48 protein-coding genes and 1 tRNA gene (1 of these 49 running past the window's edge) are annotated in these 57,671 nt (G+C 45.7%); 28 read left to right on the top strand and 21 right to left on the bottom strand.

Annotated elements, in window-relative coordinates; genetic code table 11:
- A protein-coding gene (locus tag EZE20_RS22015) for a 3-hydroxyacyl-CoA dehydrogenase NAD-binding domain-containing protein (RefSeq protein WP_132121824.1) crosses the window boundary here: on the top strand, nt 1–182 show its end. 1,981 nt of this gene lie to the left of the window's left edge; the window shows 182 of its 2,163 coding nt (coding positions 1,982–2,163); the start codon falls outside the window, past its left edge; its stop codon occupies nt 180–182.
- Between the two features lie 186 nt (nt 183–368).
- Nucleotides 369–695, top strand: a complete 327-nt coding sequence (locus tag EZE20_RS22010) for a LytR/AlgR family response regulator transcription factor (protein ID WP_132121822.1) — start codon at nt 369–371, stop codon at nt 693–695.
- Here the strand turns inward: EZE20_RS22010 and EZE20_RS22005 are convergent.
- Nucleotides 692–1,951 (bottom strand): protoporphyrinogen/coproporphyrinogen oxidase, encoded by a 1,260-nt coding sequence (locus EZE20_RS22005; protein ID WP_165933544.1) that lies wholly within the window; start codon nt 1,949–1,951, stop codon nt 692–694. The genes EZE20_RS22010 and EZE20_RS22005 overlap by 4 nt on opposite strands.
- Before the next feature lie 221 nt (nt 1,952–2,172).
- Between EZE20_RS22005 and EZE20_RS22000 the strand changes: the two genes are divergently transcribed.
- The 7 genes from EZE20_RS22000 to EZE20_RS21970 all read left to right on the top strand — a co-directional run bounded on the left by EZE20_RS22000 (nt 2,173) and on the right by EZE20_RS21970 (nt 9,378).
- Nucleotides 2,173–2,946: an alpha/beta fold hydrolase gene (locus EZE20_RS22000; protein WP_132121820.1), complete on the top strand. Its 774-nt coding sequence runs from the start codon at nt 2,173–2,175 to the stop codon at nt 2,944–2,946.
- A 131-nt stretch (nt 2,947–3,077) separates the two neighbouring features.
- Nucleotides 3,078–3,749 (top strand): CBS domain-containing protein, encoded by a 672-nt coding sequence (locus EZE20_RS21995; RefSeq protein ID WP_132121818.1) that lies wholly within the window; start codon nt 3,078–3,080, stop codon nt 3,747–3,749.
- 166 nt (nt 3,750–3,915) lie between these two features.
- Nucleotides 3,916–4,767, top strand: coding sequence for a sugar phosphate isomerase/epimerase family protein (locus EZE20_RS21990; RefSeq protein WP_132121816.1), 852 nt, complete (start codon nt 3,916–3,918; stop codon nt 4,765–4,767).
- A 37-nt stretch (nt 4,768–4,804) separates the two neighbouring features.
- Entirely contained in the window at nt 4,805–6,148 is a 1,344-nt protein-coding gene (locus tag EZE20_RS21985) for a Gfo/Idh/MocA family protein (RefSeq protein WP_132121877.1), read from the top strand.
- Between the two features lie 205 nt (nt 6,149–6,353).
- Nucleotides 6,354–7,229, top strand: coding sequence for an NAD kinase (locus EZE20_RS21980; RefSeq protein ID WP_132121814.1), 876 nt, complete (start codon nt 6,354–6,356; stop codon nt 7,227–7,229).
- Nucleotides 7,230–7,263: 34 nt separating this feature from the next.
- On the top strand, nt 7,264–8,280 hold the full coding sequence (locus EZE20_RS21975; protein WP_132121812.1) for a dipeptide epimerase: 1,017 nt from the start codon (nt 7,264–7,266) through the stop codon (nt 8,278–8,280).
- A gap of 18 nt (nt 8,281–8,298) precedes the next feature.
- Nucleotides 8,299–9,378, top strand: a complete 1,080-nt coding sequence (locus EZE20_RS21970; protein ID WP_132121810.1) for an aminotransferase class I/II-fold pyridoxal phosphate-dependent enzyme — start codon at nt 8,299–8,301, stop codon at nt 9,376–9,378.
- Between the two features lie 15 nt (nt 9,379–9,393).
- On the opposite strand, the gene tatC is transcribed toward EZE20_RS21970, so the two are convergent.
- Both tatC and EZE20_RS21960 read right to left on the bottom strand, forming a co-directional pair.
- Nucleotides 9,394–10,251 (bottom strand): twin-arginine translocase subunit TatC, encoded by an 858-nt coding sequence (tatC, locus tag EZE20_RS21965; protein ID WP_132121808.1) that lies wholly within the window; start codon nt 10,249–10,251, stop codon nt 9,394–9,396.
- 127 nt (nt 10,252–10,378) lie between these two features.
- The gene (locus tag EZE20_RS21960) at nt 10,379–11,668 is read right to left on the bottom strand and encodes a serine hydroxymethyltransferase (RefSeq protein WP_132121806.1); all 1,290 of its coding nucleotides are present in this window, start codon (nt 11,666–11,668) and stop codon (nt 10,379–10,381) included.
- Between the two features lie 341 nt (nt 11,669–12,009).
- On the opposite strand from EZE20_RS21960, the gene nagB reads away from it, so the two are divergent.
- Together nagB and EZE20_RS21950 are read left to right on the top strand one after the other, a co-directional pair.
- Nucleotides 12,010–13,959, top strand: coding sequence for a glucosamine-6-phosphate deaminase (gene nagB / locus EZE20_RS21955; RefSeq protein WP_132121875.1), 1,950 nt, complete (start codon nt 12,010–12,012; stop codon nt 13,957–13,959).
- 168 nt (nt 13,960–14,127) lie between these two features.
- The gene (locus EZE20_RS21950; RefSeq protein WP_132121804.1) at nt 14,128–14,862 is read left to right on the top strand and encodes a rhamnogalacturonan acetylesterase; all 735 of its coding nucleotides are present in this window, start codon (nt 14,128–14,130) and stop codon (nt 14,860–14,862) included.
- A gap of 95 nt (nt 14,863–14,957) precedes the next feature.
- Here EZE20_RS21950 and clpX read toward each other — a convergent pair whose 3' ends face one another.
- Both clpX and EZE20_RS21940 read right to left on the bottom strand, forming a co-directional pair.
- Nucleotides 14,958–16,199 (bottom strand): ATP-dependent Clp protease ATP-binding subunit ClpX, encoded by a 1,242-nt coding sequence (gene clpX, locus EZE20_RS21945; protein ID WP_132121802.1) that lies wholly within the window; start codon nt 16,197–16,199, stop codon nt 14,958–14,960.
- A gap of 247 nt (nt 16,200–16,446) precedes the next feature.
- Nucleotides 16,447–17,121, bottom strand: a complete 675-nt coding sequence (locus tag EZE20_RS21940) for a ClpP family protease (RefSeq protein ID WP_132121800.1) — start codon at nt 17,119–17,121, stop codon at nt 16,447–16,449.
- A gap of 328 nt (nt 17,122–17,449) precedes the next feature.
- Here EZE20_RS21940 and EZE20_RS21935 point away from each other — a divergent pair, with 328 nt between their 5' ends.
- From EZE20_RS21935 to EZE20_RS21925, 3 genes are all read left to right on the top strand, one after another.
- On the top strand, nt 17,450–18,400 hold the full coding sequence (locus tag EZE20_RS21935; RefSeq protein WP_132121798.1) for an RraA family protein: 951 nt from the start codon (nt 17,450–17,452) through the stop codon (nt 18,398–18,400).
- Nucleotides 18,401–18,464: 64 nt separating this feature from the next.
- Complete coding sequence (locus tag EZE20_RS21930; protein ID WP_132121796.1) at nt 18,465–19,757, top strand: mandelate racemase/muconate lactonizing enzyme family protein; 1,293 nt, start codon at nt 18,465–18,467, stop codon at nt 19,755–19,757.
- A 64-nt stretch (nt 19,758–19,821) separates the two neighbouring features.
- Nucleotides 19,822–20,187 carry a helix-turn-helix domain-containing protein gene (locus EZE20_RS21925; protein WP_132121794.1) on the top strand — a complete coding sequence of 122 codons (366 nt, stop codon included), beginning with the start codon at nt 19,822–19,824 and terminating at the stop codon, nt 20,185–20,187.
- Nucleotides 20,188–20,305: 118 nt separating this feature from the next.
- Here EZE20_RS21925 and tig read toward each other — a convergent pair whose 3' ends face one another.
- Both tig and EZE20_RS21915 read right to left on the bottom strand, forming a co-directional pair.
- A complete protein-coding gene (gene tig, locus EZE20_RS21920) occupies nt 20,306–21,664 on the bottom strand; it encodes a trigger factor (RefSeq protein WP_132121792.1) in 1,359 nt (452 codons plus the stop codon).
- A 135-nt stretch (nt 21,665–21,799) separates the two neighbouring features.
- Nucleotides 21,800–21,881: transfer RNA gene (locus EZE20_RS21915), tRNA-Leu, on the bottom strand.
- 170 nt (nt 21,882–22,051) lie between these two features.
- Between EZE20_RS21915 and EZE20_RS21910 the strand changes: the two genes are divergently transcribed.
- The 6 genes from EZE20_RS21910 to EZE20_RS21885 all read left to right on the top strand — a co-directional run bounded on the left by EZE20_RS21910 (nt 22,052) and on the right by EZE20_RS21885 (nt 29,921).
- A complete protein-coding gene (locus EZE20_RS21910; protein ID WP_132121790.1) occupies nt 22,052–24,313 on the top strand; it encodes a RelA/SpoT family protein in 2,262 nt (753 codons plus the stop codon).
- A 101-nt stretch (nt 24,314–24,414) separates the two neighbouring features.
- On the top strand, nt 24,415–24,921 hold the full coding sequence (locus tag EZE20_RS21905; protein WP_132121788.1) for a Fur family transcriptional regulator: 507 nt from the start codon (nt 24,415–24,417) through the stop codon (nt 24,919–24,921).
- A 76-nt stretch (nt 24,922–24,997) separates the two neighbouring features.
- Nucleotides 24,998–26,293 carry an adenylosuccinate synthase gene (locus EZE20_RS21900; RefSeq protein WP_132121786.1) on the top strand — a complete coding sequence of 432 codons (1,296 nt, stop codon included), beginning with the start codon at nt 24,998–25,000 and terminating at the stop codon, nt 26,291–26,293.
- A gap of 43 nt (nt 26,294–26,336) precedes the next feature.
- On the top strand, nt 26,337–26,951 hold the full coding sequence (locus EZE20_RS21895; protein WP_132121784.1) for a hypothetical protein: 615 nt from the start codon (nt 26,337–26,339) through the stop codon (nt 26,949–26,951).
- Between the two features lie 100 nt (nt 26,952–27,051).
- Entirely contained in the window at nt 27,052–28,467 is a 1,416-nt protein-coding gene (locus EZE20_RS21890; protein ID WP_132121782.1) for a hypothetical protein, read from the top strand.
- 65 nt (nt 28,468–28,532) lie between these two features.
- On the top strand, nt 28,533–29,921 hold the full coding sequence (locus EZE20_RS21885; protein WP_132121780.1) for a hypothetical protein: 1,389 nt from the start codon (nt 28,533–28,535) through the stop codon (nt 29,919–29,921).
- Between the two features lie 69 nt (nt 29,922–29,990).
- On the opposite strand, the gene EZE20_RS21880 is transcribed toward EZE20_RS21885, so the two are convergent.
- Nucleotides 29,991–30,677 carry an arylesterase gene (locus tag EZE20_RS21880; protein WP_132121778.1) on the bottom strand — a complete coding sequence of 229 codons (687 nt, stop codon included), beginning with the start codon at nt 30,675–30,677 and terminating at the stop codon, nt 29,991–29,993.
- A 129-nt stretch (nt 30,678–30,806) separates the two neighbouring features.
- Here EZE20_RS21880 and EZE20_RS21875 point away from each other — a divergent pair, with 129 nt between their 5' ends.
- Both EZE20_RS21875 and EZE20_RS21870 read left to right on the top strand, forming a co-directional pair.
- Nucleotides 30,807–31,487 carry an ABC transporter ATP-binding protein gene (locus tag EZE20_RS21875; protein WP_132121776.1) on the top strand — a complete coding sequence of 227 codons (681 nt, stop codon included), beginning with the start codon at nt 30,807–30,809 and terminating at the stop codon, nt 31,485–31,487.
- Nucleotides 31,474–34,020 carry an ABC transporter permease gene (locus tag EZE20_RS21870; protein WP_228713950.1) on the top strand — a complete coding sequence of 849 codons (2,547 nt, stop codon included), beginning with the start codon at nt 31,474–31,476 and terminating at the stop codon, nt 34,018–34,020. The genes EZE20_RS21875 and EZE20_RS21870 overlap by 14 nt, the downstream gene beginning before the upstream one ends.
- Nucleotides 34,021–34,045: 25 nt before the next feature.
- Here the strand turns inward: EZE20_RS21870 and EZE20_RS21865 are convergent, their stop codons facing one another.
- From EZE20_RS21865 to EZE20_RS21850, 4 genes are all read right to left on the bottom strand, one after another.
- On the bottom strand, nt 34,046–34,297 hold the full coding sequence (locus tag EZE20_RS21865) for a hypothetical protein (RefSeq protein WP_132121774.1): 252 nt from the start codon (nt 34,295–34,297) through the stop codon (nt 34,046–34,048).
- 200 nt (nt 34,298–34,497) lie between these two features.
- Nucleotides 34,498–37,275, bottom strand: a complete 2,778-nt coding sequence (locus EZE20_RS24300; protein ID WP_132121772.1) for a T9SS type A sorting domain-containing protein — start codon at nt 37,273–37,275, stop codon at nt 34,498–34,500.
- Between the two features lie 253 nt (nt 37,276–37,528).
- Complete coding sequence (locus tag EZE20_RS21855; RefSeq protein WP_132121770.1) at nt 37,529–38,704, bottom strand: glycosyltransferase family 2 protein; 1,176 nt, start codon at nt 38,702–38,704, stop codon at nt 37,529–37,531.
- Between the two features lie 6 nt (nt 38,705–38,710).
- Nucleotides 38,711–39,625 (bottom strand): glycosyltransferase family 2 protein, encoded by a 915-nt coding sequence (locus EZE20_RS21850; protein ID WP_132121768.1) that lies wholly within the window; start codon nt 39,623–39,625, stop codon nt 38,711–38,713.
- A gap of 284 nt (nt 39,626–39,909) precedes the next feature.
- On the opposite strand from EZE20_RS21850, the gene EZE20_RS21845 reads away from it, so the two are divergent.
- A complete protein-coding gene (locus EZE20_RS21845) occupies nt 39,910–41,043 on the top strand; it encodes an acyltransferase family protein (protein WP_132121766.1) in 1,134 nt (377 codons plus the stop codon).
- 8 nt (nt 41,044–41,051) lie between these two features.
- Here EZE20_RS21845 and EZE20_RS21840 read toward each other — a convergent pair whose 3' ends face one another.
- On the bottom strand, nt 41,052–42,392 hold the full coding sequence (locus tag EZE20_RS21840; RefSeq protein WP_132121764.1) for a lipopolysaccharide biosynthesis protein: 1,341 nt from the start codon (nt 42,390–42,392) through the stop codon (nt 41,052–41,054).
- A 175-nt stretch (nt 42,393–42,567) separates the two neighbouring features.
- Here EZE20_RS21840 and EZE20_RS21835 point away from each other — a divergent pair, with 175 nt between their 5' ends.
- The 3 genes from EZE20_RS21835 to EZE20_RS21825 are packed head-to-tail and all read left to right on the top strand — an operon-like array spanning nt 42,568 to nt 45,047.
- Nucleotides 42,568–43,437 carry a glycosyltransferase family 2 protein gene (locus tag EZE20_RS21835; protein ID WP_132121762.1) on the top strand — a complete coding sequence of 290 codons (870 nt, stop codon included), beginning with the start codon at nt 42,568–42,570 and terminating at the stop codon, nt 43,435–43,437.
- A 36-nt stretch (nt 43,438–43,473) separates the two neighbouring features.
- Nucleotides 43,474–44,259 carry a glycosyltransferase gene (locus EZE20_RS21830; protein ID WP_132121760.1) on the top strand — a complete coding sequence of 262 codons (786 nt, stop codon included), beginning with the start codon at nt 43,474–43,476 and terminating at the stop codon, nt 44,257–44,259.
- Nucleotides 44,260–44,270: 11 nt separating this feature from the next.
- Nucleotides 44,271–45,047, top strand: a complete 777-nt coding sequence (locus EZE20_RS21825) for a glycosyltransferase family 2 protein (RefSeq protein ID WP_132121758.1) — start codon at nt 44,271–44,273, stop codon at nt 45,045–45,047.
- A 3-nt stretch (nt 45,048–45,050) separates the two neighbouring features.
- Here EZE20_RS21825 and EZE20_RS21820 read toward each other — a convergent pair whose 3' ends face one another.
- The 6 genes from EZE20_RS21820 to EZE20_RS21800 form a co-directional block, all read right to left on the bottom strand.
- The gene (locus tag EZE20_RS21820) at nt 45,051–46,265 is read right to left on the bottom strand and encodes a glycosyltransferase (RefSeq protein ID WP_132121756.1); all 1,215 of its coding nucleotides are present in this window, start codon (nt 46,263–46,265) and stop codon (nt 45,051–45,053) included.
- A gap of 25 nt (nt 46,266–46,290) precedes the next feature.
- Entirely contained in the window at nt 46,291–47,802 is a 1,512-nt protein-coding gene (locus EZE20_RS21815; RefSeq protein ID WP_228713949.1) for an O-antigen ligase family protein, read from the bottom strand.
- Complete coding sequence (locus EZE20_RS24165; RefSeq protein ID WP_165933543.1) at nt 47,802–47,951, bottom strand: hypothetical protein; 150 nt, start codon at nt 47,949–47,951, stop codon at nt 47,802–47,804. The genes EZE20_RS21815 and EZE20_RS24165 overlap by 1 nt, the downstream gene beginning before the upstream one ends.
- Nucleotides 47,952–47,998: 47 nt before the next feature.
- Nucleotides 47,999–49,171, bottom strand: a complete 1,173-nt coding sequence (locus EZE20_RS21810) for a glycosyltransferase (RefSeq protein ID WP_132121754.1) — start codon at nt 49,169–49,171, stop codon at nt 47,999–48,001.
- A 91-nt stretch (nt 49,172–49,262) separates the two neighbouring features.
- Entirely contained in the window at nt 49,263–51,431 is a 2,169-nt protein-coding gene (locus EZE20_RS21805) for an exopolysaccharide transport family protein (protein WP_132121752.1), read from the bottom strand.
- Nucleotides 51,428–52,111, bottom strand: coding sequence for a TolC family protein (locus EZE20_RS21800; protein WP_132121750.1), 684 nt, complete (start codon nt 52,109–52,111; stop codon nt 51,428–51,430). The genes EZE20_RS21805 and EZE20_RS21800 overlap by 4 nt, the downstream gene beginning before the upstream one ends.
- A gap of 194 nt (nt 52,112–52,305) precedes the next feature.
- Between EZE20_RS21800 and EZE20_RS21795 the strand changes: the two genes are divergently transcribed.
- Complete coding sequence (locus EZE20_RS21795) at nt 52,306–52,935, top strand: acyltransferase (protein WP_132121748.1); 630 nt, start codon at nt 52,306–52,308, stop codon at nt 52,933–52,935.
- Nucleotides 52,936–52,963: 28 nt separating this feature from the next.
- Here the strand turns inward: EZE20_RS21795 and EZE20_RS21790 are convergent, their stop codons facing one another.
- Nucleotides 52,964–54,181, bottom strand: a complete 1,218-nt coding sequence (locus EZE20_RS21790; RefSeq protein WP_228713947.1) for a sugar transferase — start codon at nt 54,179–54,181, stop codon at nt 52,964–52,966.
- Between the two features lie 2 nt (nt 54,182–54,183).
- Nucleotides 54,184–54,564, bottom strand: a complete 381-nt coding sequence (locus EZE20_RS21785) for a response regulator transcription factor (protein ID WP_132121746.1) — start codon at nt 54,562–54,564, stop codon at nt 54,184–54,186.
- Nucleotides 54,565–55,581: 1,017 nt separating this feature from the next.
- On the opposite strand from EZE20_RS21785, the gene EZE20_RS21780 reads away from it, so the two are divergent.
- Nucleotides 55,582–56,916, top strand: a complete 1,335-nt coding sequence (locus EZE20_RS21780; RefSeq protein WP_132121744.1) for a sugar porter family MFS transporter — start codon at nt 55,582–55,584, stop codon at nt 56,914–56,916.
- The last annotated feature ends 755 nt before the right edge of the window (nt 56,917–57,671 follow it).

The raw sequence follows: 57,671 nt of genomic DNA, 5'->3' as shown, positions 1-57,671 counted from the left end.
TTTTGGCCTGGGGATTTCCGGCCTATACCGGCGGGGCGTTGTCGTTTATTGAGTTCATAGGAAGTGACACCTTTGTAGCCGAATGCGACCGCCTTGCAGATACTTATGGGGAACGGTTTCGGCCCGGTGTATGGCTACACACTCAGGCAGAAAATGGCCAAGGCCTCGATTTGGCAACGTAGGCAATTTTCCCTATAAGCAGGAGGCATATACGTGTATTTACCTATTTTTATTTGGTCATACGCGTATTTTTACGCATTTCCATTAAAAAAAATACCATAAATACAGTATTGAGAATAAAGGAAGAAAACGGCTACTTTGTAGAGAAAATTCATCACATCGACATTTCTCCGCTATTGTCCCATCGAATGAATACGACCTTACCCCTCCCTCATCTTAGTTTCAAGCACCACTTACCCTTTTCCATTCAGGACATCATTCGCCTGGATGGAAAGGGTAATTATACGGTATTTTCACTACTAGATGGTACTCAGTTTCTTTCCTCCCGAAGTTTGGGCGTGTACGAGACCATATTTCCGGAAAATTTTCTTCGCGTGCACAAAGGCTGCATAATTAATCTCGGCTATCTTGATACGCTGAATGATTTGAATCGGGTCGCAATCCTGACGGACGGCAGTCACGTGGCGGTTTCGCGGCGGCGTTGGGCCGAAATCCGATCGTTAGTTTCAGACTAATTTTGTTTTAAAGTAAGGAGCAATTCTGCTACTTCTCTCCCGGTTTGCATGGCGGCGTTAAGCGAAGGATAAGCCGTGTAGTCACCACAGCGGTAAAGTCCGGGCCGCACCTGCGGACTCTCGTCAGACTGCCCGGGTTCGTATCGTACCAATGCTTTGGGAATATGATAGGTTCGCAAATGTTTCCATGTAGCTACCTGCTCGCCAAACCAGCTTGTCAATTCCAGACGAATATCGTTCGTCAGTTTTTCTTCCCTTACCAAATCCAATCCCTGCGTACTAACCGAAATCAGGCTTTTGCCCGCAGGCGCATAGTCAGGCGCAATATCCGTCGGAACACACAGGTGATGCACTACTGAAAGCGGATTAGGATTCAGAATCAGCATTTTTTGAGGAAGCGGTGACTCATCTGCTGCAAAATAAGTACAGGTCGTAGAGTTATACGTTCGGGTCTCAGACCGGCCGAGCCATGCGTCGGCAGTGTCGGCATCAGTAGCTACGACAATTTGTTCTGCCTGAATGCGCTCACCCGAAGACAGCTCAACTACCTGCCCATGCAGACCGGCCACGGGGCTGTTTAGGCGAATGCTCGCTGCGGGCAAACCCGCAGCAAGCTGCTCGGGAATTGCCTGCATGCCTTTCGCCGGAATAACAGCTTCTCCCTCATAAAATTGCCGAAAAATGAACCGAAAAAAATTACTGGAAGTTTCCAGATCATTTTCCAGAAAAACTCCTCCAAAAAAAGGTCTGAAAAAGGTAGCGATCATTTCGTCGCTCCACCCGTATTCATGCAGGTAATCGTGGGTGGTTTGGTCCGTATCCCGAAAAAAATCTGCCGTTTGAACCGTACTTACCTCCTTCATGAGCCGAACCAGCCGAAGCTTGTCGGTCAAAGAACCTACGGAAGAAAAGAGGGTTTGAAATACCGTAAGAGGCTCTTTGAGCGGGTCAGTCATTTGAGTAAAACCATTGTTTCGGCGAATCATTGCTCCCGACCGAAACGCACAGGGATTGAGCGCAGGATAATTCATCAACCGACGAACTTCGGGATAGGCTGACAGCAAAATCTGAAAACCCCGGTCGAGCCGATAGCCTTCGTGTATATCTGTCCGAACACGCCCGCCTACAGCATCAGAAGCTTCCAGGATCAGGAATTCAACCCCGCGCTGATGCAGATAACGGGCGCAGGTAAGGCCCGAAATACCCGCTCCAATAATAACTACCGGATAGGACGTTTCCATGTTTATAGTGCTCATTATTTACTAATTATATAAAATTTACAAGAATAATCTTTCAATTAATTTAATGACTCTCCGTCCTGATTGCTGAAAAAAGGCTTAGCTTTGCAAACAGAAGTAAGCTCATTTCTCGAAAAATAGATATATTTTTATACAACTAAGGAGGAAACTTGTTTGCTTTTTCTAATACATTGCATGTATACCCTGCTAACATTAACAACTAAACCAGTTTTGAACGGATGAAATACCAGGTACATCAGGAGGGAGGATTTCGATTCATTGATGAAGGAAAAGGTGAAAACCTGCTCTTATTGCACGGATTATTTGGCGCTCTCAGCAATTGGGACGGTGTAATCGACGGGTTCTCTGACCGCTTCCGGGTACTTATTCCGGTACTTCCTATCTACGAACTCCCCCCCCGAAAAGCAGGCCTCGAAGCTCTACTTGCTTTTCTGGAAGAGTTCCTTGCATTTAAAGATCTTAAAAACCTGACTCTGCTTGGCAATTCACTTGGTGGCCACATTGGCCTGCTATATACCCTGAAAAACCCCGAAAATGTACAACGGCTGGTCTTGACCGGTAGCTCAGGACTATTTGAAAACTCCATGGGCGGGTCATTTCCCAAACGGGGCAGCTACGACTACATTGCTGAGCGCGTTGCATATACTTTTTATGACCCCAAGGTAGCCACCAAAGAACTAATCGACGAAGTATTTGAAACCACTTCAAGCATTGCCAAATGCATGAGTATTGTGGGGATTGCCAAGTCGGCACAACGGCACAACCTTGCCCGCGAACTCGATCGTATCAAAGTACCTACGCTGCTTGTATGGGGGCTCAACGACACTATTACACCTCCGTATGTCGGGCATGAGTTCCACCGGCTCATTGAAGGATCGGAGTTACATTTTATTGATAAATGCTGCCACGCACCTATGATGGAGCATCCGCAGAAATTCAATGCCATTCTGGAACAATTTTTAGCGAAACATCCGTTACTAGAGTGGGCGTAACGCCACTGCTTAAAGAATAGATCGGGCCGGCAACGGCCTTTTTTTATAACTTTTCTCTAAAATCTTTCCCCGGGTTATTTGATAGTCATTCCTTTTTTATTTAGTTTTCGCAAAAGACTAACACAAATCCTATGCTTGCCGCAACGTTAATAAATCCAATGATACCAACGCTGAAACTTACCGATTCGGTAAGTACGGCTTTGGATTGGATGCATGAGTACCACACGCAGCAGCTTGTAGTAGCGGACGAGGATCTTTACAAAGGAATTGTTTCGGAAAATATCCTGATGGACTCGATGGATGATTCCGCCTTGCTGACCACAATCATCCGGCAGCACGAAGACGTTTTCGCCACCGAAGATCAGCATGTGTACGAGCTCCTGCGGCTCATCAATCAATACGGGCTGTATGTAGTTCCGGTAATCAGCGAAGATGGCCTTTTGATGGGCACAGTGCTGGTTCAGGAGCTATTGGAACGATTTGCTGATGTTCTCGGGATTCAGGAAAAAGGAGCTGTGCTGGTGCTTAAAATCTCAGAGCGCGACTATTCCCTTTCCGAAGTCAGTCGCCTGATCGAATCCAACGGCACCAAGGTCATCAGCAGCTATTACAGCTCATCCGCTACCTATGACAACCCCGATGAAGCCCGGCTTACGCTTAAACTGAACCGGACCAACATCAACCCTATCGTGGCTACCCTCGAACGCTTCGGCTATTCTATTGAAGAAGCGCATGCCAATGACCCCATCGAAAGTATCGATCAGGAACGCCTCGACATGCTCCTGCGCTACCTTGCTACCTAGCCTTTGGTACTTCTGAAAAAGTCTCCCTTTTCCCGTTCTCTTTTCTTGAAAATGTAAAAGATTTTTCGCCTAATTTTCAATTTTGGAATAATTGATGGGGTAATCTGTGCGTTTTTCGTCTTATCATTAATAGAAAACGTATCAGTCAGATCACCGTACTAATCCCATGAATACACGTCGTACTTTTTTGAAAGGAGCATCCGGCACGATGGCTCTTTCTTTACTTGGATCAGGGTTTACCTCCGCCAATGATTCACACATGTCACCCACAGCTTCGCAGGAATCGTTTAAGCAAGGCATTGCGGGTTATAGTTTTGTCCATTTCAAGCTTGATGAAGCTCTTGATATGATGCGCAAAACAGACCTACATTACCTTTGTATCAAAGACTTCCACTTGCCACTGGCAAGTACACCCGAACAGATTGCCGCTTTTCATGCCAAACTGAAAGAGTCTGACGTAACCGGCTACGCCGTTGGACCCATATATATGAAAAATCGGGAAGCTATTGATCAGGCCTTTGACTACGCCAAACGCGTGGGCGTGGATTTGATTGTAGGCATTCCGAATCCCGAGGATTTGCCTTACGTCGATCAAAAAGTAAAAGAATATAATATCCGGTACGCCATTCATAACCACGGCCCCGGTGATAAGCTGTATCCAAACGCCGACACCCTCCATGGACATATCAAAGATTTGGATGCCCGGGTAGGCATGTGCTTTGACATTGGCCACAACATGCGCTACGGCAACGATCCGCTGGCAGATTTTCAGAAATATTCCAGGCGGATATTTGACATGCACCTCAAAAATGTCACATCTGCTACTCATGACGGCAAAACCTGTGAATTGGGTCGGGGAGTTATTAATATTCCGGCATTGGTCAAAGTATTGCGTAAAGTAAAGTACAGCGGCGTGTGCGCCCTCGAATACGAGAAAGACATGAAGGAACCCCTGCATGGCATTGCGGAGTCGATGGGCTATTTCAGGGGCGTGCTGGAAGCCTCACGAAAAAGTTAAAGTAAGCTTTTCAAATTTCAATTTATAGTTCATGGAAATGCACGATTCAAGAAGAGAATTTATCAGAAAACTTGCCCTTGGCACGGCGGGTGTAACCTTCGGTGGAGTGGCGCACGGCATGTCTGCCAAAAGCTACCGGAAAATCATGGGTGCCAACGACCGCCTTCAGGTAGGAATCGCCGGACTTGGCCGCCGCCTGGGTGCGTATTATGAGCCTATCGGGCTAAAAAGCAGCAATGTGGAGCTGGTGTATCTGTGCGATGTAATGAAGAGTCAGCGGGAAGCAGCCGTAAAAAAGTTCTCCAAATACATTGACTACACACCCAAGCTCGAAAACGATATTCGGAAGGTAATTGAAGATCCCAAAATAGATGTGCTCATCAATGCTACGCCCGACCACTGGCACGCCCCCGGCACCTGGATGGCCGTAAAAGCAGGTAAGCACGTGTACGTGGAGAAGCCTTGTAGTCACAATCCGAGAGAAGGAGAGCTTTTGGTGGAGTTTCAAAAAAAATACAACAAGGTCATTCAGATGGGCAATCAGCAGCGCTCAGCGCCTGAGTCTATCGAAATTATCAAAGAAATACACAACGGCATTATTGGCAAAGCCTACAAAGCTGTTGCTTTTTACGCAAGCGCCCGTGGCGAAGTGCCCTTACAAAAAAAAGCGCCCGTTCCCACGGGGCTGGACTGGGAGCTCTTTCAGGGACCGGCGCCCCGGCGCGAGTACACAAGTGAAACCTGGGACTACAACTGGCATTGGTACGGCTGGCTGTATGGCACCGCGGAGTCGGGCAATAACGCCACGCACGAACTGGACGTAGCCCGCTGGGCTTTGCAGGTAGATTTCCCTGAGCGTGTAGAAGTAGAAGCCGAAAAGCGGTATTTTCCAAACGATGGCTGGGAAATGTACGATACGATGGACGCAACGTTCCGATTTAACGACAAAAAAATTATCAAGTGGGAAGGCCAAAGCCGTGATGGCTACAAAACCTATGGCAGCGACCGGGGTACGATTATCACCGGTACCGAAGGAACTGTGTATGTAGACCGCGGCGGCTACAAACTTTTTGACCGGGCCGGAAAGCTCATTCGGAGCAATCAGGGCAAAGGCAACGAAGCAGGCACGGCCCTGGGCGGTGGCGGCGATATGTCTACGCTGCATGTGGTGAATTTTTTCAATACCGTTCGTGGAACTGACCAACTGAATTCACCGATTGATGAAGGCGCCAAAAGTGTGCTGCTTTGCCATTTGGCAAATATTTCATCCCGCATGAATAAATCGCTGGACATCGATCCAAAAAATGGGCACATCATGGACAAAAAAGCCATGAAATACTGGAGCCGCGAATATCAGCCTGGCTGGGAACCCAAACTCTGACAAAATCTTTTTTTAACAACACTTCCACGAGGCAGAAAAGGCAACTTCTCTGCCTCGTTTTGTTGCAAAAGGTTTCAAATCCAATCGTCCTTTTTGTGCGATCTTGATTTTGATCAAAGGTACGTTCATCAAAAACAATTTGAATTTTGGGTTCATGCAGCTATCTTTCGCCTTCAAACCATTGCCTTAACACATCCCTTTGACTATGAAAATAGCGGTTCACGGGCGTACCTTTTCGGAATCAGCCCGCCCCTTTATTCAAGCTATGTTCAACGACCTGAGGGAAAGAAACACGGAGGTACAGATTTTTGAGCCTTTCCGGCTTTTTTTGGATAGCATGCAGGTACTGCATTTTTCCGAAAAAATGTACAACACCGCAGACGAACTTTTTGATGCCCGTCTTGTGGTGAGCATGGGCGGCGACGGCACCCTGCTGGAAGCAGTTTCGCTGGTGGGTGCGCGGCAAATTCCGGTGGTTGGCATCAATGTTGGGCGTTTGGGTTTTTTGGCAACAGTACCTCCCGAGCGCATTCCGGATATGATTTCAGCACTCGAAGAGTTTAAATTCCGAATCGACGAGCGCTCCATGGTCATCATTGAATCGGACGTAGATTTGTTTGACGGACTAAATTTTGGTCTGAACGATTTCACAATTACCAAAACCGATACCTCGTCGATGATTACGGTTCACGCCTACCTCAACGACGAATTCCTGAATTCCTACTGGGCCGACGGCCTGATCGTGTCGACGCCTACGGGCTCCACAGGCTACTCGCTTAGCTGCGGCGGGCCGGTACTTGTGCCACACTCCCAAAACTTCATTCTGACGCCCGTCAGCCCACACAACCTCAATGTACGTCCGCTTGTGGTTGAAGATACGTCGGTGTTGAGTTTTGAGGTAAAAAGCCGGAGCAATAATTTTATGGTTTCACTTGATGCGCGCTCTCGGGTAGTCGATTCATCGGTTAGATTTACGGTCCGAAAAGCACCGTTTGTAGCAAGGCTTATAAAAATGCTTGACGACGATTTTTTCAATACACTGCGCAGCAAACTCTCCTGGGGACTCGATATGCGAAATTAGCGGTCAGCACACCCTTACACTTATTTTTTACCACATGCAGCTCCTATTCCACCCGTTTGACCTTCGGCTCAAACATACGTTTACCATAGCACACGATTCCCGAAATGTGCAGCCCACGCTTATTGTAGAACTTCGCGACGACGAAGGTTTCAGTGGTTTGGGAGAAGCTACGTCCAATAAATACTATGGCATCACGCTCGACAGCATGCAGGCTGCCCTCAACCACGTGCGGCCGCTCGTGGAAGCCTACCAATGGGGAAGTCCCGAAGTGCTATGGGGGCTCGTATTTCCACATTTGAAAGACAATCCATTTGCCCTTTGTGCGCTTGATGAAGCGGCTCATGATCTTTTTGCTCAAAAGCAAGGTAAGAAGTTGTACGAGCACTGGGGACTTATAATTGACCAAAATCCTGTTACAGATTATACCATTGGCATTGACACACCTGAAAAAATGGTAGAAAAGTTGCAGGAAATGCCCTGGCCGTTGTATAAAATAAAACTCGGCACAGCCGATGATCTGAGTATAATCCGGCTTCTTCGGCAGCACACCGACGCCGTTTTCAGGGTAGATGCCAATTGTGCCTGGACTGCGGAACAAACGCTGGCCTATGCACCCGAACTAAAAGCGTTGGGCGTTGAATTTATTGAGCAACCCCTGCCGGCGCACGCTCGTGAGGACATGCGTCGGGTATTTGCCGAAAGTGTGCTGCCCATCATTGCCGATGAAAGCTGCATCGTCGAAAATGATGTCGAGGCTTGTGTCGGGTTGTTTCATGGGGTCAATATAAAACTGACAAAATGCGGCGGCCTTACGCCGGCCCGGCGGATGATTGCCCGAGCCAAATCTCTGGGAATGAAAACGATGGTAGGTTGCATGAACGAAAGCAGTGTGGGCATTTCGGCCATTGCTCATGTATTACCTCTGCTTGACTATGTAGACATGGACGGCACGTTACTCATCGCCAACGATCCGGCCACAGGAGTTACTTTTGACTATGGACAAGTACGCTACGCCAACCGAACGGGTACGGGTGCGCGGCTTATTTCCTAAATCCTTTTCGGTATTTTCATGAACGAACCTTTTTTGACATATTCCTTGCCCGGCCGGACGGTATCTACCCAAAGTGGCGAAGAACATCTGTGGTTTAGCGGTACAGATTATCTGAGCATGGGCCATCACGAGACCTTTCAGCAGCACCTTTTCGAAGGTTTCAATCGCTATGGCACGCACTACGGCAGTTCACGAAACAATAGCCTGAGACTGGCAATTTATGAGGAAGCAGAGGCGGCGCTTGCAGCTTTTGTGGGAGCGCCCGGCGCACTTGCTACGTCTTCCGGTATGTGGGCCGGGCAATTGGTGATGAAATTTCTGGATCAACCAGCCACCCACTTTCACTATGCCCCCGGCGTACACCCGGCACTATGGGGTCGAGATTATCATCCTCAACTGGATTCCTGGAAGAGTTGGTTTGATCGCACGCTTCAAATTATTGGTGAAAGTGCGCCAGAAACCCGGCATGTCTTGTGTACCGATTCTATTGGCTCACCCTGGGTGGTAACATTTCCGCTGGAATTGCTGCATTCATTGCCCGAGGACGCAAACCTTTGGTTGATCGTAGACGACTCACATGGCTTGGGGGTATTGGGAACTGAGGGACGGGGCATATTCTCACAACTTCCCAAAAAAGACAAACTGCACGTACTCGTAACCTCCTCGCTGAACAAAGCGATGGGTATCCCGGCGGGCATTATCTTTGGTGAGCCCGACACGCTAAGTGAGCTGCGTAAGATGCCCTGGTTTGCAGGTAGTTCGCCCGCGGCTCCGGCCTATCTTTATGCCTTGAAGCAAAATATTTCTACGCAGCTTTATCAGAAAACGAATGCGATTTTGCAGGCTAATATTCAGCATTTTTTTGAAACTCTAACTGTTGGTGAGCACTTTACACATGCAAAAAAATATCCCGCATTTTGCAGTCGGGATGCAGACTTGTATCTATATCTATACAAAAACGGAATCCTTACCTCCTGCTTTTCTTATCCAAACCCTACGGATCCGGCGGTAACCCGGCTGATTGTTTCGGCTGCCCATCAAAAAACAGACCTCGACCGGGTGGCCGAGGTCTGTGAGGAATATTTTATGAAAAAATAAGCTGAATAATCTCTATCAGGAGATTTTACTTAAACGCTGCTCTTCGGCTAGTTTGGCGCGTTCTACGCGTGCTGATACAAAAATACTTACTTCGTATAGGATCGTTAGGGGCATTGCTACCAAAATCTGACTGTAAATATCAGGAGAAGGTGTAATGACTGCCGCAACAATCAAAATCACAACTATGGAATGCCGACGATACTCACGCATAAAAGAGGGGGTCAAAATACCAACGCGCGACAACACAAAAACCACAATCGGCAACTGAAACGCTAATCCGCACGCCAGCGTCAGCGTGGCAACTGTACCAATGTAAGAACTGATACTGAACTCGTTAATAATGGATGGATCCAATTTAAAGTTAGCAAGGAAATTCAGGGCGAGTGGAGTTACGATGTAATATCCAAAAAACACGCCCATAAAAAACAGGAAAGTCACATAGAAGACAGCCCCCCGGGCGGCTTTCCGTTCAAAACTTTTGAGGCCGGGTTTGATAAAACGCCATATTTCCCAAAATGCATACGGAAAAGCGAATACAAGTCCAAGAATCACGGACGACGTAAGCGCCATTGTAAACTGCTCGCCTACACCTAAACTTTGCAGTTCAAAATCAATTTTTTCGATACACAATCCTTCGGCGCCAACAGCTTTGCCCAATTTACACATCATTCGATACGTCCAGAAATCGGTGCGGGCAGGAGCAATAATTACGTAGTGGTAAACTTCTTCAATGTAAATATATCCTAAGATAGCAAATACAAGAATGGAGCTCACGGCTCTGACAATATTCCATCGGAGCTCTTCCAAATGCTCCAAAAAAGTCATTTCTTTTCCTTCTTCTGCTTCTTCTTCAAATTCCTGGTCTAAGGCCATCTTGTGGGTATGCGGTTTTTATCATGAAATCGTTGAATGTGTGAAATTACACACAAAAGCTAAAAAAGCAGTCGGTATACATACGAACGACTGCTTTTTTTGTATCATTTCCTGGGAAAACAATTTATCAGCTATACAGCGGATACGCTGCCATCCAGCTGTTTACCTCTTGTTTTATGGTCGCAATTTTTGTGTCATTGTCGTGGTTCATCAGCACTTCATCCATGAGATCAACTATGCGTTCCATGTCATTTTCCAGCAATCCGCGGGTAGTCATAGCGGCTGTACCCACGCGCATTCCTGAGGTTACCATGGGTGATTTATCATCAAACGGCACCATGTTTTTATTGATCGTAATATCCGCTTTGATGAGGGTATTTTCCGCTAATTTTCCACTCAAATCTTTGGAACGCAGGTCAATCAGCATCAGGTGATTGTCTGTTCCGCCAGAAATAATGGAATATCCTTTATCCAGGAAAGCTTTGGCCATTGCCTGCGCATTTTTCTTCACCTGCACGGCATACGTATAGTAATCTTCGCTCAGTGCTTCACCAAAAGCAATGGCTTTCGCCGCAATAATATGTTCGAGCGGTCCGCCTTGTGTTCCGGGAAAAACGCCGGAATCTAGCAGGGAAGACATTGTCCGTAAGTTTCCTTTTTGAGTTTTGATACCGAACGGATTCTCAAAGTCATGCTTCATCATAATCAGACCACCCCGGGGCCCGCGCAGGGTTTTGTGGGTTGTAGTAGTTACGATATGGCAATGCTCCATCGGATCGTTCAAAAGCCCTTTGGCGATCAGACCGGACGGGTGCGAAATATCGGCCATCAAAAGAGCGCCAATCTGATCAGCAATGGCGCGCAGGCGGATGTAATCCCAGTCACGGCTATATGCAGATGCTCCGCAAATGAGCAGTTTGGGACGCTCACGCAGGGCGGTTTCTTCTACTTTGTCCCAGTCAATTACTCCTGAATCAGGCTCTACACCGTAGAAAATGGGCTGAAAATATTTACCGGAAATATTTACCGGAGAGCCGTGTGTCAGGTGGCCACCGTGGGCGAGATTAAAACCCATGATTTTATCACCCGGATTGAGGCACGCCAAAAACACGGCGGTATTGGCCTGAGCGCCTGAATGCGGCTGAACGTTGGCCCAGGTAGCACCAAACAACTCTTTTACCCGATCAATGGCAATTTGCTCGATTTGATCTACTACTTCACAGCCACCGTAGTAGCGCTTGCCCGGCAGGCCTTCGGCGTATTTGTTGGTCAGAACGCTCCCGGAGGCTTCCATGACCTGCTTTGATGTAAAATTCTCAGAGGCAATCAGTTCGATGCCCGATTCCTGTCGGTGCAATTCCTGACCAATCAGATCAAATACCTGCACATCGCGGGCAATCGTAGTAAGAGTTGACATGAGCTTGTTGTAGTAAACGGATGATAAATTCGTGTCGATTTTGAATCAGGCCACAAAAATACGCCCTAAAAAAGTATGAATGAAACGCTTGCTAAAATCTTTGTTCATTCATTTCATTGATTAACTTAGCGTTAAAGGAGTCTTTACTAATCAAAATTGAGTATATCAAGTGAAGCACAGACGTATATTAATTTTTAAAATAATTTAAGAACAAGCCGAATACATTGTAATTTTGTGTGCTGAAAAGCACTTGTACGTATCAAATTTTTTCTCTGAAACTTTATTTATTCCTATAACCAACTCGCATGGATCCTCAAACATTAAGTCCGGAAGCCATATTAATGCAAGCCGCTGATAATGCGGAAGTAGTGTTGAACACCGGAAGTATTGGTCAACCGATTACGTACGAAAAAATCCCGACGCATATTTATGCCGACTCCAAGGCTGCGTCGAGTGCTGTGGCACGGGAAATCGCCGATCTGATTCGTCAAAAACAAAAAGAAGGCAAGCCTTGCGTGCTGGGTTTGGCCACGGGTTCATCGCCCAAAACGGTGTATGCCGAGCTGGTGCGGATGCACCGGGAAGAAGGTTTGAGTTTTAAAAATGTGATTTCGTTTAACCTCGATGAGTACTATCCCATGGAGCCCGACTCCATTCATAGCTATCATCGGTTCATGAAAGAGCAGCTTTTTGACCTTGTTGATATTCCGAAAGAAAACTATTTTCTGCCCGATGGCACCATTCCGAGCGCACTGTTGCAGGAGCACTGCCGTACGTATGAGAACAAAATCAACGCCGTCGGAGGTTTGGATTTTCAGCTGCTGGGAATCGGTGGAAATGGCCACGTAGGGTTTAACGAGCCGGGCGCGCTCATCAATGCCCGCACGCGCCTCATTACGCTGGATCACTCGACCCGTGCGGCCGCTGCCATGGAGTTTGGAGGATTGGTGCAAGTGCCGCGCAAAGCCATTACTATGGGAATTGCGCCAATTTTGAGCGCCCGCCGCATTGTGCTGCTGGCCTGGGGCGAGCGCAAAGCTGCCGTGATTCGGGGAGCGGTAGAAGGCCCGGTAACCGAGCGAAATCCGGCTTCTTACTTACAGGCTCATCCAAATGTTACGTTCATTATCGACGAGCGGGCCGCCTCTGAACTGACCCGCATGAAAACCCCCTGGGCGGTTGATTCGGTTACGTGGGATAATCAGATGATCAAGAAAGCCGTTACGCAGCTTTCGCAAATGCTTAAAAAGCCTATTCTGAAACTTACCGACAAAGATTACAACGACAACGGGATGAGCGATTTGCTGGCGCAATCGGGAGCCGGTTATGAAATTAATATTGATATTTTTAATCAGCTGCAACATACCATTACGGGTTGGCCGGGAGGCAAGCCTGACGCCGACGATTCCAACCGTCCGGAACGGAAACTACCTGCCCACAAACGCGTCATTATTTTCAGCCCCCACCCCGACGACGATATTATTTCGATGGGCGGCACCTTCCAGCGCCTCGTCGATCAGGGACATGAAGTACACGTAGCTTACCAAACTTCCGGAAATATTGCCGTGGCCGACGACGAAGCTCTGCGCTTTATCGATTTCGTCGTTGATTTCAATGAGCGCTTTGCCATTGAAAATACTACGATTACAAATAAGATTTTTCACGATGCCAAAGAATTCCTGAAAACCAAAAAAGATAGCGAAGTTGATACACCGGAAGTTCGGCACGTGAAAGGACTCATCCGGCGGGGAGAAGCCAAAGCTACCTGCCGCTTTGTGGGCGTGCCCAATGGAAACATTCATTTTCTGGATATGCCTTTTTATGAGTCAGGTACGGTTCAGAAAAAACCGATCGGTGAGGAAGACATCAAGATTATTGAAAAGTTGATTCAGGAAGTAAAACCGCATCAGATTTATGCTGCCGGAGACTTTGCCGATCCGCACGGAACGCACAAGGTCTGCTGGGATGCGATTGAGGCCGCTATTGGGCGACTTAAACACAAAAATTTCATGAAAGACTGCTGGGTGTGGCTGTACCGGGGCGCATGGGCCGAATGGGATATTCATGAAATTGAAATGGCCGTACCGATGAGCCCCGATCAGGTGCTTAAAAAACGGATGGGAATTTTCAAACATCAGTCGCAAAAGGATGGCGTGGTGTTTCAGGGCGACGATTCGCGGGAGTTTTGGCAGCGCGCCGAAGAACGCAATCAGGGCACGGCCTTGCTATACGATCAGCTCGGGTTGTCGGAATATGAAGCTATGGAGGCCTTTGTACGATGGCGTTTTTAAGGAATTAGAATTCGTTTGTTCCTGGTATATGCTGCTTCAAAGAACCTTTGGACTACTTAAATGTCCAAGGTTCTTTGAGGCTTTTTTAATTTATACGCACCTTGTACCCAACAACATTTTAAGACACTAAACTATTTATTTTCTGTGAAGAAATCGTTTTACACAAAAATGTTTACTCTTCTGAGTTTGCTTGTACTCACTGCTTTTTCAGCACCGCCTGCCCCAATCACTGTATACCTGATCGGTGATTCTACAATGTCAATCAAGCAAACGAAGTTTTATCCTGAAACAGGCTGGGGTATGCCTTTTACCTACTTTTTTGACGAAACTGTTACTGTTGATAACCGTGCCATGAATGGACGAAGTACCCGTACGTTCATTGAAGAAAACCGCTGGCAGCCTGTTTTCGATCGCTTGCAGGCAGGAGATTATGTGCTTATTCAGTTTGGACATAATGACGAAATTCAAACCAAGAAAAGCGCTACAACAGAAGCAGAATTTACAGCGAATCTCATTCGATTCGTCACCGAAACTCGCGCAAAAAAGGCACTTCCCGTCCTTCTGACGCCGGTTGCACGGCGAAATTTTGACGCTTCGGGCCAACTGATTGATACCCATGCGCAGTATTCTCAACTGGTAAGAAATGTAGCAAAAGATTATAAAACGCCGCTTATTGATCTGGATCAGGAAAGTCAGAAACTGCTCCGGGATATGGGTGAAGAGACCTCCCGACTGCTGTTTTTACACCTCGAACCCGGCGAGCACCCCAATTATCCGGAAGGGAAAATAGACAATACTCATTTCAGTGAACTCGGTGCCCGAAAAATGGCGCAGTTGGTGCTGGCAACTATTCAACGATTAGAACTGGATCTTGCCACGCGAATCGTGAAACCAAATAAGTAGCAATACCTTATCCTGTAAACATAAAAAATCCGGGTAAACAGAATCACAAATGAGGTGGTTCTATTTGCCCGGATTTCAATTTATCTATCTGATTATCAGGCTACTGAGCGCAGCAATGAAAGGGATGACTTATCAAATTTCTCCCGAGCGTAGTCGAGCGAAAGCGTAAACTCCTTGATGTCTTTGCGGGAAGGCAATTCAAACATTGCATCGGTCATAATGGATTCACAAATGGAGCGCAACCCACGGGCACCAAGTTTATAGATCATCGCCTGCTCAACGATAAAATCTATAACATCTTCATCAAAATGCAGGTCGATATCTTCCATTTTGAATAGCTTCTGATACTGTTTTACCAAGGCATTTTTCGGTTCGGTCAAAATCCGGCGCAACGTTTCCTTATCGAGCGGATTGAGGTGCGTCAGCACAGGCAAGCGGCCAATCATTTCGGGAATCAGTCCAAACGATTTCAGGTCCTGAGCCGTCACGTAGCGCATCAGATTTCCTTTATCAAAAATTTCGATGATCCGATTATCTCCCGAAAATCCGATGGGCCGGGTATTGATTCGTTTGGCAATGTGGCGTTCGATGCCATCAAAAGCACCTCCACAAATGAACAGGATGTTTTCAGTATTCAGTGCAATCATCTTTTGATCCGGGTGCTTCCGTCCGCCTTGTGGGGGCACGTTCACAACAGATCCTTCCAACAGTTTCAACAGAGCCTGCTGCACACCTTCACCGCTCACATCGCGGGTAATGGATGGATTGTCAGATTTGCGCGATATTTTATCAATTTCGTCAATATAAACAATGCCCCGCTCGGCAGCTTCTATGTTGTAGTCAGCAGCCTGCAACAGGCGCGTGAGAATCGTTTCCACATCTTCTCCTACGTAGCCGGCTTCGGTTACGGTGGTGGCGTCAGCTATGCAAAAAGGTACCTGAAGAATGCGGGCGATGGTGCGGGCTAGGTAGGTTTTACCGGTGCCGGTTTCGCCCACCATGATAATATTCGATTTTTCAATGACTACATCATCTTCCGAATCCGGCTGTGACAACCGCTTGTAGTGGTTATAGACGGCCACGGCAAGGGATCTCTTGGCTTCGTCCTGCCCAATAATATATTGCTCCATAAACTCCTTCATCCCCACGGGCGGGATCAGATTGAGCTTCGGGAGTTTTGGTTTTTTATCCTTTTTGTCTTTCGGACTCAGTTCATCCGTAACTACCTGGTTTCCCTGTACAATACAGTGATTACAGATATGGGCGTCAATGCCTGACAGAAGCAGCTCTACTTCATTTTTTCGGCGTCCGCAGAACGAACAACTCACTTGTGCCATTGGGTTAATTTAGGTATTTATTGGTAAAAAAAATCCGCTACTTGCGTGATTGACTTCTGCACTTTCAGGGTGAATGGTTTGTGCAAAAATCCATGTTTGTTCAAGCCACTACACGCGGCAGAACCAATCTGCAAAGGTCTCATTTTTTGCTTCACAAACCAAGTTTGGTTCTGTATAATGTACAATAAAAAAGCCGATAAGGTTTCAAAAGAACACTTATCGGCCAGTACAATTTATTCAACGGAAATTACTTTTCCCGAGTCAGAATTTCGTCAATCAGACCATATTCTTTGGCTTCATAGGCTCTGAACCATTTATCCCGGTCAGAGTCACGCTCAATTACTTCTTTGGTTTGACCGGTATGCACCGCCAGAATTTCGTAAAGTTCGTCACGAAGTTTTACGATTTCGCGGGCCGTGATTTCAATGTCCGAAGACTGCCCCTGCGCGCCACCCGAAGGCTGATGAATCATAACGCGGGCGTGCGGCAATGCTGAGCGCTTTCCGGCAGCACCGCCAGCCAGCAACACAGCCCCCATCGAAGCGGCCAGACTGGTACAGACCGTCGCTACGTCGGGCCGTACGTACTGCATCGTGTCATAAATTCCCAGACCCGCATACACCGAGCCGCCGGGGCTATTGATATACATCAGGATATCTTTCTTGGCATCCGCTGATTCCAGAAACAGCAATTGCGCCACAACGATATTAGCAATATTGTCGTCGACTCCGGTACCCATAAAAATGATCCGGTCGGCCATTAGTCGTGAAAATACATCTACCTCACGGAAGTTCATGGGGCGCTCTTCAATGACGGCGCGAGTCATATTTTCAACTGAGTGTTTTACGTAGCCATCCACCGTCAAGCCATTCAGGCCCATATGATGCACAGCAAATTTTCTGAATTCGTCTCCGTAGTTCATTACTGGTAAGTATATTAATTGAATGAGTTAATAATAGAAAAAAGGGCCTCTCATCACCTTTGCATCATGTTACACAACGAAAACGCCCGGGGCTTAGTTTCGCATGACTGCTTACGGCTAAGAAAAGCGTCTGCACAAATTTGATTATTTCAAGGCATTATCCTAGTCGATTCTGGTGAGAAATTATCAGAATTTGTGAAAATACGCCTCGTCACTCTTTTCTCTGACTTCTGAATGATAGATACCAATAAGTAAATCAAAAGTGCCTTCCTACTTTTTGTACCTAACGATAGCTGTCAATCCTACACTTTACTAAACTCGCTTTCCTATGAAGACTCTTTTCTCTCTTTTTCTGGTCCTTTTACTTTCTGGTTTTGAATCACTAATTCAGGCACAGCAAATTTCCAAAGCTGACCTTATCCTGTACACGCCCGAGTGGAAAGGCGAACGCTTTCCGGATGGCCGCCCCAAAGTACCGGACGCCTTGCTCGATCGATTAAAAAAAGTAACACTTGAAGAAGCATGGGCTGTGCTGAAAGGACAGAATTTCCGGCACCAATATACCGACAACTGGATGACAATTAATCCCGACAGCGTACTCGTCGGACGGGCCGTAACGGCTATTTTTATGCCCGGAAGACCAGATATTCACCGGGTACTCGATGAAAAAGGACACACCAAAGATGGCCGGATTAAGTCGCAGAATGCCTGGCCCATTGATCTGCTCGTGATGCGCGACGTATACGTGGTAGATCAGCACGGCATGCACGAAGACGGGCCCACGATTGGGGATAATCTTGGAAATTCTATTTATGCCAAAACGGGCAATGGCATTGTGTATGACGGAGCGATTCGGGACATTTCGGGTCTGCGTGAAATCGGCTCTTTTACATCCTTCTTCCGAACCTATCATCCTTCCCACCACCTCAACAATCCCAGCGGAGATTTGAACACAACACTCGTGGGAATTAACCAACCTACCCGTATTGGCCAAGCGATGGTGATGCCCGGTGACGCCGTACTCGGCCGTGACGGCGGCGTTATTTTCATCCCACCGCATTTAGTCGAAAAAGTAGTTACAACTTCCGAAATCGTTCGTTTGCGGGATATGTTCGGGCATTTGCGCCTGCGCGAACAAAAATATACGGCAGGGCAAATCGACAACCGCTGGACCGAAGATATTGAGAAAGACTTTTCTAAATGGCTTAATGATCACCTGGATGAGCTTCCTGTACCGAAAGAACAGGTACAAAACTTTTTGAAAACCCGAACCTGGTAAATTCTTGCTGAATTGTTTCAACGATTACTAAATCCATCCTTACTTCTGTAATAAATTTCTACCTATGAATCCATCTCAATCTTCAAGCTCCCGGCGCAATTTCCTTCGGAAAGGAGCCCTCGCAAGTGCTTTGGCGGCCTATGCAAGTGCCTCTTATGGCGAAGGCCTGATCCAGGCCGTCGACCGTACCCCCCAATCATCCAAGCCTTCTGACCTGAAAATTACCGACATCAAGTGCGGTTTTATTCGGGGAGGTCACAGTCTTTTCGTTAAAGTCTATACCAATCAGGATATTTGGGGCTGCGGCGAAGCCGTTGACGCTACGCCCGGTACTTACCACCTGGTAAAACTTATGGGTCAGCGAATCAAAGGTAAAAGTCCACTCAATGTACATCGCCTTTTTGAAGACATACGACGGTCAGGTTTTTTTGAAGGGGCACAATCAGGTATGTACATTGCCGTGTTAACTGCCGTCGAATCTGCCCTTTGGGATTTGGTAGGTAAAGCTTACGGAATGCCTGTGTATCAATTATTGGGCGGAAAATTTCGTGATAAGATCCGCGTATACTGCGACACCGCTGCCTACCGAACCGAAGGCCCGCGCCCCGAAGATTTTGCCAAGAGCGCCAAAGATGCCGTACAGGCAGGCTACACGGCCGTAAAGTTTGATATAGACGAGCGCAACGACCCGGCCAAGTATGACCCCTACAATTGGACGGCAAGTCAGGGCGAGCTCGACCGTATGTATAATCAGATTGCGGCCGTGCGGGAAGCGGTTGGGCCTTACATCGACATATGTGTAGATGCGCACGGCCGCTACGACATGACCACCGGAAAACGCATTGCCCACATGATGGAGCCATTGAAACTCCTTTTTCTGGAAGAACCTATTCCGGCAGAAAACCCCGATGCCTATCGGCTCATTACCGAAGGTACCAACACACCGATTTGCGCCGGTGAAAATCACTACCTCGCTCACGGATTCAGGCGTATGCTTGAAATCGGAGCGGTGGATATTGTCATGCCTGATCTGCAAAAAGCAGGCGGATTGGGTGAAGCTCAGCGGATTGCCAACCTGGCCAACTTGTATTACGTACCTTTTGCACCGCATATGGTAGCTTCTTTTTTAGGAGCAATGGCCTCCTGCCATGTATGCGCGTCTGTGCCTAACTTTCTGATATTGGAATGGCAGGTGTATTTTGACGAAAACCCGATGTACAAAGAAATTGTCAGCTTTGACGGACCTATGATAAACAAAGGCTTTATCACGCTATCCGAAAAACCCGGAATAGGTGTGGAAATCAACGAGGAAGGTATGCGGAAATATGCAACGCCCGGCGTTCCTTTTTTTGAATAAATACGGATGTTTTTCCGTTTTCTTCTGTTGTATATGCAGCATTAACTATCTGATTCGTACGCATATGACTTTATCTGAACGCATCCGAAATCTTAGACTGCAAAAAGGGTTTTCACAGGAAAACATGGCCGATATGCTGGCAATCTCTACGTCAGCCTATGGGGATATTGAACGCGGCCGTACCGAGCCACCACTTTCGCGGCTGGAAGCGATTGCCGGTTTTCTGGAAACTACTCTCCCCGACCTGCTGGGACTGGAAGCAGGCCCACTGACTGAAACGGAGTGGTTACGACGTGAAAACGAAGAGTTACGGACCGAAAATGCCCGACTACATCAGGAAATCGGGCAGTGGAAAAGTAAGTTTTGCGAGTGGGTCAGCCTGGAAATTGCCCGTCAAATGCAGCAGCAAAGAGAACGTATTGGCTTTTAAGAAAAATCAGTTTCGCCCTTTTTGAAGATAATTTTTTATAAAAAATGCTCTTTTAACAAAAAACTCCCGCACCTATCGGTGCGGGAGTTTTTTGTGTATTAATCCGACTAGTAACTTATCAGGCTTCTGCTTCCTCAGCAGCACCGTTCTTGGCCAATTTTTCAAAATCAGCCACTGAAATATCTTTTTCGTCCGTTGCCACTTGTCCACGAATGACGTCAAGTACTTTATTGTCAAATACCTGATTGAACATGCTCGAATAGTTATCACGCTCGCGGTCAGCCAAATATCCGGCAGCAATGCGGTCGATCGTTTCGTCCATGCTGGGGTCACCGCCGTACATTCCAAACTGCCCACGTACCATCTGACGGGTGTATTCCAGAATTTCGGGATACTCTACCTTCACGCCAAAAATGTCGGCAACTTTATTTTTAATCAGACTCAGTTTCAATGATTTTTCAAAATCAGCAAACTGCTCTTCAATTTGTTCGCGGGTGAATTTACCATTGTTGGTGCGTTCCAGCCAATCTTTCAGAAAATCAGCGGGCACATCAATGGCAATCGAATCCAGGAGGGTTTGCTCCATATCGCGGCGCAGCAGCGCTTCGGATTCACGGGCGTAGTTGCTCTGAATAATTTCCAGAACTTTTTCCCGGAATTGCTCCTCCGTTTCAACTTCGCCAGGTCCCAAAACCTTATCAAAAAACTCTTGATTCATTTCTACCGGAGCCGAGCGCGTAATGTCGTCCAGCACAAATGTAAACTCGCCGGCAAGCTCAGCAACGTCTTCCTTTTTCTTTCCGGTTACGTGCGCAATAGCCGCTTCGTCTTCAAAGGTGGTTTGAATATCAAACGTGATTTCGTCACCTGCTTTCAGACCAGTAAATTTTGCCTGCTCGCTTTCTTTCACCTGACGGGTCGGAATTGCGGTTTTGGTGGTAAACTCAGAAGACTCCTGCTTCAATTCACCAAACAGCATATCGCCTGCTTCGGAAGTTTCGGGATGAGCCGATTCGGCAAAACGCTTTTTTAGATCTTCCAGAGTTGATTCAAGCTCCGTTTCGCCCGCCAAAATTGTGTAGTGAGGAATGGCCGGAATATTTGTAAAATCTACCTCAAAATCGGTAGCCATTCCAAGATCATACACAAACTCGAATTCGCTCTGCGTATCCCAGTCGATGGCATCAGCCTTTTCACGATTTGGGATAGGATCGCCTACGACCTGAATTTTCTGCTCACGGATGTAATCACTGACGGCCTGACTCAGCATTTGATTGACTTCGTCAACCATGATGCCTTTGCCATACATGCGGCTAATAACCTGCATGGGCACCTTGCCTGGTCTAAAACCTTTCAGCGTAGCCTTTTTGGCATAATCTTTCAGTGTTTTATCTACCTTGGGCTGATAATCTTCCTTAGTCAGGATTACTTTGAGCGAAGCCGTGGTAGGCGAGCTCTTCTCTAACAGAACTTCCATATCTATTTGCTGTCGTTATGAATTTTAAATGAGTCAATGATAGAACTTCCTTTACCAGGTATTCTTTTGATCGCGTCCTATAAAAAAAATGCCCTCAAAACAGCGAGTCCTGAGGGCTTCTCCCTTTTTTAATCGTACGGGCGGAGGGACTCGAACCCCCACGCCTTGCGGCACCAGATCCTAAGTCTGGCACGTCTACCAATTTCGCCACGCCCGCGTAGTCAGTGTATTCCCGTATGGAATAGTTAAATTTGGGAGTGCAAAGGTAATTATTAAATTCTGCTTTTTCCTAATTTTTTTTCAAGAAATATAGTTTGATAAAGTATTGTTGATAATCATTGCGTAATAAATTAATTTGGTGTAGAGTTACGAAAAGAAAAAGAATCTGTGGAGACAATCCTAATTGACCTTGAACAGGAGCGCAAAGACATCCTGAAACGATATAGAAAACTGCTGCGTACAGCCAAGCCCTTCCTGAAGGATACAGATGCCAAAATGATAAAAAAGGCATTTTACACGTCCGTGGAAGCACACAAAGACATGCGTCGGCGGTCGGGCGAGCCATACATCTACCATCCTTTGGCTGTGGCGCAGATCGTGGTGGAAGAAATCGGGCTGGGTACAACCGCAATTGTCTCCGCGCTGCTGCATGATGTGGTGGAAGACACCGAAATGACGATTGAGGACATCAGCCGTTTGTTTGGAAAAAAGGTAGCCAAGATCATTGACGGGCTTACCAAAATCTCAGGCAAGTTTGAATATGGTTCGTCGCAGCAAGCCGAGAACTTTCGGAAAATGCTACTCACGCTGTCGGACGATGTACGGGTGATTTTGGTAAAGCTCGCCGATCGCCTGCACAACATGCGAACGCTCGACAGCATGCCGCGCGACAAACAGTTGAAGATTGCCTCTGAAACCATTTTTATTTATGCTCCCCTAGCGCACCGGCTCGGGCTTTACGCCATAAAATCTGAATTAGAAGACCTTTACCTGAAATACGCTGAACCCGAAGCCTACCGCGACGTGGCGCGAAAGCTCCGTGAAACCAAAACGACTCGCGATCGATTTATAGCCCGCTTTACTGAACCTATTGAAAACGATTTACAGGAAGCCGGTTTTAAATATATAATTAAAGGTCGACCCAAATCCATTTATTCCATCTGGAATAAAATGCGGAAGCAGAACAAGCCCTTTGAAGAAATTTATGACCTCTTTGCTATTCGTATCATGATTGACGCTCCCGCTGAATTTGAGCGGGAAAAAGCGCTGTGCTGGCAAGCCTACTCTATCGTTACGGATCATTATAAACCCAATCCTGACCGTCTCAAAGACTTTTTGAGTACGCCCAGAGCCAACGGCTATCAGTCGCTGCATTCAACGGTTATGAGCAAAACCGGTCAATGGGTCGAGGTTCAGATCCGTACATCACGGATGGACGAAATTGCCGAAAAAGGCTATGCTGCCCACTGGAAGTACAAAGGCAATGATACCAAAGTGAGAGGAAATATTGAGCAGTGGATCAGCCGCGTGCGCGAAACCCTCGAAAACGGATCGGGCGACCGTACCGCAGCAATTGAATTTTTGGACGAATTTCGCAGCAACCTGTTTACGGAAGAAGTCTTTGCTTTTACGCCCAAAGGCGAACTAAAAGTACTGCCGCAAGGCGCCACAGCGCTGGATTTTGCGTTTGACATTCACTCAGAAGTAGGTGCGCATTGCATGGCAGCCAAAGTAGGCGGCACACTTGCGCCAATCAGCTACGTTCTCAAAAATGGCGATCAGGTTGAAATAATTACTTCCAATAAACAAAAGCCTAACGAAGACTGGCTGCGGATTGTGGTGACCTCCAAAGCCCGGGCCCGAATTAAAGAATATCTCAAAGAAGAAAGCCGCAGCTACGAAACCGACGGCAAGCAGATTGTCGAAAAGAAACTCAAAATTTTGGGTATCGAGGCCTCCTATGAAGTCTTTAATCAATTGCGGGCATTCTTTGAATGCAAAACGCCGGCTGATTTTTTCTACCGCATGGGTAAAGGGTACATTCAGCCGGATGAGCTAAAAAAATTTAAAAAACATAAGGAAAGCAAAGAGCGGAAAGAAAAACTAAACACAGACGACACGCAGGACGGAAAGTCTTTCACAAAACTTCTCAAAAATATTCACGGAGAGCGTACGGATAGTGATACCCTGCTCATTGGGGAGGATATGGACAAGATTGATTACAAATTATCGCCCTGCTGCAATCCAATTGCGGGCGATGATGTTTTCGGATTTGTAACCATTAATGAAGGTATTAAAATTCACCGAACTACCTGCCCCAACGCCGCCGAGCTGATGTCCAAACATGGAAACCGCATCATCAAGGCTAAGTGGGAATCTCAAAGAGCCGAAGCATTTTTGGCGGGCCTGCGAATCACCGGCACCGACCGTGTGGGGCTTGTGAATGATGTAACCCGTATCATTTCCAATGAGTTATTGATCAATATGCGCGGGCTTACGATTGATACCAAGGATGGAGTTTTTGAAGGTGACATCAAACTTTACGTACACGATACGAGTCATTTGGACATGCTCATTAATAAACTCGAACGGGTTGATGGCGTATTTAAGGTACTCCGATTTGATGCCAATCTCAACGTTGTACACTAACCTGCTGAACCCTTCGGGCGGTCGTGCCGTTATAGAAACTTATGTCTTCTGTGATTTACGTTTAAAAACCCCGATATTTGCACCTGATTTCGAAACAACCTATGTCACAAATCGGTAAAGACAATCTGGAATCTGCCAGGAAGATTCTGACGGCCTACCTGGAAAACAAAGGCCTCCGCAAGACGCCCGAGCGTTTTGCGATCCTGGAAGAAATTTATACCCGGAGCGATCATTTTGATGTAGATGAACTGTACATCAGCATGAAAAACAAGAAATACCGGGTCAGTCGTGCGACGGTTTATAACACACTGGATGTATTGGTAGACTGCGATTTGGTTACTAAACATCAGTTTGGTAAAAATCTTGCGCAGTATGAAAAATCGTACGGTTTTAAACAACACGATCATTTGATCTGTACCGACTGCCACAAAGTAATGGAGTTTTGCGATCCGCGCATACAGTCCATTCAAAACATGGTAGGCGAAATGCTGCACTTCAAAGTAGATCATCACTCGTTGATTTTTTATGGTGGCTGCACGCGAGAAAATTGCGAAAACCGGAAAGTTCTGCCGCAGGAAGAATTTTATAATCAGGATACGAAGCTGTAAGGCTATATTTTTACAGCCCATTTTAACCCTCTGACAGGATTAAAATGGGCATTTTTTATTTTTAACCGTTGCTGGAATGAAAATTGACGTATTACTCGGACTCCAATGGGGAGACGAAGGGAAAGGTAAAATTGTGGATGTGCTGGCGCCGCATTATCAGGTAGTAGCCCGGTTTCAGGGAGGCCCAAATGCGGGTCACACCCTCGAATTTGATAATATAAAGCACGTGCTGCATCAAATCCCATCCGGAATTTTCCGATCCGATATTCAAAATATTATTGGAAATGGCGTGGTGTTGGACCCGATCGTATTCAGGAGAGAAATTGAAGGCCTGCTAAAATTCAATCTCGACTTGAAAGGGAACCTTTATATTTCCAAAAAAGCCTCGCTGATATTGCCAACGCACAGCCTGCTTGATGCTGCCTATGAAAAATCGAAAGGAGACTCCAAGATTGGTTCCACGCTTCGGGGAATCGGGCCTACGTATCAGGACAAAGTAGCCCGGCTTGGGCTGCGGGTGGGAGATATTTTGCTGGGAAATTTTGATGCCAAATACCGCAAACTGGTCGACAGCCACAAGGCAATTCTGGATTTTTATCAATTTGATTATCAGGAAGCCCTCGCGGAGGCCGAAACCCGTTTCTTTGCCGCAATTGATTTTCTTAAAGAATTTCAGCTGGTAGAAAGTGAATATTTGCTGAATAACGCACTCGCCGAAAATAAAGCCGTATTGGCCGAAGGCGCACAGGGTTCGCTGCTTGATATAGATTTTGGCTCGTATCCATTTGTTACAAGCTCAACCACAATGACGGCTGGTGCCTGTACTGGGTTGGGTGTTTCGCCGCACACGATTGGCGAGGTATTCGGAATTTTTAAAGCCTACTGCACACGGGTTGGCAGCGGGCCTTTCCCGACTGAGTTACTCGAAGAAACCGGCGAACGCATGCGGCAGGAAGGCCGTGAGTTTGGTTCTACTACCGGGCGCCCCCGTCGCTGCGGATGGCTCGACCTGCCCGCATTGAAGTACGCCGTAATGATCAACGGCGTAACGCAGCTCGTAATGATGAAGGTGGATGTACTCAATATCTTCGATACGATTCGCGTCTGTACGCATTATCGCCTGGCCGACGGCACGCTGACGGATCAGCTACCGTATGACTTGTGTAACGAAGAAGTTGAACCTGTTTATCTGGATTTCCCCGGTTGGGAGCAGTCGTTGGATGGCATCCGTGCGTTTGACGAAGCACCCGAGGCATTGGCTAATTATGTAACCTATCTGGAAAAGGAACTCAAATTGCCCATCAGCTTTATCTCTACCGGCCCCGACCGCGATGCGTTGATTCTCCGGGAAGCAGCACGCTTGGTTGATTAAGCGTATTTTTGAGAGTATAATTATTCTAATTTTTCAATAATTCATGGGGTACCCGGCTGAATTTTATCAAACATTCTATCAGTACGACACACTTTTCAAAGTCACTGATACGGTGGCAAAAAGTCAGGTACCCCAATTAGAATCACCCGTTGTAGACCCCCCTGCAGAACAACAGCAACCGGAGGTTTTGATGACTCCAAAAATAGAACCACCAACCGTCGTTCTGGCGCCCGTGGTTCCACTTCCCAAACCCAGATCAATACCAGAAGTAAAGGTATTTCCTGCCCTTCAACATCGTATATTGGTGCTTGTAGATGAGCCCCGACAGCCAGAATTACTTCCGGCAGAAGCACAGCTACTGGATAAAATTCTGGCAGCTACGGGACATGCAAGTGCTGAAACTGATCTGCTCAATTTCAGCTATATCCCCAAGGCAGATGCCCGCTCAGTTTTGGCCGAAAAAAGTACCAATTACTTTATCACCTTTGGAGTACCGCTTATTCGCCTTCAAATTGATTTACTACTTCCCCCCTACACTCCCAAGCAGGTAGAGGGCATTTGGTTCTTACTGGCAGATCCGCTCGCAACAATAGAAGCCGATAAGATGCTGAAAAAGAGACTGTGGCAAGCACTTCAAAAAATGTTTGGATTGGCATAAAACCGGCTTCCAGCTCCCCGAAAATATTGACCGACCATCACAATATTGTTAGTTAATTAGCAGTTTTGGTAGATAATCGCAGGAAAATCAAAAGGAAATCATGGCTACAATCTGGGAACGTTTCTCGCAGTTCGTCAAATCTTCACGCCCTGAGGATTTGGATTATTATGAAGATGATGCCTCCCAGTCAGGTTTGACCGGTGGTATTGCTGCTGCAGGGCCTGTAGCTACTACCGATGCGCAGCTGCCGCAACCGAAGGCTGAGCTGCCAAAAGCAAACATTCCTCTGATACAAACTCCTCCGGTGCTTCAAACTCCGATAACGTATACGACTACCGAAACACCTCCGCCCGTAATCACTCGTACGGCAGTTGAACCCACTATTCCACCAGCACCGCCTGCCACAGAGCCAACACCACCGCCTGTGAAGGCAGAACCCACGCGTCGGCATATGCCCCAACCCATCGGTCGCTCCTATTCAACACCACCCCGCCCAACTCAACCCCAATCCATTGAAGCGGTTGATCGGCAGGAAATACAAACCAATGAATCCCTCGCACATTCCGAAGAAACTGAACAATTTTACCCTGAAAAACATCGAATGAACATTCCTTATTGGCTTGAAGACGAAGACACCCTCCGCGATGAAGGCGTTTTGTTTGGGCTTTCCGAATCAGACCCTACCGAAAAAACGGATATTATCAGAAATTACTTTGCGCATCTGGTAGCCGATCATGCGCGTAATATTGAACAACAAAATGAGCGCGTGCAGGAGCTCAATCTTTTTATCGGACAAAAAGAAAACCGAATTCAGGATTTACAGGAAAAACTACATATTCAGGAAAATTCGCATCCCGAAGGCGAGCATCAGCTCCCGCGTACGTTGGTTGGGCTTACGCTTTCTGTGGCTATGTGTGTGGGCAATTATTTTCTGATTGAAGAAACCCTGCGCCCCGCTTTTGCCACGAGTTCTTTTGTAGCCCTAGGTGTGTTTTTGGCAGGGATGTTTAATCTATTTGGACGTATTTCTCTTTTTCATGATACGGAAAGCAATGTTTCCGGGCGTCGCCTGCTGGAAGAAGTAGGCATGCCGCTGGCAGCGGCCCTGTTTGTTTTTGCACAAGCCTGGCAAACGCAATCGTGGTGGCAGGCTACGTCCCTTTTCGTTTTTGTCTTTTTCCTTTTTCTGTTTGCCGGCAAATTGTTTTTGAGCAATATCACGGTTCTGAGAAATGACCTGCGGGTATGGCTAAGTACCGTTCGGGGACGCCAGGAAGCAGTGGATCACATCCAGCAGTGGGAAGAAGAAATCGTTTCCCTTAACCAGGAAATGGACGATTTGCGCGTACAGAAATGGCAAATCCTTCGTGAACAAGGTACCTCTGAAAGCGAAAGAAACCGCCTCAATGCCCGTCGCGACATGCTGATAAAGCTTTTTGAAAGTGAATTTTATCTGGCCCGAAAAATGAAAGGCCGATTGACCGACCGGCAGCTTAGAGAAATACAGGGAAATTAATCTTCCTCGCTTTCGATTAGACAATTCTATTTTTTAAGTATAAAGATTTCAACCACAGGTTCACTATGGACGAGCAACTTCCCGGACAACATCCGGATCATCAACACGGATATACAAGTGGCATTGAAGGCCTCGATCGGCAGGCTTACGAAGCGTATCTGTCGAGTCAGGTTAGTTATGAATGGGCAACTGAGCAGTTGATTGAAAAAAAAGCCGCTTTGCATGCGCTCGAAAACGAGCAGCAGGAAGTAATCGCCAGGCGTAAAACCACCTTTGACTCTTTGCAGGAGCATCTTCTTGGCCTAAACCAAACGGCCCGGCGGGTAGAAGAACTGGAAGGTCATATAGAACAAACGGATCAGGAAACAGCTACTCTGAAAGAAAAGCGTGCAGCTGCTTCTACGCACTACTCGCTCTTGGCAGGTTTTATCTTTCTTTTGGCCGGACTTGCCTTCATTTTTGGTGACCTCATTATTTCGCACGAAATTGTTGCGTATGCACTTAATATTCGCAACTCCAACGAGGCGTGGGCGTTTGCGGTAGGCCTGGCAATGGTCTCTATTTTACTCAAACCTGCCTACGACCGTTTGATCGAAGGTCCGTATCAAACCGATGATTCGCCCCGAATCAAGAAGCGATACGGACGTTTCAAGGTCGCTTTGGCGCTTTTTGCGATAGCTACGCTTTTGGTTTTGGGCTGGTTCAGATACGAAGCTTACCGTACAGACAAACTGAAAGAAGCGATTAATAAATCCATAAAAAACTTACAGCTCAATGCGGTAGACCCGTTGACGGGCGCGCCAATAAACAGCCCGGAGCTAACCAATAAAATTGAACAGGCGCTGCGAGACTCTGACAACCTGAACATGATGCTCGTGAATAGTCCGTGGGCGTTGCTGTCGTTTGTACTCAGTGGTGTGTTGTTTGCTATTGCGGGAGCGGTCTCGCTTGGTATGGCACTTCCGGTTTTACAAAGTTTCTGGTTTCGTTGGCTGCAAATTGACCCCCGTTTGGGGCGGCTCCGGAGACGGCGTAAAAAACTCATGAAAGCACTTGTGCTGGAAGAAAAGGTATTGTCCCAACAACTGATTCAGAAAAATATCAAGGAAAATGATCTTTCGGTATTGCCTGTTTTGGACACGTTAAGTGAAAAGGAAAAGGCATTACTAAAAGAAATTGAAAACCTGGAAGAAGAGCGAAAACTTGCCCTGACCGATACACGGATTCATGCCTACAACGACGGCCACGCCCGGGGCGAAGTGGCACGAAATATTATGAATGAAGAAGAATATGAACAATGGCGAAACAGCCACCTGACAGTTTCCAATCTGGCACTTCGGGCCAAATCGTCGGTCACAGACCGGGCGGTGTCGCGCAGCCGGAGCTCCGGTATGCGGCCGCATCAGGCGATTCGGAAAGCAATTACAGATCGTTTTGATGAAGAAAATCGCTAATTTAATTGATGCTGTATTTTAAGAAAAAAGCCGTCGATTCATTTCGTCGGCTTTTTTCTTAAAATATTCTTACAATTCTCCCTCCAAAATCTCCCACACATTCTCCGCCACAATCGTATGCCCTTTGGCCGTAGGATGAATTCCGTCCGGCAGGTTCAGGGAAGGTTCTCCACCTACACCTTCGAGCAGAAAAGGAATAAGTTTTGTATTATTCTTGGCGGAAAGGTCGGTATATAATGCTTTAAACTCGGTAGCGTAATCCCGGCCCATGTTTGGCGGCACCTGCATCCCTGCTAAAATGATGGTTACGTCAGGATATTTTGCTCGTACTTTATCTATAATCTCCTGTAAATTTTTCCGGGTTTCGGCAATCGGAACACCACGCAGGCCATCATTTCCCCCCAACTCTAAAATAAAAATATCAACCGGCTGTCGCAACACCCATTCAATCCGGCTGTTGCCGCCGGAGGTTGTTTCTCCACTTACTCCGGCATTAACTACCTTATAGGGTAAATTCAACGAATCAAGACGGTTTTGAATCAAGGCCGAGAAAGCCTCTGATGGATCAAGGCCGTAACCTGCGGTCAGGCTATTTCCAAAAAACAGGATAGTTTTTCTCTTCTTTTCGACCGAACCGGAATCTGTTTCGGTAGCAGCAGATGGCTGAGAGGAAGAATCCGACGATTTATTTTCAGAACAGGCCAACAGACCGATGGTCAGCAGGCAGGTTGACAGCAAATGGAATAGGAAGCGCATACAGGGGTAAGATAAGTAAAGTGGAACAGTACAGGCAGATAACGTGTTGATAAGGCTTAAATGTAAGCGATTGCTGCAAAGAATAGAAAACTTACATCTAATTTACTCATTTCTTTTTCTCAGGTTTGAATGACAAACATACTCACTCTCCAACAGGTCAATAAAATATACCAAAGCGGTGGCCGGGATTTAAAAGTACTTGACGATATAAGCTTCACGGTTGAGGCAGGCTCCACAATGGCAATTGTGGGTCCTTCGGGAAGCGGCAAAACTACGCTACTTGGCCTTTGTGCCGGGCTCGACCGATCTACCTCCGGGAGTGTAGAGCTGAACAATACCCGGCTGAACGATCTGAATGAAAATCAACTGGCAGCGCTGCGAAACCGTTCGATTGGCTTTATTTTTCAAAACTTCCAACTCCTGCCCACGCTCACAGCGCTCGAAAACGTGATGGTGCCTCTGGAATTGCGGGGCGAAAAGAATATCCGTCCATTGGCACTTGAACTGCTCGAAAAAGTAGGATTGGCCAATCGCTCCCACCACTACCCTACGCAGCTGAGCGGTGGTGAACAACAGCGGGTTTCGCTGGCAAGGGCTTTTTCTAATCAACCCCAAATTCTTTTTGCTGACGAACCCACGGGAAATCTCGATGCGGAAACCAGTGAAATCGTGATCCAACTGCTTTTTGACCTGAATCGGCAGGCGGGAACCACGCTCGTACTCGTAACCCACGATCTGGATCTGGCAGCTCAAACTCAACGAATTATTAAAATAAAAGGCGGTAAGATTAGTTCTGATGAAAAACAATAACGACTATTTTTCTTTCCGTTGGCTACTGATCATGGCCTGGCGCGACAGCCGACGCAGCCGTTCGCGGTTGTTGCTTTTTATATCATCGGTTATTCTCGGCATTGCGGCTTTGGTAGCAATTTATTCTCTGGGCGACAACCTAACCGAAAATATCAATCGGCAGGCAGCGACACTCCTGGGAGCAGACCTGGAAATTTCCAGCGGCCGTCCAATTCCTGAAACGATCCTTCCAATGCTCGACTCCCTGGGAACGGACCGCTCCGAAGAGCGGCGATTTGCCTCCATGGTTTATTTCCCAAAAAATGGTGGTAGTCGGTTGGCGCAAATTCGAGCTTTACAGGGAAACTACCCCTACTATGGCGAGCTGGAAACCGTGCCGGAAGCTGCCGGGCGGGCGTTCAGAAATGCAAAGGCAGCGTTGGTAGACCAAACGCTGATGCTTCAGTATGAGGCTAACGTTGGGGATTCTATCAAGTTGGGAGATGTCACATTTGTCATTGCGGGCGTATTGCTGAAAGCTCCCGGCCAAACCGGTATTTCAACAACCGTTGCACCCGCTGTGTACATTCCGCTTGCCTATCTGGAACAAACGGGACTGGAACAAAAAGGCAGCCGGATTAGCTATCTGCATTTTTTTAAATATGGTATCAAAGAAAATGTAGAGGAGTCGGTAAAAAAAATAAAGCCTCGCCTGGAAGCCGAAGATCTGGATTCCAAAACGGTAGAAAGCCAAAAAGAAGAAACCGGGCGCTCATTCAAAGACTTAACCCGATTTTTATCCCTTGTGGGTTTCATTGCCTTGCTTTTGGGATGCATCGGAGTCGCAAGTGCAGTGCATATTTACATTCGTGAGAAACTGAATGCCATTGCTCTTTTACGCTGTTTGGGGGTAAAATCCACGCAGGCTTTCATGATTTACCTCATCCAAATCGTAGGCGTTGGTTTTTTGGGGTCGGTTTTGGGAGCCATTTTAGGTGCTGTCATTCAGCAATTTCTGCCAGCCGTTCTCAAAGATTTTTTACCATTTGAACTCATCACCTCACTTTCCTGGGCAGCAGTTGCACAGGGAATTGTATTGGGCACGCTCATTTCCATTCTTTTTGCACTTCTTCCGCTTATTTCGATTCGTAATATTTCGCCACTCAGGGTTTTGCGGGCATCTTACGAAACATCCACTGATGCTAACGACCCGCTGCGTTGGCTGATCTATTTGGTCATCGGGCTATTTATTCTTGGATTTACCTACCTGCAAACCCGTGATTTTAAAGAAGCACTCGCTTTTACGGGTAGCGTATTGGGTGCATTTTTGATTTTGCTGGGCATGGCCACGCTGTTGATGCGGCTCGTTCGCCGATTTTTCCCAACATCCTGGGGATATGTGTGGCGACAGGCACTTGCCAATTTGTACCGGCCTAACAACCAAACAGCTATACTGGTCATTTCCATTGGCCTTGGTACAGCCTTTATCTGTACCTTGATTCTGGTACAATCGTTGCTTCTCAATCGGGTTACTTTGTCTACAAGTGGCAATCAGCCCAATGTCGTTTTGTTCGACATTCAAAGTACACAGCGACAACCTGTGCTTGATTTGGCAGTACGCTACGGATTGCCCATTATTCAGAGCGTCCCGATTGTGAATATGAGGCTGGACCAAATCAATGGCTACACCATGGCTGATGTACAAAAAGATACCACGCTCCGGATTTCCAAGCGGGTATTTGGCCGTGAGTACCGGGTTACCTTCCGTGACTCTCTGACTTCTTCTGAGAAGATTACGAAAGGAAAGTGGATAGAAAAAGCACCCGCTGACGGCCCGATTCCGATTTCGATGGAAGAAGGTTTTGCCCAACGAAATAACCTTGACATTGGCGATACGCTGCTGTTTAACGTACAGGGCGCTCCCATGTCTACCCAAATCGCTAGTTTGCGTGAAGTAGACTGGAATGGCATTCGGACTAATTTTCTGGTTGTGTTTCCGCAGGGAGTTTTGGAAGAAGCTCCGCAGTTTCATGTTTTGCTTACCCGAATCAACTCGACTCAAAGTTCGGCTACGTTTCAGCAAGCCGTAGTGCGGCAGTTTCCCAATATTTCAATTATTGATCTCGGACTTGTACTGAAAGTTCTGGATGAACTATTGGAGAAAATCGGTTTCGTGATTCGCTTTATGGCAGGATTCAGCATCCTGACTGGATTGGTCGTGCTTATTTCTTCTGTTTTAATCAGCAAATACCAACGGTTGCAGGAGAGCGTTTTACTCCGGACCTTAGGAGCAAGTCGACGGCAAATTTTTGCAATTACCGCTCTTGAATATTTTTTCCTTGGTGCGTTGGCCTCAGTTACCGGTTTTTTGGTGGCATTAGCCGGAAGCTATGCTTTGGCTCGATTTAGTTTTGAAACCGAGTTTACGGTTCAGGTTGTACCTCTTCTCACGGTAATTTTCTCCGTTATTGGGCTGACAATTGCCATTGGTTTAGCCAATAGCCGCGGAATCCTCTCGCGCTCACCACTAGAAGTACTAAGACAGGAAGCCTAAGGGCCCCTGTCTTAGCACTTTTTAGCTACCTTATGGTGTCCTCACGGGTCGAATCCGGATACAAGTTGCCCTGATTGAGCGGATAATCCTCCGTTTCATTCTGATTGCCTTCGCCTACTCCCATTGCCTTGCGGCTTTTGGTTTCGTCGTTGCTATCCTGAACGGTTTCGTCGTATTTATTGTCAGGAGCTTCTTTCTTCTCGCTCGGCGAACAGCTCGCAAGCATCAGTACGCTTAAAAGGACTGGCCCTGTTATTTTTTTGATGAATAATTTCATAGTTCGTTGATGGTTGATTTACTGTATGTATTTTGATTCAGAAAAATACATACTAAAAAAGTACCATTGCTGAAACTAACTTCAATCGCTAAAAACAGGGAATCTATTTCCTCACTCCTACGTCAATTTATACTTTACAAAAAAAGCCTGAAAATGAGTGATTCATTCCCAGGCTTTTACATAAAGCAAACCAGCAAAAACTAACGCGTGCGCAGAATCTTCCGGGTCGTGCGGCGCTGTCCCTGCACAACTTCCAGAATGTATACCCCAAATGGAGCATCCGACAAATCTATTTTTTCTTTAATGAAAGAGGTCGGGGCCTTTGAGGTAATCTGTCTATGAAGCCTCCCATTAGTTTCATAGACCGAAATTTGAAAAGGCACACTTTCATCATTCTGAGCTATAATTTCTACAAAATCAGTTGTAGGATTTGGGTAAATCTGCATGGAAATTTCGGCTGTGGGAAGTTCGGGAACGCCCAACCGTGCCTGCGATGGGGATGATGGGGCTTTCATCACAAAAATTGGTGTTTCTGATACAGCCACCTGCACATAACCATTGGCGGGTGCCACCGTACTAAACGACATGCTGTCACTGCCTGCCTGCGGGGTGTATATCCGCACCGAATCGGTACCACCTACAAAAAGCGAATGCCTGCCTGTGCGGCCTACCTCATCCGGAATAAGCAGAGCGTAGGCAGTCTTGCCTTCAAACTCATATTTATCTACAAGCGGATCCGGATTGATCGTTTCTGTAAAGGTATAGTTCCCCATCAATTTATTGGTCTGCAATAAATAATCTGCTGCAATCCGACGGCTTCGGTCGCTGTTGATCAAACCCGAAGAACCAAACTGAATAGGTGCCAATGGATTGTCGTCGTAAAGCTGATAAAAAAATACTTTCTGAATTCCCGAGCGGGCATAGAGCAACGATGTACGTAAAGTCCAGTCGGCCTGTACCTGTTCGGGAGATTTGTCGCCAATCGGAATCGCTTTCAGCGGACTGCTCTGATTGAGATCGTACCCACTTTCGCTCATCCATACGGGCATATCGTTGGCATAGCGGTGCGCCATTTCGATAAACTGACTGGCTACTTGCCCGGCTAACGACAGCTCAGGCGCCTTGCCACGGGTAGGATAGCCACCCTGCGAAACGTCCGAATCATTGCTATAATAGTGGTAATTAATGACATCCCAGCACAAGTCCACGCTACCATCAGGTTTAAAACCCCGATTCTGCTTGCACCAGTCGATCATCCCCCGCACGTAGTCGACCGTGGGCGAGGCGAGCCCGGCCATCACTACCTGTACCGTAGAATCAGCATTTTTCACACCCACTCCCGGCCCAAGTGTATTTTTATGTCCGTCATAAAAGGCCGACAAATTAGCGGCATATTCGTAGGCAGTTTGGTAAGCTTTGCGGCCTTTCCACCATTTATCGCGTTCGTTGTCGCACTCAATGTATTTAATTAACCCCAACCCTACTTTAACCGTATTAATCGGATCGTGCGTCCATCGGGGATTGGGATTGACACTCAGCAGCGCTGTATCTACCTGCGTATTACTTCCATAGCGGGCTATGTACTGAAACCCGACTTTGGCCTGTTCGATATACGAAGCCGGGTCCGAAAGATCCATACCGTAACGCACGGGTACATTTTCATTATCACGCATGTTTTCGGGATACGTATCCCGCATCCAGGCCGGAATCGTTTTCAGGCACGCCAGCACTTCAATTCCTTCATCCTTGCAGCGTTGGTACACCAGGTCGTAGTCCCAGCCGCCGCTGTGCACAGGGCTGAACGTGTAGCTACCTTCGTTAGATTCCAGTTTTTCCCAGTCCATATAATGACGCACGCCCCGAAAACTTTTGATGGCTTCAAACGCAGGTTCGTTAATTTCCACCGGATTATAAACATTCAGGAAATCCCATTCGAAGGCATTTACCCCAAAGGTATCCGACAACTTGACGGGCGGTTTTGTAGCAGCGGTAGGCGTGGCCGGGGCGGTATATTGCCCATAAAACTCAATTTCGGTAGGAAACATGTACCACAAATTCAGGATCAGGAATTTAATATTGGTATAGGTTGAGTCCAGTTTGAACTGAGAATCTCCGCTCAAATCCCGCTCAGGATAGGGCCCCACCCAGCTCATGTAACGGCTGCCGGTAAAAGTTGCTACGGGAATCTTCTCCCAATTTTCTGTAACCACCGAAAGCGTCATCGGGAACGGTCCGAGGGAACCTTCTCCGTCAAAAAATTTAATGCTTTCCAGCGTAATCGACTCGCCCTCTTCTACGGCATAGTAGGCATCGTAATTTGAAAACATTTTCCCCCAACCCAATTCTACATTTACATTCGTGACACCATCAAACAAGGCAGTCATTGGATAACTGGGCGAATTGAGCTGATACCAACGGGCAGGATCAATCGGAATTTTTACCTGAGCTGTCGGTTCGGGTTCAGGTGTTGGTTCGGGTTCGGGTTCAGGCTCCGGTTGTGGTTCTTCGAGTGGGTCAGGACATGGGCAGTCTGCACCGGAATATCCATAGACCAATACTTTCAGCGGAATGTTATTGCTGTATTTGTGAATTTGAATGGCCTGAGCCGGGATAGAATCCGGTAAAATGAAATCAACGTATGTTAAATACGTTTGACCTGTAAATGTTCCAATCAGCGTTTTCTGTTCGCCATCGAGTGCATAAATAAGGGCGGGATGTTCGGTAAAAACGCCTTCTCCATCAAATAGACTAAGGCGCTTGATGCGGCTGCGAGTGGTGAGTTTGAGCGTTACGTCCACATAGGTAAAATTAGCAGCATCCCAATTACTCTGAACGATACTATCAGTCAGCCAGGGCGAGTAATCCTGTCCTGTGTTTTGACTTGCCCATACGGACGAAAATGTCAGTTTTTCTTCGGTTTGGGCGTAAGCACTCCAAATGAATCCGAAAAATAAAATAGAGGGTAGAAAAATTTTCATACACAATCCTTTTTGGGTTAGAGATTACAAACTATTACGACATCCGGCGTGGAAATCGGACTGATACCAGGATTCAGAACTAGTTTTTGTGTGTGTATGAAAGGCGAATAAGCGGTTGCCCGCTAAGCAAACCATTTAGGGGTAGTATGCCCACTTTCGGCAAATACGGACAATGGCATCTCCTGATATGTTATCAGAATTGATGCGAAATATAGAATAAATTTGTAACTAATTAATAATATTTTTCAAAGAATTATTCGGAAGATTTTCTTTTGGCTTTAACCCAAACCGCACTCTGATTTCCTCGCAAATAACGGGCTATTCCGGCCAGAACGGCATAATTCATGACGCAGAAATAGTAGGGCACAAAAAGCGCTTTTACTTTGATCTTTCGGGTTTGCAGAATATGACCAGTCAAAGCCGCTCCATAAAAGAGAACCTGCCCGGCCAATAGCAAACCGTACACCCAATTATCGGTTTCAAAAACCAGAAGTATATTTAATACAAAAGCCAGCAGCATAAAAAACGGGGTAACGGTCCAACGCAAAACCCGGTGGCCGATATATTGAAAGGTGAGCAGCGGCGCAGGAAAAGGATTGAGCATACTTCGCAACCGGACTACCGACTGAATGCCTCCGGCAGCAATTCGGATTTTGCGTTTCAATTCCTCCTCAATATTTGCGGACGACAACTCGGTAGCGTATGCTTCCGGCTCATAAATGATGCGATAACCCTTTTGGGCAATCAACATGGAAATCATGAAATCGTCCAGAATTGTATCTGCCGGCACAGGTTCATAGAGCTCTCGCCGAATGCTGAACAGTTCTCCGGCTGCGCCAACCACCGAATAAAGCTCAGAATCCCACTTTTTGAGGGTAGATTCGTATTTCCAGTAAAACCCTTCCCCGGCTGTTGCGTCTGAGACATCCTCCTGTGCTACCCGTTTTTCGCCAGCTACTGCTCCTACGGTCGGATCGCTGTAATGCCGGGCGATTGTGCGCAGCGCCTGCGGATTGAGCAGCGTGTTGGCGTCCGTAAAGACGACCAATTCGGTCTGTATCGTTTCCATCACCCGATGAATAGCATGAATTTTCCCTCGACGTTCCGGCGAATGCATCGTGATGATTTCGGGATATTTTGCCAGAAGATGAGGCGTATTATCAGACGAACCATCGGTCACAAAAAGTATTCGGAGGGCATGCCGTGGATAGTCGAGTGCGAGCGTATTTCGTACTTTTTCCTCAATAAGATCTTCCTCATTGTAGGCCGCTACTACAAGCGTAAGCGAAGGAGCGGGCTCTGCAAGGATAGGAATTGGTCGCTTGCCCACTAGTTTTTTGCGCAGTTTTACAAGAACATAAAGGAGTATTCCATAACCCAAAAAGGTAAAAAACACAATAAAGAGACTTAGCCAAAAAAGAAATTCCATCGTAAATTAAGGTAAGGTATAGCCCAAATCTTCACTTTCGGTATCATGCGAAATATGCCACGTCACAGCTCTCAAAAACACAGGAATAAATTCGGAATGCCCACCAACCACGTAGCTGATCAGGTTTCGGGGAGCGACCAAAAATAGGAAGTAAAATAAAAAAATCAGGAAGGTACCCGTGGAAGTATTTCTGCGGATAAACAGGATGCGATTCCGGTTCATGAAGTACTCTTTCAGGGCAGTTTGTTTGCCCACTGAAACCGACTCTTTGTGGTAAATCAACGGTTTCAAATGTACGTGTACATCGTAACCCGCCCGACGGATGCGCTCGGCCCAATCGAGCTCTTCGTAGTAAAGGAAATAGTTTTCGGCCATCGGTCCAGCCTTTTCCAGTGCAGCTCTTCGTATCATCATTGCCGCCCCGTGCGCATAGGCCGTTGGACCGCTCACGTGATCGTATTGACCTTTATCCTCTTCAAACTGTCCGATGCAAGCGTTGCGGGCCGTATAATAATTCATGGGCGTATAACCCGCGTACTGAATCATCGTAGGTTGATCAAAATAGTTGATACGAGGCGATAGCAGGCCGATATTGGGTTTTTGCTCCATTTCCTCAACCATCCATTCCACGAGATTTTCTGTAAACTCTGTGTCGTTATTGACCAAAAAAAGGTAGTCTCCCGTGGCCTGACGAATCCCCAGGTTGTTTCCTCCGGCAAACCCAAGATTTTTATCTGAGCGAATAAATTGAATCTCAGGATACTGCAAAATCCAGTCAGGTACAGGATTAACCCGACTTCCATTATCAATCACTAATATTTCGAGCGCCGGATAGCGGCATTTTTCATGAATAGATTTGATTAGTAACTCAGTTACCAGCGGTTGGTTAAAATTAACCGTAATGATCGACACGACTTTCATGCGCAGGGACTCATAAAAAAGGTAAAATCAATTCTTTATAAAAAATTACAACTACTTTTCTGCCCTATCCGCACCCAGGTTCACTTCGTTGAAATCGTTCGCCAAAAATAAAAGGTTGTTTGCTCAGCTATTTCTTTTTCAAGTTACTTATAATTTCTATTTTTGAACATTTAGGTTAACTATTTATTAAAATTTACTAGTAACCATAAATTTATTAAAGTTCCCGTCCCAGGAATTTGGACTTATTTTTGCTATAACCCTTCTGCCCAATCAAAGAAAAAACTATGAATCATCGCTTTGAAGTACTTGATATTTTCCGGGGATTATTTGCCTCGATGGTTTTTTTCTTTCATTTGGCACCTTTTGCAGAAACCGCATTAATCAGAAATCAATTTGTTGAAAATTCTGATATGTTCGTCGATTTCTTTTTTGTGCTCAGCGGCTTCGTTATTGCCTACCGCTACGAATCCATTGCCGATACGGACGCTCTTTCTTCATTTTTCAGAAAACGTTTTTTTAGACTTTATCCGCTTCATTTGTTCATGTTGCTGGTTTTTCTGGGGCTCGAAGGGCTCAAACTTGTGGTGGCGCCTTATGTTCAGATCAACCAACTCAACAATCCGCACAACTCACTTTCTAATTTTATTTCCTCATTACTTCTACTCAATTCTACCCCCATTTTTGGTGCCAAAGATGTAAGCTGGAATATTCCGAGCTGGTCTATCAGCGCCGAGATGGTTGCATATCTGGTTTTTGGATGTGTCATTTTGCTGGTCAATACGCTCGGTCAGGCTACGCGCCGGGCGTGGATATATGGCGTTGTGATTGCCTTGGCCACGGGTACGCTTATTGGACTTACGGGTGGTTTTGAGTTGAATTATAGTTTCAATTATGGGTTCATTCGTGCCATTATTGGTTTTTTTGGCGGGGTGCTGTGTTTCTACTTTTTTCATCAATTTTCGCCTATTTTTTCTCAGGCTTCTTTTACTTTTTTCAGCATTGCCGAAGCACTGGCATTACTCGGTATTTTGCTGGCAGTGGGCTGGGGCAATTTTCTCAAACCCATCGGATTGGTGTACGACCTCCTGTTTTTTGGGGCAATTTTTATTTTTGCCTTTGAAAAAGGAATCGTTTCTGCATGGCTGAGAAAAATCCCTTTTTTACATACATTAGGAAAATACTCGTATTCCATTTACATGACCCACGCTTTGGTCATCAGCGGCTTTAACGTGCTATTCATCAGACTTCTTCATTTTCCACCTTCGGCTTATTCGTATCTTTTCATTCTCAATTTTGCACTTGTCTATCTGGTTTCGGCCTGGACCTTCAAACACATCGAAATGCGGTTTCAGGCTTTGGAAAAAAGTCGGTCAAAAAAAACGAGCGGTATTGTTTCCTTACCGAAAAATAGAAGTTAATCCCGGGATTATTTTGCCGAAAATCCCGGCAAATAGTTGGCAAGCAACGCTTTCCCTTCCATGAATCCTGTCTTATAAATATCAACATATCGAAACCCGCAGTACCGATTGAGTGCCCATTTTGAAATACCCACACCAATCAGAATAGGCACGATGCCTCCGATGGCAACGCCGTAAATACTCTCGGTTAAATATACTCCCAAAAAAGAGGCACTGACACTCGCCACGAGCATAATGAGTACCTTGATAAAATTGATTCGAGGCTGATGAATGACATCCAGGGTAAGCGCCTGAAAACGATCCAAAGGATAAAGCAAGGCAAAGAGCATAAAAATACGCATGATATTGGCCGCTTCTGTTTCCACATATTTGCTGCCACCAATGATGGCAATGGCAACATCTGCCAATAGAACTGCCACAAGGCAGACTGGCACAAGAGCGAAAGTAATGAGCCCGATGTATTTTTTCATTGTTTGAATAACCCGTTGCCTTTGGCCCTGATTATACCACGCAGCAAGTTCGGGCATACCGGTAGCGGCAAAACTCCGCAGCGGAATTTCGATGAGTTCCATGAGCCGTTGGCCCAAATTATAAATTGCGAGAGCTTCGGGACCCAGCATGAAGTTGATAATGAATGTATTGGACGTTCCAAAAAGATTGGAACTCAGGGTTGTACCCACACTATATTTTCCAAAATCATACAGCTCACGCACTCCTTTTGCGGTTCGGTTGCGAAAAGATGCAGGCCGTGCCCAGCCGGTCAGCAGACAAAATAGGCTGGAAAAAAGTAAACTACCGAGATAAGCATATAGAATAGTGTCAAGGCTTGTCCATTTGATCACTACTAAAATTGTTATTATCAGGATATAAGAACCCTGTGTAGCAAAACGAATGGCCAAAAGGCGATCGAAACGCTGCTCGCCCTGCACCACGCAAGAGGCTACGAAGGTAGGCAAAGAGACGATAAATGCCAGGCTAAACCACCGGACAAAGAGCACCATTGCGGGGTTTTCTATATAATCAATAAAAAGAAAAGCGAGTGAATTGAGCAGAACCAGAATGGCCGTGATACTCAAAGCGACGATCCAGGCCGAGCCAACTACTTCGGTGGCGCGGCGCTCGTCAGATCCGGCATAAAATTTGATAAAGGCAGTAGTAATGAACCCGGAACGAAACGTGTCGACAAACAAATAGGTAGATAAAAAAAATACCCAAAGGCCAATATCAGCCACCGAAAGAGCCCGATAGAGCAGAATCATAGTGAGCATGCCCAATACCGACATGACGCCGTTGCCTGCCAAAGAAAGGAAATGTTTATTCTGTACTTTTTGCCGTAAACTTTGCCACATAGAGAAGAGCGGTAGATAAGATACAAAACCAGGGAGTTAGTTGATTTTTGGGGCAAAATACTAAAAAATATGCCTATTTGATGGGACCTTAAAAAAACACCTTATATTAGTTACAATATTTAGGTGAAACCGTTTCGACCCTTTACTTTTAACTACAAATACAGATCTTCCTTTCATGAACCTGACTGGCCTGCCGCAATGGGTGTTGCCCCATTTATTTCCGAATAAAAAATATCAGGATCTCTCGCCGGCAGAGCTCCAAAGCCTACGACAAAAACTCAGCCGGTTTCAGTCTGAGTCTCCTGATATTTCTGTTGTGATTCCGGCCTGGAACGAAGAGAACAATATTTTCAGGACGCTTTCTTCACTTGCGTCCTCCGAAACCTCCTACCAGGTAGAAATTGTGGTAGTCAACAATAACTCCACCGATGGCACCCAGGCTGTACTTGACGCCTTAGGTGTCCGCAGTTACCTTCAGCCGGTGCAAGGTACGCCGCACGCGCGTCAGATGGGATTGGACAATGCTCGTGGTCGGTTTCATCTTTGCGCAGATTCGGATACATTTTATCCCCCGAAGTGGATTGATCTGATGGTGGCACCGATGGTTGCTGACAAAGGAATTACGGGGGTGTATGGGAGTTATTCGTTTATTCCGCCAGAAGGTCAAAACCGTCTGGGGTTGCGTATGTATGAGTTTTTTGGCGAGATATTTATCCAAATTCGCAAGCGTAACCGGGAGTTCTTAAACGTGTACGGGTTCAACATGGGCTTTGTGACGGAGGTGGGCCGCACCACAGGAGGTTTTAAAGTAGGCGGTGCCCGGATTTATGCCAACATTGTAGGCAGCGACTATGAGAATGAAGCCGAAGACGGACGCATGGCGCTCAACCTGCAAAAAGTCGGGCGATTGCAGCGCGTGACCGACCGCCGGGCGGTGGTGTTTACTTCGCCGCGCCGACTGATGGACGACGGAAGCCTCACCAAAGCATTTCTAAACCGGGCTAAACGACAGCTGAAATCCCTGCGTGAATATTTATTTAATTGACCATTTGTCCGAAACAAGCTTTACTTTCCTTTTAGTATGAATCGCTCCTACCCCGATACCACCTTGCTCATTACGCACTACAACCGCAGCCAATCGCTCGAAAGGCTGCTGAAAACGTTCAGGGAATTAGGATGCCAGTTTGGAGCGATTGTCGTCTCGGACGATAATAGTAAACCTGAACATTTTCTGCGAGTTAAGGAACTGGAAAAAGAGTTTCAGTTTGAACTTGTTACAACTCCGGTCAACAAACGCCTCGGTCATAATATTAACAAAGGTCAGGACGCCGTCAAAACACCGCTGACGCTTTATGTCCAGGAAGATTTTCAGCCCACCGAAAAATTTCCTGAACATTTTGACCACGCCCTTACCCTCATGCGCACCGAACCCGAATGGGATTTGATTCGGTTTTATGCCTATTTTAAACATCCAAACCTTAAACCGCATACGTACGGATTTTCGGAAATGATTTTCTCATGGCTTGATCCCGATCATCTGAAATTCTACGTGTATAGCGACCATCCTCACCTCCGTAGAAGTACTTTTTTTGAAAAATTTGGTCGCTACGCTGAGCTCGGCAACATGAACGACGGCGAGTTTCACATGGCACTGAGTTTTATCAAAAATAAAGGAAGAGCCCTGTTTTTTGAAGATTACAGCTCGTTGTTCTATCAAAAAAACTCTTCTTCTGAACCAAGCACCATCGATCGGCCCGATTGGCGTACGAGAAAAAACCCGCTGATTCAGGGACTTCGAATGCTGTACCTCCCGGTGCGTTGGCTCAAAAACACCGCTCAGCTCATTTTTTTTAAAACCCAAAACTGACCGACATCCTCATGATTTCCCCCCATACATTCCCGACCGTAACGCTCCTCATTACGCACTACAACCGCAGCGCCTCACTCGAACGACTCCTGAAAGCGTTCTCGGATCTTCGGTGTCAGTTTGGAAGCATTGTTGTTTCTGACGATGGAAGTCAGCCGGAACATCAGCGAAAATTGAGTGAATTACAGCGTACATATTTTTTTAAACTCGTCAGTACCCCAAAAAATAGAGGACTCGGCAATAATCTCAACAAAGGTCAGGATGCGGTCAATACTCCGCTGACGTTGTATGTGCAGGAAGACTTTGTCCCAACGGAGTTGTTTCCTTCCAAACTAAAATCGTCCATAAAGTTTATGCAGCAGGATCCTTCGCTCGATATGGTGCGCTACTACGCTTACTTCAAATATCCCTACCTGCGGCCTTTGGCGGAGGGTTTTTCTTACATGCGTTTTAGTCTGCTTTCGTGGGGCTATCAAAAATTTTATGTGTATAGCGATCACCCGCACCTTCGTCGTTCGTCATTTTTTGCAAAATTCGGGCGATATATAGAAGGTAGAAAAGGCGATGTGACGGAATATCAGATGATGATGTCGTTTTTGACAAAAAAAGGGAAAGCGCTTTTTTATGAAGATTTTCAGGATTTATTTATACAAAAAAACAGCGAAGACGAACCCAGCACCATGAAACGCAATATGCTCAGAGAGAGCGATCAGGTGTTTATCGTGTGGGCGCGGCATTTGTATCGGCACCTGAAATTTAATGCTGATTACGTTTTTTTTAGGGGCTAATAATTAAGGTTTTACCGTAGCAATAGCGGAACAAATTTCGGCCACGCTGTTTTCCCACGTATGTTGCGACGCAAAAGAACGGCGGGCATCCTGCCGGGCCGGATTGTCTTCCGCAAGCGCCTGTTCGATCAGTTGAACGTAATCTTCTTTGGACTCGGCAAGATATACGTGCTCTTCAAAAACCTCCATAGCTTCGGTGCGAGTCGCTACGGTAGCCTTACCCATTGCTAGATATTCATCAATTTTTCGTGGATAATTCCCGATCGTTACCTCGTTGAGGAGTTGCGGATTCAGGCATACATCAAAGGCGTTGATGTAGGCAGGCAACTCGCTGACATCCCGCGACCCCGTAAAGTGTACATTCGGAAAATCTTTCAGATCACTTGCCTGAAATTGATTGTCTGGTGGGCCCACAAAAATCAATTGCCAATCGGGGCGGGTTTTCGCAATAAATTTCAGCAGGTCAATATCCAGCCTCAGCGCCTGCAAAGCCCCTACATAACCAATTCGCGGGCCGGGAATTACCGAAAGCTCTGCGGGAACGGGGCTAGTCAATCCAGCTTCAAAAAGCGAGAGATCACAGCCTTGCCCTACATAAAACGAGCGGGGATTGTACCGCAGGCAATAGCGCTGTAAGTATACAGAATTGGCTACACAGACATCACTTTTGGCAATCAGCTGTGGTTCAAGTTCGGTTCCGTGTTTTTTCCAGTAGTCAACCGCCAGCATAAAATCCCGGGAATAGTAGACAGAAACACTGGGCTTTAAGAAATCTTTCAGATAAAAACTCCGAAACATATCGTTGTCATTGAACAGCACAAAATCCTTAAACCCGAGCAAAGAGACGGCTTTCAGGATGGAGTCTGCAAAGATTCGGTTGTTGCGTTTGTTAAGCACCACAAATAAGCTGTGCCACGAAATCCAGTGAACAGATTCAACCAGTCGGTCAGGGTATAGTACCCACAGATTATCTCCTATTTGTTCCAGACCATTTTCTTTTTTATCAATAACCCTTTTTCTTTTCAGGATTTTGGGGTCAGAGCCATTTCGTAAAAGACTGCCCCGGTCGAGGGGAGAATTTACATACAGCACGCGGTGCTTTTTGCTCAGTTCAAGTGCAATGTTTTTACAATTACTCCCAATTTCAACATCCCAGGGCTGCTGACCTGTAATGATAAAATCGGTAGACAAACGTGTGTGTATAGAAGGGCTAGTCATGGAAATCTAGGTGTTACAAGGTATATTATACTGTTTTGGACAGGCCTTGGCCAACGGCCTCCTGCTCCTTTTGATCCAGTAGGTACGTACAATTAATAAGCGCTACGGCCACATAAAAAAAGATACTCGTTGGAAATTGTACAAGCGCTTCCTGCGGATAATTCCCAACATTGAGTGCATACACAATGAGCGTCATCGCCAGGCAATACGCTTTAAGTTCAGGATTTTTTATGTTATAATAATTATTTATACCGGTTTTTAGAATGGTATACATGAGCATACAAAAAATAAACAGCCCGACCCAACCAAGTTCTACGGCCACGCGCACATAGCCGCTATCCGGTGGAAAATTGGCCAAAAATGAATGCGGTGCAAAGCGCTGCCCCCATACGCCGGTAGCGCCCAACCCGCCCCCAAAAGGATGCGACTGAATGAATGGTTGTATCCTTTTCTGATTATAGGACCTGAGGTTAAATGAATCATCATTGGAGGGTTTAAATGCACTTTGAAAACGGTAAAGTGTTGTATTTGAAGTTGGTACAAAAATTAAACCTATAAAAAAAACAGCACCAATGATTGACAGAATCAGAATAGTCCGATTGAGGTTCAGAATGGCAAATAGGGCAAACCCCGCCGGAATGAGTACGTAGGCACCGCGTGTTCCTGAAAAAAGCATGGTGAACAGGTAAAATCCCATGAGGCAAAGCAACACAATTTTTTTCCAGGACTGTCGGGCTGCCTTTAACACACCTAAGCATAACAAACTGGAAACAACCATATTATAAGAGAAAGATACCGGATCAGAAAAGATCGAATACTTACGCCAATGTCCATTAATAAACAGCAAATCAGCAATGAGCGGGTCAGAGTTGAGCCAGGCTTGCTCGGCAGCTGAAAAACCAAAATATTCCTGTTTGAAGGCATAGGCTGCGCCAATAAATGCCAGTACCAACCACATTTTTACTAAAAACCGAATGAAGGAAACCGTCCGAATATGATACATAAAAATATAGTACATAAGCGTGACGCTTGCTGTTGTCCGGACCGTATAGAGCCACGACATGCGGGATTCGGCAGTAGGATTTCCAAACTGCAACAGATTATAAATCACCCAAATACCGACCCAGGTGGCAATTGGCCCACGAAAAACAGACCAGTCGGGGGCGGTTTTCTGATGAGCAAAAAAGCCCAGAATGAGTAGCAGCTGTATGCCGTCGAGTGTGGTTCCCCACGGAAAGTTGATTCCCAACCGGATGATCATGAAGAGCATGTAGGCCATCAGTAGCAGAACCGTGATTCCAAAACGAGGATAGGCAACAATCGAATAAACACCCGGAATTACCCACAAGCCAATAACCAAAACGCCCGGGTAAATGCCCCAAACCGCACTCGAAATGCCAATGAGAATGGATGCGGCAATCAAAATCAGAATTCCGGTACGCTCGTAGGTGCGTGTAGCTTCCGGCCAAAGCCGAAATTTGCTTTTACCATCGTGCGTGAGAATGCCGGAAGGAGATGAAAGCGAAGCCCTATTCACTAAAAGAAGACGATTTTAAAAAAGAATACAAATACACTGACAAACACAAGCGCAAGCGCTACCTTCCGGGTGATTGGATCCAGCGGATTAGACTCCTGAATACCCTCTTCGGAATTGGTTCTTTTCTTTTTCTTGGGAAGTACTTTCATAATCAGAACTGACTGCTGACGTTAATTGAACTAATCTTCATACCCTTTTATTCGGTTTGTCCATGACGAGTGGCCACCGATACCTGATTGGCTTTTCGAACTTTTGCCAATGCCAGTAATTGAAAGAAAATAAACGACGGGACCTTGCGCAACGACCGATAGATGCGCTCATCTGCACCCGAAATCACCAAGGCTGCAAAAAAACTAGTGGCAAAGAGTATCAAACCTGACAACCAAACTAACGACACCCACGGCGCAATCCAGAGGTTAATCATCAAAAAAAGTACCGATAGAATCAAAAAGATAAAGAGGGGCGGGCGTTGTAAAACCAGGCCAAAAAGTAATTTATTCCAATTGAAACCGGTGATTCCCTGTCCAATGAGCGAATAGCCGTAGGAAAAATATCGAAACCAGGTATTAATCCACCGCGCGCGCTGCTTCACAAGCTGATCGGTGCCGGTGGTTTTTTCGTCGTATACAATACTTTGTGGGGCAAAAGCTATGCGGTGGCCTCGCCGCACGATTTCGTACTGCAATACTTTGTCGAAACCTGCTCCTTCCACGGTCAGGTGTTCGAGGCATTCTCTATACAAAGCCGTGGTGAATGCCATGCCTGATCCTGCCAAAGTTGCCGAAGAACCCGCGCCAAACAACGCTTCTCCATCAAAAAAATGATAGTACATATCCCGCGCAGCGTCCAGGCAGGCATAGGTTGTGTTTAAGTTCTTGGCTTTTCGATATCCCTGAACCGCCTGATAGCCCTGGTCAAAAAATGGATTCAGGTTGTTAAGATAGTCCGGGTCAGTGAGGTTGTCGCTGTCAATAATTGTGAGGCGCTCATGCGGACGCTGAAAGCGGGAAATTGCGTAAAAATGCGACTTGGTATTGCTGCTGAGTACTTCTTCGGGGCGCAATAGAATAACCCGGGAGTCAGGAATTTTGAAGCCCGAAACATCACATTTATCGGCGACAACGTAAATCAGGTAGTTGGAATAGTTGAGTTTCAGCAACGAAGCCAGCACATCCGGAATCTGTTGCATCTGTTCGTAGGCCGTCACAATGATGGCGTAGTCGGGCTCGGTTGGGTCTATCAGGTTTTTTGTCGTGATGCTGCTACTTTTTTTTCGCAAAAAAAACAGGCACCCAATCAGCCACGGAAAGATGAGATTGAAACCAAAAAATAGCTGAACTCCCAGCCAGATATAGTAGAATAGATTCATGTGCGCACCAGATTTATTTCTATAAGCAAGAGAACGGTTACTGTATACTGTTAAAAACGGGTGGCTCGCCTTGTTAGCGACAGATGCTGGTCTAGGAGAAATTGGATTTTTTATTCAGCACCCATCCGGAAAAACGATCTCCCAGACTTTCCAGATAGCTGATTGCAGGTTGATGCGCATTTTTTATTGTACGCCCGGACTCAAATACCATCAGTACATGATCAGCAAAGGAAAACCACTCTTTGGCTTTATTCAAAGCATTCATAGCATCTGCTTCTACAAGAATAATGTCGTACTGCGTGCGCAGAAATTGAAATTTTTTCTGCAAAAATTCCCCGCTTTCCGTTTCCAGCAACGAAATATCTCCACCTCGATTTCCGACGATATGTATATAATTGGAATCTTTTCCTGAACTCACAGGGGCAGGTTCATGAATAGAAAGGTGGGAAAAATCCTTGCCTTTCCCCAGTATACTTAGTTCGGGGTGGTTATAATTTCCATCAATTATCAGCACTTTTTTGCTGACTTTGGCAAAGGCCCACGCCAAACCCAGCACTACGCTGGTTTTACCTTCCTTATTTCCAAGGCTCGATACTACAATAATCTGAGATGCCTCGCTTTCCTCCTGACTCAACAACTCGTATCGAATAGACCGCACCAAACTGTGGTACAGTTTCATAGGCGCTTGGGGGGGATCAGGTTCCCAGATTTTTTCGGGACTCAGGCCACCGGGTACATCGTTCAAATGCCCAAGAACGGGCAAATTGGTCGCGTTAGCCAGCTGAGTGGAATCCCATAGAGATTTATCAATAAAATAAATAACAAAAAACACCAAAAGACTGAGCGAGAAGGTAGCAATACCTGCTACTAAAATCAGGATTTTTTTCTTGGAGGGTTGCTTGGTTCCGGGCACTGCTTTTTCAATGATTTGCAACTGCATCGGAAAGCTTGCGCCCATCCGCTTTTCGTTGTAGCGTTGCAGAGCTTCAATATATTCCTTGCTGGCAATGTCAATATTTGCTTCATATTCCTGCACCTTGGCCTCGTTAGGCACCAATCCATCAAGTTTTCGGTTCAACCGATCAATTTCTTTTTGAATGGTTCCGGCGCTATTGACGGCAATATCAAGCGAGGTTTCCATCCCTAGCTTTTGGGTCACCAGGTTTGACTTCACGGCCAAAGGGCTATACGCATAGGTATCACTTCCTGCATTTATTTGCCGATCAAGCTGACTTTTGAGGGAGTCAACACGTGTCTTCATGGCCGGATCAAAATTGCTTTGTACGTAGGCATCATTTGCGGCTTTCAGATTTTGTTTAAGGCCAACAATTCCCTGATTTATATCGCTTACGGCACTTTCGAGGTAGCGCCTGTCGGCTGGGTTAAACTTTTTATCGATGGATCGAATGGCGGCCGAGTAGCCCTGAATATCTTTTTGAATAACCTCGCGGCGGGTCTCAAAATCTGCAAGTTGCCCGTACAAGCTACGGGCCTGCTCATTCAGATTCAGGACGCGATTCTGAATCTTGTAATTTTTGAGCGTGTTCATGGATTCTGCCAGAGCAGCCTGTTTCTGCATCATCACATCGTACAAAAACTCCACTGCCTTGTTATTATTTTCGACAATCCTGGTAGAGTAATACGTAATGAATTCGTTATTCAGGGTATTAAGCACAAAAGCCGACATAATGGGCGAATGAGCTTCAAATTCACTCGTAATGTAGTCGCTGTTATTTTTCCGGTAAATGAGCAGTTTCTTTTGAAGCGAAACATCATCATATTCCAGCTGTTCGAGCCACCAGCGCAGTTTTCGTTCCAGTTCGGTTGACTGTGAGAGTTCGTCGCGCATTTTATACTTTTCCTTAAAAACTGCGATTGCCTCTCTCCGGTCTTTGGTCGACATGGTTTGTAATATTTCGGATTTTGCCTGAAAAGCCGCTGTGGGTTGCTTGTTTTCAAAAGCATTCAAATCGTGCAGCATTAAGGCATAAGAAACCTGATCCAGCATTTTTTTCAAAAGCATCATCTGAATCATCGTGTCAAACCGGCGATTGATCTCCGATTCCAGTTCAGACTGATTACCGTCGAGTACCTGTGCGGATTTATCGACCAACCCGGTGGCAATTCTCACCTGCGATTTGAACTGACCGGGCATTTCTTTTACCAAAAAATAGACAACAACCATTGCGACCAATGGCAATAGAATCAGAACGAATTTGTTCCGATACAGCAACTTCACATAACGCATCAATTCACTCATCGGATCGTCGCCAGTTTTTGTCCAATCAATTCTTCCAGGTCGCTTTGGGCAATCAGCATTTCACTTTCAGCCGCCAACTTTCCCTGCGTATGATCAGAAAGCATCAGTAATACTTTGTTATAATTTTCGAGAGTCTCCGTTCCGTTTTGGTACTTATATTTAATTTCTTTCAACATGCTTTCAACGTCCAGAAAAGCAGCAGATTTGAGTCGATAAACCGAGCGACGCTGTATATACTGAATGTAGCGTCGCTTTACCTCCGCTTCCAGATTAAGCAAATAAGCATCCTGATCGTACTGCGCAATTTTAAATTCGCTGTTGGCCTGTCGAATGACGTAGGGTTTTTGTAAAATGGCCCCAATATTGATAAAGATCGCAAACTGATACCCGTTCAAAAAGGAGGGATTTACAGCCGCAATCGTTTGGGTAGGACTAAACAGGTACGAAAATGAAAGCAGATCAAAATACGATAGCCGTGCTTTTTTCAGGAGTTGATTGGCCATCGTAACATTTTCCTGGTACCGTTTGGCCGTTGGATAATTCGTTTTGGCAATCCCAATCAACCGCTCCATAAAAGGCATAGACATCTCGTCCGCAAGTGTTTCCTGCGCATGAAGAGGAGCACCCCAAAAAAGGAGCAGGCCCAGGACACATAAATTTTTCTTACAACGGTTACTCATTTTGCACTTTTTGAAAGTAGGTCAAATATCACACCAAAATGTTCTGTGCAACTAAATTTGCACTGTATATTCGTGAAATATTTTTCTTTTTTATCGTATACAAATAATACAATCTATTTTTGTCACTGATGGTTCGTACTTTTCACCTGTATCCATAAGTTGGCATCATTTTTACACCCTAATCTTTTAAGCGTATGTCGGTGGCGGAGTACATAAAAACAAATCCAAAGCTTAAAAAGCTGATTCACCGGATGCTGATTCCAAAAGATGAAGCTCGTCCGCGACTTTGGGTCAAATGGTTTGTTAATCCATTTATACATCAGAGAGGTAAATCAGTTAAAATCCGGCGACGTGTCAGGATGGATGTGCTGCCGTTTAATCATTTTTCAATTGGTGATCATTCCACAATTGAGGAATTCAGTACGATAAATAATGGCGTGGGCGATGTTTCTATTGGCCAAAATACCCTCATCGGGTTAAGTAATGTGATTATCGGTCCGGTAACGATCGGAAACAACGTAATCATGGCGCAGCATGTAGTTGTAAGCGGGCTGAACCATACCTACGAAAACACCACGATTCCGATTAAAGATCAGGGTACGTACACACGCCCTATTTGCATTAACGATGATTGTTGGATCGGTGCAAATGTGGTCATTACGGCAGGAGTCAAGGTTGGATTTCATTCGATTGTTGCAGCCGGATCAGTGGTTACAAAAGACGTCCCTCCACTCTGTATAGTTGGTGGCAATCCTGCCCGAATTCTCAAACGATACAATGCTGAAACATCCGCCTGGGAAAAGGAAAAAGTGAGCTTTTCTTAACATGTAATCGAGCATCTGAACCAGTTCATTACACGTTTTCGGATTGAAAAAGAGCCGGAAATGTCATGAAAATAATTTTCATGTCCATTTTAAAAGAAAAGTTCTTTACGTACTCAATATCAAGCTGAATCCGCTCTTCTTCTGACATATCTTCCTTGCCCTTGCCACGTTTGGTTACCTGCCAAAGGCCTGTCAATCCGCCCGGTCCGGCAAATCGCAGAATTTTATCATCAGTAGTTAATTTCTCAGCTTCATACAATGGCAGCGGACGGTTACCGACCAACGACATATCTCCTTTGAGAATATTCAGCAACTGAGGCAATTCATCAAGGCTCGTATTTCTCAAAAATTTCCCAACGCGAGTGATTCGTGGGTCATTCTGAAACTTCATAAAGGCTGCTGCCTGTTCTTTTTCTTCTTTGTACTTAAGCTCACAGATTTCCTTATTATCAAAGAAAAGTAGCTTTTGACATTTTCCCAACGACTGACACTCGCTGCACAAATCGCTTCCGGAGGTATCCGACTCTACTTTCGACGCGCGGCTGTACATACTTTGAGAGGCCATTTTTGAAATGAGCTGATCAGCATCCGTTCGCATGGTTCGGAATTTATAAAGGCTAAAAATCTTATAACCGCTTCCAACCCGCTTAGATTTATAAAGGATTGGCCCTCGGGAATCAAAGCGAATCAAAAGAGCTACCAACAACAAAATTGGCGATAGGCACAGCAGCGCAAATGACGTAGCCGCTACATCCATTGCCCGCTTCCAGAAGGGAGTTTCGACGCCTATTTTTTCTATTTTTTCCGAAGCACTTTTTGCTCTAAGAAGCTGCCGTTTGGCCAAATACTGCATCCTGACGTACAGATCTCCTTCCTGATCGTAGAGCGAATATACATCGTCTGCTCGCTTTGTTTTGGCTTTTTGGATGACTTCTTTGGAAAGCTCTTTGACCAGAATAATGAATGGAATATTTTCAATCGTACCTCGCTTACGAACTTCATCAAGCAGAATCCAACCATCACTACGTTCGTCTGCCACCACCACGTCTACCGAAGGATTCTCTTCCAGTACTTCCAGCACTTCTTCTATACTATCAAGATAGTCGATAGAAAACTGAGAGCCGAATCGTTCATAAAAACGCTTGCAGGTCTGAATGTCGCGAATTAAACACAGGACATTAAAATACTCTTCGAGGGGGTTGATCTCCGTCAACGTTTGTCCCTGCGCAGTAGTTTGGTTTTCCAAAGTCAGGAGAAACGCTTAGTTCTACGGAGAATTGCATTAATTTTTGCCTGAACTTCCATTGGGTTGAAGGGCTTAACCATAAAGTCATCTGCCCCCAAATTCAGGCACTGAATCCTGTCATTACTGGAATCCGAACCCGAAAGAATCACCACCGGAATATCTGCGTACAGATTGCTTGCCTTAGTGATTTTCAGAAATTCGATTCCATTCAGGTTGGGCATATTGAGATCGGCAATTATAATGTCAACTTCATTTCCTTCTTCCAACCACTGTAAGCCCTCGTTTCCGTCGCTTTTGGTAGTTATCAGGTATTCCTTTTTCAGAAAATGTTCCAAAATTTTACTGATAGCCGGTTCGTCGTCAATAATTAGTAGTTTTTTCATGAGGATTTCTTACATGTAAAAAATTGAGCCCATACAAGTTGAACAATTTATGGTATAACTTCCTATGATTTTCAGCAATTAATGCAGTGTTTAGAATCATCAAAATTTCGTGCACTTTACATTACTGGTCTTTTTTCTGAGTAATGATAACAATACGCTGCTTCTTAGTAGCCTGTAAAAGCTGTATCGTCAGTACTTGTGTACCAGCAACAAATCGAATTAAATCCATCTTCGGGTGAAATTAAGTAACTAAGTCAAGACTTTCAAATGTTTAGTTAAATAATGTTTACATACATTTTATGAATCTTTTATTAAATGATGGGTCACATATTAAAACTCTCTACCCTTATATAAGTAGCCATAATATGATATATGGAATACAACTTGATTTACAGGTGGTTGAAATTGAAAACAAACCAACGTTAAGACCTTACTAATGCTCCAAAGTCATACAAATGTAGAGGAAAATCACAGTCCTTATCTACCTAAATTCAATGAATTAGCTCATCAATTTGTAAAGAATTAAAAAATCTTTTGCCAGCCAAAATATTCATCATCCAAAGACGTCATTTCTAACCCAAACGTGTTATCTGTTCCCCCAGGTCTATACATGCCTAACCTGCGATAGATCGTTCAAACTCGGTTAAGCATCAGATCTAACTATTTTCCGACAAGCCAAGTTTAATCAAACTGGACACTGAATATATGTAACTCAACAAAAATTGTATAAGAATATAAGGCATCTTTTCACTGAAAAAAGTATTGATTCAATCCAATTTTACATTGGAAATAGATAACTTGCGCGGCAATTCATGAGATAACAACCGAGAAAGATCTTTATTTCTTTTTCAGTTATTAGTTCAACTTTTCTTTTGCAGGCAATACTAAACACTATTGGTGCCAGTATCTGCCTGTGGTTGCAAAAAAATGGAATAGATGTATACCAAAAAAATGTACTACCTTGATTTTGCGTCAAAGCAAATTCTGTTGCGCTGAACCCAAACCTGACTTTTACTAATGAATAAATCACTCAAAATTTTTATTTGGTCCCTCTCGGCTGCACTTGGTGGCTTTCTCTTTGGCTTTGATACAGCCGTAATTTCTGGCGCAGAGCAAACTCTTCAGGCATTATGGAATTCTAACGCATTTGAACATGGATTAACAGTATCAATTGCGCTCATAGGAACTGTGATCGGAGCACTTTTTGGCGGACTACCGGCGGATAAATACGGTCGTAGAAATAGTCTTTTCCTGGTAGCTATGCTCTACCTTGTATCTGCTATTGGCTCAGCGCTGGTATCTGATTGGTTTTTGTTCCTGATTTTCCGATTTATTGGAGGAGTAGGAGTAGGTATATCATCGGTGGTAGCACCCATGTATATCTCTGAAATTGCACCACCCAGCAGGCGTGGACGCCTGGTTGCTCTTTTTCAGTTCAATATTGTTTTAGGAATCTTGGTTTCATACCTTTCAAACTACGCACTTGAAGGTATAGGTGAAAATGCATGGCGATGGATGCTCGGGGTTGAAGCGTTTCCCGCAATTCTTTTCATGGCCTCCCTATTCTTCATTCCTGAAAGTCCACGTTGGCTGATTTTGAAACGGGGCAAAATTGAAGAAGCACGTGCAATTTTAAGTACAACTGATGAAGATGAAGCAAACACAGTTGTAACGGCGATTCTTAATAGTCACCGGGAATCAGATTCAACTACCTCTTTTACAGATTTATTCAAACCTATCTACAAAACTCCTGTTCGATTAGCCGTTCTATTTGCGTTGTTCAATCAGCTTTCCGGCATAAATGCCATTATTTACTATGCACCACGGGTATTTGAAATGGCAGGATTAGGTAAGGAGTCTGCCCTACTTTCTTCTGCTGGCATTGGCCTGGTAAATCTGATATCCACACTTGTTGGCCTAACGTTAATTGACAAATTTGGCAGGAAATATCTCATGCAAATTGGCTCTTTTGGCTTAATTGGATCCCTGGCAATGGTTTCTTATTATTTCTTCATAGGCCTAGGAGGAATACAGGTACCTGTTTTTCTCTTCGTTTATATTGCATTTTTTGCCATGTCTCAGGGTGCAGTCATCTGGGTGTTCATCTCCGAAATTTTCCCAAATGACATCCGGGCATACGGTCAGGCTTTGGGGAGTTTTACCCACTGGATTGCTGCGGCAATTATCTCCTTTATATTTCCATTTATTGCCGAAACCTTTGGCGGCGGGCTTACTTTTGCCTTTTTCACCGGCATGATGATTTTACAATTACTATTTGTTTGGAAAATGATGCCGGAAACAAAAGGCACGTCGCTTGAAAAGATTGAGGATGATGTTATTATTAGTGCCTAATGGCAACCCATTCCTACGGGGATCTTGATCAGGCAAATATTTTAAAGGAAACTTTGAGGCTTTTCTTCGGTAAGGTTAATCCCAAAATAGCCGATAGCTGGGCCTCAGGCTTTAGATAATACTGACAGCCTCTCGATTCCTAACCTTCTTTATCTATTGTTTCCTTTAAATAAGCCCATACGTTTGGTAGTAGTCTGGTTAAGTCTCCCTATTGTACCACATGCGATGGTACTTTGTTACCTTTATAAGATGAGTCAGGATATGGCAGGCTCTAAGATCTGAGTAGGCTTGCATAGTCAAGACAAATAAATGTTGGTTGTGACATTCAGCTCATCATCTGGGCTTGATAGGAAAAGAAATTTTGGTCTGGAAGTAAAATCATGTAGAAAAATGGTTGAAATATAGCCTGCGTAAAGCTTAGCCGGACTCTCCCCGGAACTGCCTCGTGGATTTAATTTCGGATTAAGACCAAATGTTATGAACCATCTTGATTAAGCATATCAATTCCGCAACTTTCTAATTTGCTCCACAACTTTTTGATTTGCTCCCCCTTACCTTCCCTGTTCCGGCTTTGAAGCGATCAGCAACAAAAAAAGCGGGCTCGGGGATTATCTGAGCCCGCTTGGGGATTAATAGTATGGCGGCTACCTACTTTACCGGCTATGAAACCAGTATCATCGGCGGTGAGGCCGGGGTTGCGACCAACCTTAACTTCTCTGTTCGGGATGGGAAGAGGTGATTAGATGAGGTGAGCC

The sequence above is a fragment of the Arundinibacter roseus genome, from assembly GCF_004348825.1.
In the GTDB taxonomy this organism is placed as follows: Bacteria; Bacteroidota; Bacteroidia; order Cytophagales; family Spirosomataceae; genus Arundinibacter; species Arundinibacter roseus.
This window is presented reverse-complemented; position numbering and strand designations above follow the sequence as displayed.

Coding starts and splice junctions, on each gene's coding strand:
- EZE20_RS21975 (WP_132121812.1), top strand. CDS start 7,264: ATGCAGCTCCTATTCCACCCGTTTGACCTTCGGCTCAAACATACGTTT.
- EZE20_RS21995 (WP_132121818.1), top strand. CDS start 3,078: ATGCTTGCCGCAACGTTAATAAATCCAATGATACCAACGCTGAAACTT.
- EZE20_RS21880 (WP_132121778.1), bottom strand. CDS start 30,677: ATGCGCTTCCTATTCCATTTGCTGTCAACCTGCCTGCTGACCATCGGT.
- EZE20_RS21835 (WP_132121762.1), top strand. CDS start 42,568: ATGAACCTGACTGGCCTGCCGCAATGGGTGTTGCCCCATTTATTTCCG.
- EZE20_RS21940 (WP_132121800.1), bottom strand. CDS start 17,121: ATGAACTACGGAGACGAATTCAGAAAATTTGCTGTGCATCATATGGGC.
- EZE20_RS21830 (WP_132121760.1), top strand. CDS start 43,474: ATGAATCGCTCCTACCCCGATACCACCTTGCTCATTACGCACTACAAC.
- EZE20_RS21905 (WP_132121788.1), top strand. CDS start 24,415: ATGTCACAAATCGGTAAAGACAATCTGGAATCTGCCAGGAAGATTCTG.
- EZE20_RS21930 (WP_132121796.1), top strand. CDS start 18,465: ATGAATCCATCTCAATCTTCAAGCTCCCGGCGCAATTTCCTTCGGAAA.
- EZE20_RS21840 (WP_132121764.1), bottom strand. CDS start 42,392: ATGTGGCAAAGTTTACGGCAAAAAGTACAGAATAAACATTTCCTTTCT.
- EZE20_RS21990 (WP_132121816.1), top strand. CDS start 3,916: ATGAATACACGTCGTACTTTTTTGAAAGGAGCATCCGGCACGATGGCT.
- EZE20_RS22010 (WP_132121822.1), top strand. CDS start 369: ATGAATACGACCTTACCCCTCCCTCATCTTAGTTTCAAGCACCACTTA.
- EZE20_RS24300 (WP_132121772.1), bottom strand. CDS start 37,275: ATGAAAATTTTTCTACCCTCTATTTTATTTTTCGGATTCATTTGGAGT.
- EZE20_RS21970 (WP_132121810.1), top strand. CDS start 8,299: ATGAACGAACCTTTTTTGACATATTCCTTGCCCGGCCGGACGGTATCT.
- EZE20_RS21985 (WP_132121877.1), top strand. CDS start 4,805: ATGCACGATTCAAGAAGAGAATTTATCAGAAAACTTGCCCTTGGCACG.
- EZE20_RS21875 (WP_132121776.1), top strand. CDS start 30,807: ATGACAAACATACTCACTCTCCAACAGGTCAATAAAATATACCAAAGC.
- tatC (WP_132121808.1), bottom strand. CDS start 10,251: ATGGCCTTAGACCAGGAATTTGAAGAAGAAGCAGAAGAAGGAAAAGAA.
- EZE20_RS21825 (WP_132121758.1), top strand. CDS start 44,271: ATGATTTCCCCCCATACATTCCCGACCGTAACGCTCCTCATTACGCAC.
- EZE20_RS21805 (WP_132121752.1), bottom strand. CDS start 51,431: ATGAGTGAATTGATGCGTTATGTGAAGTTGCTGTATCGGAACAAATTC.
- EZE20_RS21960 (WP_132121806.1), bottom strand. CDS start 11,668: ATGTCAACTCTTACTACGATTGCCCGCGATGTGCAGGTATTTGATCTG.
- EZE20_RS21865 (WP_132121774.1), bottom strand. CDS start 34,297: ATGAAATTATTCATCAAAAAAATAACAGGGCCAGTCCTTTTAAGCGTA.
- EZE20_RS21870 (WP_228713950.1), top strand. CDS start 31,474: ATGAAAAACAATAACGACTATTTTTCTTTCCGTTGGCTACTGATCATG.
- EZE20_RS21800 (WP_132121750.1), bottom strand. CDS start 52,111: ATGAGTAACCGTTGTAAGAAAAATTTATGTGTCCTGGGCCTGCTCCTT.
- EZE20_RS21845 (WP_132121766.1), top strand. CDS start 39,910: ATGAATCATCGCTTTGAAGTACTTGATATTTTCCGGGGATTATTTGCC.
- EZE20_RS21950 (WP_132121804.1), top strand. CDS start 14,128: ATGTTTACTCTTCTGAGTTTGCTTGTACTCACTGCTTTTTCAGCACCG.
- EZE20_RS21900 (WP_132121786.1), top strand. CDS start 24,998: ATGAAAATTGACGTATTACTCGGACTCCAATGGGGAGACGAAGGGAAA.
- EZE20_RS21855 (WP_132121770.1), bottom strand. CDS start 38,704: ATGGAATTTCTTTTTTGGCTAAGTCTCTTTATTGTGTTTTTTACCTTT.
- EZE20_RS21935 (WP_132121798.1), top strand. CDS start 17,450: ATGAAGACTCTTTTCTCTCTTTTTCTGGTCCTTTTACTTTCTGGTTTT.
- EZE20_RS24165 (WP_165933543.1), bottom strand. CDS start 47,951: ATGAAAGTACTTCCCAAGAAAAAGAAAAGAACCAATTCCGAAGAGGGT.
- EZE20_RS21890 (WP_132121782.1), top strand. CDS start 27,052: ATGGCTACAATCTGGGAACGTTTCTCGCAGTTCGTCAAATCTTCACGC.
- EZE20_RS22000 (WP_132121820.1), top strand. CDS start 2,173: ATGAAATACCAGGTACATCAGGAGGGAGGATTTCGATTCATTGATGAA.
- nagB (WP_132121875.1), top strand. CDS start 12,010: ATGCAAGCCGCTGATAATGCGGAAGTAGTGTTGAACACCGGAAGTATT.
- EZE20_RS21980 (WP_132121814.1), top strand. CDS start 6,354: ATGAAAATAGCGGTTCACGGGCGTACCTTTTCGGAATCAGCCCGCCCC.
- EZE20_RS21810 (WP_132121754.1), bottom strand. CDS start 49,171: ATGAATCTATTCTACTATATCTGGCTGGGAGTTCAGCTATTTTTTGGT.
- EZE20_RS21780 (WP_132121744.1), top strand. CDS start 55,582: ATGAATAAATCACTCAAAATTTTTATTTGGTCCCTCTCGGCTGCACTT.
- EZE20_RS21820 (WP_132121756.1), bottom strand. CDS start 46,265: ATGACTAGCCCTTCTATACACACACGTTTGTCTACCGATTTTATCATT.
- EZE20_RS21885 (WP_132121780.1), top strand. CDS start 28,533: ATGGACGAGCAACTTCCCGGACAACATCCGGATCATCAACACGGATAT.
- clpX (WP_132121802.1), bottom strand. CDS start 16,199: ATGGCACAAGTGAGTTGTTCGTTCTGCGGACGCCGAAAAAATGAAGTA.
- tig (WP_132121792.1), bottom strand. CDS start 21,664: ATGGAAGTTCTGTTAGAGAAGAGCTCGCCTACCACGGCTTCGCTCAAA.
- EZE20_RS21795 (WP_132121748.1), top strand. CDS start 52,306: ATGTCGGTGGCGGAGTACATAAAAACAAATCCAAAGCTTAAAAAGCTG.
- EZE20_RS21785 (WP_132121746.1), bottom strand. CDS start 54,564: ATGAAAAAACTACTAATTATTGACGACGAACCGGCTATCAGTAAAATT.
- EZE20_RS22005 (WP_165933544.1), bottom strand. CDS start 1,951: ATGAGCACTATAAACATGGAAACGTCCTATCCGGTAGTTATTATTGGA.
- EZE20_RS21895 (WP_132121784.1), top strand. CDS start 26,337: ATGGGGTACCCGGCTGAATTTTATCAAACATTCTATCAGTACGACACA.
- EZE20_RS21850 (WP_132121768.1), bottom strand. CDS start 39,625: ATGAAAGTCGTGTCGATCATTACGGTTAATTTTAACCAACCGCTGGTA.
- EZE20_RS21925 (WP_132121794.1), top strand. CDS start 19,822: ATGACTTTATCTGAACGCATCCGAAATCTTAGACTGCAAAAAGGGTTT.